This is a genomic window from Providencia sp. PROV209, from assembly GCF_028479485.1.
Lineage (GTDB): Bacteria > Pseudomonadota > Gammaproteobacteria > Enterobacterales > Enterobacteriaceae > Providencia > Providencia alcalifaciens.
Genome location: NZ_JAMPNR010000020.1, coordinates 57,672 through 115,342, shown reverse-complemented (window position 1 = coordinate 115,342; position 57,671 = coordinate 57,672). Strand labels below are relative to the sequence as shown.

The following is a 57,671-nucleotide window of genomic DNA, read 5'->3' as shown; positions in this document are numbered from 1 at the left end:
TTTCATCATCCCCTGTTGGATGGTGAAAATCATTAGCATTAAACTGGTATTCACGATGATCGGGAGAGAGCAAAATATCCAAGGCATCAAGTAGACTCGATTTACCCCACGAGTTTTCACCAATCAAGACAGTATTATTGTTAAGCTCTAAAGAAAGCCGGTTGATCCCTCTAAATCCATATATTTCCACACGTTCCAGATACATATCTCTCCCCTTACTGTCAAAACTGAGTTCGATTGTAACATCTCAACCATTCAGGAATCCGTGAAACAACCTGAACTATCACAAATAAAAGCTTACTTATTTAGCTAACTAATTACTAGACGAGTCAAAATAGTACAAAAAAACACGTTACGATACATGTTCCTGTATTGAGCTTATTTAATTGGTGATATAGGATGTTTATGCTTTATTTTCCAGCATTTTTCTCCTATTTTTAGTTAGTCAGCCATTGAAAAATATCTGTCACCTACATGATATTTAGCATCACAGGCTAAATTTATTACTGTTTCGATAGCAATACCCCTGAAAGTTTAAATATAATCTTTTGTTTATATTGATATAATTTATGTGTAGTTAATGAAATAAAAAGGGCACCGACATGTATTCTGGCTTGCTGATTATTCTTTTACCTCTGGTTCTTGGTTACTTGATACCTATAAAAAATAAAAATGTTCTTCATCGAGTTCATCAATCTTTAAACTCGATGGTGTACGTGATTTTATTTTTAATGGGTATTACCCTCGCGTTGCTTGAAAACCTCAGTGCCCATTTAGTGTCCATTTTAGTTTATGCCCTAACCTTCTTCGGCTGCATTTTTGGCTTAAATGCACTCTCATTAATCCTTCTCGATAAACTTGATCCGTGGAAAGTTCCGCAACACAAGCAAGAAAAACCCCCTTCTCGCATCAAAATGGTCTTTGAATCCTTGCAACTGTGCGGTGTATTACTGGTGGGTTTTCTGGTGGGCTTAACGGGGTTTAAATTTCTACATTATGCGGATAAAGGTAGCCAAGTCGCCCTCATGTTGCTGCTCTTACTCGTCGGGGTTCAACTGCGTAATAGCGGAATGCATATTCGACAAATTTTAATCAACCGCCGAGGAACAACTATCGCCTTAGTCATGGGGGTCAGCGCCCTTATAGGTGGCGCAGCCGCCGCCTTTTTCCTTGGACTTCCTATCAAAATGGGGTTGGCGATTGCCTCTGGATTTGGTTGGTATTCCCTCACAGGGATCTTAATTACCGATGCCTATGGTCCTGTTATGGGCAGCGCTGCATTCTTTAATGACTTATTGCGCGAATTAACGGCGATTATGCTGATCCCGCTGATCATTAACCGCTATCGCTCAACCGCTTTAGGTATCTGCGGCTCAACATCGATGGACTTTACTTTACCGGTATTGCAACGCAGTGGCGGTGTTTCAATTGTCCCTGCAGCCATCGTTCATGGGTTCGTTTTAAGTCTTATTACGCCAATTCTTATGGCATTCTTTACATAAGTAGAATTTCAGTCACAATAGCCGTTAATTTAGGTATCACAGGAAATTAACATGACGGGAAAACCACGAGTTTTAGTACTAGGCGCCAGCGGCTATATTGGGCAAAATTTAATTCCTAAATTATTGGAAGAAGGTCATCAAGTCACTGCGGCTGCCCGACGTGTAGACTGGATGCTATCCCAAGGTTGGTCCGATACTCGTTGTATCTATGTGGATTTACATCAACCCGAAACCCTAAAAAATATCATGGATGAAGTGGATATTGTCTACTTCCTCGTTCACAGTATGGCAGATCAAGCTAACCTCGTTGAGCGTGAACGTGAGGCGGCTCGTAATGTGCAAACCGCATTACAGAACTCCAACGTTAAACAGGTGATATACCTCAGTGCACTGCAACACGGTCATACTTATTCACCGCATTTAATTGCAAGGCGCTTAACGGGAGAAATCCTGCGTGAAAGTGGAATTCCCGTGACTGAAATTCGCGCATCCATTATTGTTGGGTCCGGTTCCGCTGCCTTCGAAATAATGCGTGATATGGTGTATAACCTCGCCATTTTAACACCACCTCGCTGGGTTCGTTCGAAGTCATCCCCTATCGCCCTTGAAAATATCCTATACTACCTGACTCAATTGGCTCAGCTACCTGTGACTGAAAGCCGAGTTTTGGATGCTGGTGGTCCTGAATACATAAGCTATCAGGAGCTCTTCAAACGATTTATTAAAGTCTCCGGAAAACGCCGTTTATTAATTCCAATTCCTATTCCTGTCAGCATGATTTCCGTACACTTTATCAGCCTGATCACATCGGTGCCCCCATCTATCGCAAAAGAGCTGATCCAAGGTTTGCAACATGACTTACCTGCAGATGACAAACTCATTCGAGAGCTGATCCCACAGACACTGATTTCATTTGATGATGCTGTCAGAACAACGCTAGCAGAAGAAGCCAGTGCTATTGATAACTCGGATTGGGGCTACGACCCTGAAGTGAGAAAACGCTGGCGACCAGGTTACGGTTACTACCCTAAACAAGCCGGCTTCACCTTCAGCACAACCGCATCCACTGAGTCACTTTGGCATACCGTCCAACAAATTGGCGGAAAGGAAGGCTATTTTTACGCCAACATCCTTTGGAAAACCCGCGCCATGATGGATGATATGATGCTGAATAAAGTTAAATATGGCAGACCTGATCGTGAAACCTTACAAGTTGGTGATGAAGTTGATGGCTGGCGAGTCATTAATATGGAGCCAAACAAGCAACTAAGCTTGCTTTTTGGTATGAAAGCGCCAGGTTTAGGCCGGTTAACTTTCACCATTCATGATAGTGGAAACCTACGCTCAATTGATGTTCGTGCATGGTGGCACCCTGCGGGCTTCTGTGGGTTACTCTATTGGTTTGCAATGATGCCAGCGCATTTGTTCATCTTTAAAGGCATGGCTAAGCGTATTAGTGAATTAGCGGTTCAACGGGACAAACAGCTTGTGACAGAGCAGATAGCGGAACATCGCTCCAATAAGCCAGAATAAATTTAGCGTAAAAACCAAATTTTTATGCATAAAACATTGCATAAATATGCTCACAGGATTAATATCGCTGATAGTTAATTTAGATATTATTGGTAAGCATGAGCATTCAATTAAAAAACATAAACTGTTTCTACGGCAACCATCAGGCACTCTTTGATATTAACTTAGAGTGTACTGCTGGTGAGACAATGGTATTACTTGGGCCCAGTGGTGCAGGCAAGAGTTCTTTACTGCGTGTACTGAATCTTTTAGAGATGCCGCGTTCAGGTCAGCTAAATATTGCCAACCATCACTTTGATTTTTCCACTGCACCTGATGCGAAAGCGATTCGTGATCTGCGCCAAAATGTGGGAATGGTTTTCCAGCAATATAATTTATGGCCTCACTTAAGTGTCATGGATAACCTGATCGAAGCGCCGTGCCGTGTCTTGAAATTGACCAAACAACAAGCTCAAGATAAGGCGGCTAAGCTGTTAGAGCGTTTACGTTTATCTCAATTTGCCAATCGCTACCCACTGCATTTATCGGGCGGTCAACAACAACGTGTCGCGATTGCTCGCGCCCTAATGATGGAACCTCAAGTTCTATTATTTGATGAGCCAACCGCCGCGCTTGACCCAGAAATCACCGCCCAAGTGGTAGACATTATTCGTGAACTTTCAGCAACAGGGATCACACAAGTTATCGTGACCCATGAAGTTGAAATTGCCCGTAAAACTGCGAGCCGTGTGGTCTATATGGAAAACGGTCATATTGTAGAGCAAGGAGATGCTAGCCACTTTACTTCTCCTCAAACTGCAGCATTTGCAAATTATCTGTCCCACTAATAGATATAGGATTAAGCAATGAAAAAATTATTATTAGCTACATTATTAGGCGCTGTAACCCTATCTGCGACTGCGGCGGAAAAAGAGACGATCCGTTTTGCAACCGAAGCCACTTATGCCCCGTTTGAAATGTTTGATAAAAACAACCAAATCGTTGGTTTTGATGTGGATCTGGCAAATGCAATGTGTGCAAAAATGAATGCAACATGCACATTCACACACCAATCTTTTGATAGCTTAATCCCAAGCCTGAAATTCCGTCGTTTTGAAGCGTTAATGGCGGGCATCGATATTACCCCTGAACGTCAACAACAAGTGGATTTTACTGAAACTTACTACCCTAACTCAGCCGAGTTTATCGCGGTAAAAGATAAAATTACGGCAGTTGACCAGCTAAAAGGCAAAAAAATTGGGGTACAAAACGGGACCACACACCAAAAATATATTATGGAACAACATAAAGACATGACTGTTGTTCCCTATGATAACTACCAATCTGCGATTTTAGATCTGCAAAATGGTCGTATTAACGCTGTGTTCGGTGACACCGCAGTTGCTGATGAGTGGTTAAAAGCGAAAGGCAATGAAAACTTAGCGCCAGTCGGCGATAAAGTGACAGACCCACAATACTTCGGCATCGGCTTAGGTATCGCCGTTCGTAAAGGTAACAAAGAATTGTTAGATAAGATGAACAAAGCCTTATCTGAAGTTAAAGCAGATGGCACATACGATGCTATCCATAAAAAATGGTTTCAACAGTAGTCGATATAATTAATGAATGACTTTCTCTTTTTAGCAAGTGCCGCCGGTATTACCGTCGGCCTTGCCGTTTCAGCCCTGATTCTTGGATTAGTTCTCGCGATGCTATTTACGGCGTGGGAATCCGTTCGATTCAAACCACTCGCCTTTTTAGGGACATGCTGGGTCACGCTGATACGTGGTTTGCCCGAATTGCTGGTGGTGCTGTTTGTCTATTTTGGAACGCTCCAGCTAATCAATTTGTTAGGGGATGGTATCGCCATTAACTTGGGTTTCTGGCAAGGTACTTTCCAAATTGATCCGAGCATTTTCTTTGCTGATAGCGGCGAGTTTGATTACACTCCATTTTTCTGTGGTGTCATTGCCCTTGCGCTGTTATACGCCTCTTACGCCTCACAAACCCTACGAGGTGCATTAAAAGCTGTACCTTATGGTCAATGGGAAGCCGGATTGGCACTTGGATTAAGCAAAAGAACCATTTTCTTTCGCTATATCATGCCGCAGATGTGGCGCCATGCCTTACCAGGCTTAGGCAATCAATGGTTGGTGTTACTCAAAGATACCGCGCTAGTCTCCTTAATTAGCGTTAATGACTTAATGCTACAGACTAAAACTATTGTAAACCGCACCCATGAGCCATTTACTTGGTACGCCATTGTGGGACTGATTTACCTCGCTATCACGCTATTAAGCCAGTTGGTACTCAAACGCATTGAACTGCGCACCACCCGTTTTGAACGGAGTGACGCGAAATGATTGATTTAATTCTGCAAATTTTACCGGGATTACCAACCAGCTTGTCACTGACCTTCAGTGCGTTGTTCGTTGCTTTCATTTTAGCTATCTTCTTTACGCTAATCTTATCCCTCAAAACGCCCGTCGTTTCACAAGCGGTTAAGGTCTATATCACCTTATTCACCGGAACGCCGTTATTAGTCCAATTCTTCTTGATTTATAATGGTCCAAGCCAGTTTAAATCCCTGCAAGATTATCCTATGTTGTGGGAGTTTATTTCGACCCCATGGATATGTGCAATGGTTGCGCTGGCATTGAATAGTGCGGCGTATTCCACATTGCTATTCCACGGTGCGGTAAAAGCGATTCCGTCGGGTCAATGGCAGTCTTGCCAAGCATTAGGGATGAATAAACTGCAAACCATGCGAATTATTCTCCCCTATGCATTTAAACGTTCACTCTCATCCTATTCCAACGAAGTGGTATTGATTTTCAAAAGTACTTCTCTCGCCAGTACCATTACGATGCTAGATATTATGGGCTACAGTAGCCAAGTATTTGGTCAGACATGGGATGTGATGGCATTTGTCGCTGCGGGAATTATTTACCTCGTCGTGAATGCTATTCTGACGTTAATTATGCGTCTGATTGAGCGCAAAGCACTGGCATTTGAGCAACGAAGTTAGCGGTAGTGTGTTGTTGTATTAAAAACAGAAAAAGTTTGGTAATCCACCAAGCTTTTTTTATGCCTGAAAAATCATTCATAGCTAATTAATTACATGCTAATTGTTTTTTGAAAGACACATATGTATCCCTGCTTAGAATACCTAACCCAATGATAATGAAAGCTATAAGAAGGTTAATCTCTATGTACTGCGATACAAAAAAAATAACGTATTTTAATCAAAGTGAAATTTTAGATTATATTGATGAACATTTAACGGATGATTTTAAACACCGACTCACTACATTTTCTGATATAAAAAAAATTAACTCAGGAATTTGCCGAGGGATTTCTTATGCTTTTCTGATGTATGAAAATAACAATCAGGGAATTAAATACATTGAAACAATGAACAATAATTTCAATACAATAAAAAATATAAATAAAAATAACACGTTACATGAAAAAATAGAGAACTACTTAAAACCATTAAATGAGTCAATTTTCAACACTCTAATATTTGAAGGAATTAACGGTCAAATTGATTACATGAAATCAGCTGCACTTAATCTCATATCCAATAAAACGAATAATTTTGCAATACCAAAAAGAAAAAAAGATGCATCTGATCTAAGTCACATTAAGAATATAATTAAAAAAAATCCAATGGAAAACTTCATCTTGAAAGGTGACATTATAATCAGTGAACAAGAGATTATAGATAATATTGAATATATATATAGAAAAATAGCTAATCCTAATTTAGAAATAAATGACTTATTAAGCCATCACCCTAATTTAAGGTATAAAATAGAAAAAAAAATCCCTTTAATTGATAGTGAAACTCGTGTTTTTTTGAAGCTTTGCTATTCTTTTATAGCAAAAAATTACGCAAAAAAAATAACAGAGAGAAAACTACAATCTGGTTTAATAAATAATAATACTTATATTGTTCAGCATCCACAAAATAATATCCTAAAGGGTAAAGAACGAACACTAAGAGAGCTAATATATGATATAGATAGAGAGTTAAATAAAAAAAACACTTTCTATTGCTTATTAAGTATAATAGGTCACTGCACTGCAATTGCAGTCAAAAGAGATGAAACCAATAACAAAATACTATATACATATTTCGATCCAAATAATGGAGCAATTTCCACTTACAATAAAAATGATTTTTTTAAAGATATCAATAGCATTATTCAATCTGAAAAAGAAAATGGCTATACAAAAAAAACTCCAACAGGTATTCCTTTAGTAAATATAACAAAAGTAAGTCAAAATGAAGATAGCCAATATCGTTTCACATTACCTGAGTTTGCCCCGAACGATATTCAAAACTATATAAAAAGCAAATTAATAGAAGATAAAGTAAAAATAGACCTACCAAATGGATTTAAAATACAGCTTAAAAACCATGATCCTATTACCCATATAACTCAAGCTACCATTTATGGACATTATAAACAGTGGGATATCCATTCAACTGAAAGCGATGTCAAAAAAATGGTTTCTACAATTACTGAAAAGTTGCCGTTAATTGAAAGTAAACAAGGGGATGCCTATATTGATGTAAATGGTAGCGTCTATTCTCAGAAACTTAAATTCAGTTTGAAGCGGGTCTTGAAAAACGCTCTTAAATTCCATTAGGTATGTCTAATCATAGATAGGGTTCCCCCCCTATCTATGAGAATAATCACTTGCGCTTCAATAAGCTCAGTACTTCATAGTGTGCAGTATGTGGGAACATATCAAATAATTGAACTTTACAGACTTCATACCCTGATAATAACGCAAAATCTTGTGCCATTGTCTGAGCATTGCAGCTGGAATAAAGAATATACTCAGGGTGCATATCCGATAAATAGTTGCACAAATTCTTACCAATACCACGGCGTGGTGGATTCACAAGAACTAAATCAGGAATATCGTCACGGCTAGTCGCAAAATTCGTCGAATCTAACGCTTGAAACTCAACATGTTGTAAACCTAGCTCTTGAGCAGATTGGCGAGCACACTCAATCGCTGGCGCACTAATTTCAATGCCTGTTAATTTTGTTGTCTTATCCGCGCAATGCAAACCAAATCCACCTACACCACAAAACAGATCCCATAAGCTAGTGATATTCAGTGCTTTCACCCACTCGCGAGCAGTTTGATATAGCTGAGATGCCACAATCGGATTCGTTTGGAAAAAACTTTGTGGGCGAATAAATAGAGGAACTTGGTTAAATTCATCTCGCAGCACATGCTGCTGCGTGAACATAATTTCCTGTTCACCCTCTAAAATAGCCATATGAATAGGTTGAATATTGGCGGTGATCACTGCCAATTGTGGCAATTTTTCTTGTAACCAAGGCAATGCGTTCTGTAACTGTGCAATTTTTTTATCGGAGCGCAAAACAAAGCGCAGCATGAATTGCTTGGTATGCCAGCTTTGAGTCAGCAAAATATATTTTAACTCACCGCGCTTACGCTCAATGTTATAAGGCGTTAGACCGGCTCTAGCAATAAAAGGAATCAACTTCGCAAAAACTTGAGAAAACTCGGCCAGATATAACGGGCACTCCGTCAAACTGACAGCAACACCATCACGATTAACAATCCCCAAAATAGGCTTTTCAACGCTGCCGCTTACGACCATTTTGGCTTTATTGCGAAATGCTTCAGCCGGTCCTGTTATAGGAGTTAAAAATAAGGACGAATCAAGAGAAGGCAATAACGATTGCAAATGGTTTTGTTTGCGGGAAATTTGCTGTTCTGGCGATAATTCGAGCCATTGACAGGAGAGGCATTCTCCTGCCAAATATTTTTCACAGTGCATAGGATATTTAGTGAATAATTACAGACGGTTTATCGTCGGAATCAGATTCTACCTCATCATCTTCCACTTCGGCTTCTTCAAACTCATCGTGGTTAGCATACAGCAGATTATTACTGAAGATTTCAAAGACAATACTGGAAATTTGCTCTTCCGCTTCTTGAATAAAATGACTAAATTGGCGGTATGTCATACCCGCACCTAACGAAAATGATTGGCTGACGACTAATTTAGGCAGGTTTTCATTATTAATTTCGAGAAAAACCTTCGCAGTTAACGAGCTGGCATTAATTTGGCTAATATTCGCGACCAATGTAATAATCGCTGTTGGCTTAAGTTCCGCCAGTGCTGATAACACGAGGACATTATTAATAATGTCTAGTTTCGCATCAAATATTCCATCAATGTTTTGCATATGCGGAAGATGCAGCGCAGCACAAGAATCACACTCGAAATAAGAGGTTTTGAGTTGGTCGAGCCACTCACGTAATTGTGAGATATCTGGGTAACAAATGGAGTCCATGATCAATAACCTTCTTCAACTCAAAATAACGGCACAACAAAAATAACACTATTCATTCTAACAAATAGAAAGCGGATAATTTTCACACATCATCAGTCTAAACACCAGTAAAACCATGCTCAGTTCTACTTTTCGTCTGGTTTATCATCATCTATTGGATCATTTTTAGACTGCCGACGATCACGGCTCGCGCTGCCCGATTTATTATCAATGCCTAAAAAAGTAAGTCCATGCACTGCGCGCCAAATAATGTTGATCATCGCAGGGATCAGGCACCCCATCCCAACCAGTATCATTGAGATGATCGCACCTGAACTCGCCAGCCAGTCTGGGAGAGTAATATAGTTATTTGTGGCAAGTAATACAGTGACTAATAATATGATTCCAATACCTTCTAGGAAAAGCACAGGCTTTGGCATATCCGCTAATGAGCGCATCGTTCCCTTCGTTTCTTTCGTGGGTTTTTGCTGTTGTTCCATGATGTTTTCCTTCATTTTATTGCCTTGCACTGACAGTATTGTTACAACGATTAGCGAATTATATATGCTGCCTATAGCTATGAAAGGAAAATTCAACTTTTATTTCTAAGCTGATGTTGGCATAGTATTGAGCATTATTATTTCGTATCTGATTAGTCATTAGAATCTGAGTTCTAAATTTAAGGAGATATTATGTACACTGTTATTTTTGGTCGCCCTGGCTGCCCATACTGTGTTCGCGCTAAAGAACTTGCAGAAAAACTGAAAAATGAACGTGACGACTTCGACTATCGCTATGTTGATATCCAAGCAGAAGGTATCTCTAAAGAAGACTTATCTAAAACTGTGGGTAAAACTGTTGAAACCGTGCCTCAAATTTTCATCGATGAGAAACACATCGGTGGCTGCACTGATTTCGAAGCATATGCTAAAGAAAATCTGAGCCTGTACAAATAATCAATATTACAACGCTCTTTCTTTTATAAAGCCTCAAATGAGATTCCTCTTTTGGGGCTTTACTTTTTCTTTTTGTGCTATGAAAAAATATTTTCATCAAAAATTGCACATTTTCCGATCATAGTGAGAACTTTCCTCTTTTCTCGTAGTCTTAATGAGTGCCACTGCTTTTCTTTGATGTCCCCATATTGAGGAGCCCGATAGCCATTTGATTCTTTCATGCTATCGGGTTTTTTGTGCCCAGCGCTTTTACATTTCCCCTGATAAATCACTGTTATTGAGCAAATATTGATTGAGTTAATGTTTAACAAAAAGTAAATTTGTCACCTTGAGTAGCAAGGTCTAGGGCAATCTAGAGTTATCCCCATTCCATTGCTATGTCCTATCTTCTTGAGAACACATGTCCGAGGTACTTTGATCGTGCTGGAACAATTAAATCTGGATCTTTTTAACCTGATCAACGCAACGCCTGAGTCCGCCAGTGGTACGATTGCATTAGCCACTGTGATCGCTAAACGCCTGATCCTTATTTTCCCTCTATTTACTGTCGCCTGTTGGTTTTGGGGCGCGCAGCCAAATATGACTCGCCAACGTGCCTTCGCGTGTAAAACGGCTTATGCCATTGTCATAGGTTTAGTAATTTCTTGGCTGATTGGCTACTTTGCACCTCACGATCGCCCATTCGTGACAGGGGTCGGTTCTAATTTCTTAGATCATGACTCAACCCCTTCTTTCCCTAGCAACCACGGAACTATCGTCTTTACTTTTGTTTTTGCTTTCTTATTTTGGCTAAGAACATGGGTTGGTTTTGTCTTTATGATTCCCGCTATCGTTATCGCATGGTCACGTATTTACCTTGGCGTTCATTGGCCGCTAGACATGGTTGGCGCATTTATCTTAGGTGCCATTTCTTGCGGTTTATCTCAGTTAATTTGGGTTATGGGCGGCAGCATTATCCAGCAGCCGATAACTCGTCTATATCACCTTGTTTTTAGCGCTCTCATCCGTAAAGGATGGATGCAGCCATAATCGATTATTGAAAGTACTGGTCTTTTATCGGAGTCAGTACTTTCCTTTCACTTTCCCCGCTTTTAAATATTGAGCTAAATCAAAGTTTGTTTTTATTTATTTTCTCCATGATTAAATTTATTTGAATTTATCAAATAAATATTAAAACAAATAATTAACAAATATCTTGTAACGTTTTCTTATTATTTTTTTCGACGAAAAATAAGTATTCAATTACCAATCTTAAATCTCCCAAAATAATTAACATATTTCCCAAGGGCATTAATTAGCCACAAAAATTAATCACGTGATTAATTAATTAAAGCCAACCAATAAAACCAAACAAAATCAATGCAGTAAGAATAATTCAGTGAGCATAATTTCGAGACTAATAACCGTGTATTGCCATCTAGATATACGGATAGTTTGTAGTCTGAACAGGGTTAAAAAATTTATTAACATGATAATGCTTTTAATGTTTTGTATTTTTATATAAATAAATTTGTCGAATAATCATTTTAGGAACATTGCCTAAAATCTATGAAAACCAGCACTAAGTTAAATTTCATTAACAATTTTACAAAATTCACTGTGACCTGATAAACATGGGGGATATTTCTCTTTTGAGATAATGATCACGGCATTTTGTTCTGCTAAAATGTAGATTCACACACTCAAAATCCACCTTTAAAAATTACTTATAAAATTACAAAACTGATTGAAAATGAATTTCATATTCATCTGAGTTTTATTTCCAATCAGATTGTTACGTATTAAACCATTATTCATGGCTAGACAGTGTATTAACCGATTGTTTATTGGATGAACATTTATGGAACAGTCGATTAATCGTACAAAAAGATTAAGAGCCTAGTGATATAGGCACCCAATTTTATTTTTACTTTTATTTTCGGAGACTATTATGGATACAACAAAAGTTGGTTCCATCAACAAAACAGCCTCGCAAACAGGGAATGCTACCGCTTGGCGCAAAACAGACACCGTATGGATGCTTGGTCTTTACGGTACTGCAATTGGTGCTGGCGTTTTATTTTTACCTATCAACGCAGGTATGAGTGGTCTGCTACCCGTCTTACTGATGTTGGTACTTGCTTTCCCAATGACATTTTTCGCTCACCGTGGTTTAACACGCTTTGTACTTTCCGGTTCAAAGAAAGACGGTGACATCACTGAAGTTGTAGAAGAACACTTTGGTCGTACAGCAGGTAACTGGATTACCCTGCTCTATTTCTTTGCAATTTATCCTATTCTGTTAGTTTATGGTGTTTCTATCACTAACAACGTCAACAAATTCCTGACTGAACTTTTAGGCGTTGGCGCTCCACCACGTTGGTTGCTGGCACTGATTTTAGTCGGTGGCGTCATGGCAATCGTGGCATTCGGTGAAAAATACATCGTTAAAGTCATGAGTATGCTGGTATTCCCATTCATCGCCGTACTGGTTGCATTCTCACTGTACATGGTTCCACACTGGAGCTCCGATGTTCTGAGTACTTTATCGTTAGATAGCGTGGCTGAAGCGGCTAAAGCATCCGGCGGACAAAGCATTTGGATCACTATCTGGCTAACAATTCCAGTGATGGTGTTCGCGTTTAACCACTCACCAATCATCTCTGCATTCTCAGTGGCAAAACGTGAAGAATATGATGAAGCCGCAGAAAAGAAATGTTCACGCATTTTGGCTTCTGCCCACATCCTGATGGTTCTGACTGTGATGTTCTTCGTCATCAGCTGTGTATTCACGCTATCATCAGCAGATCTTGCCGCAGCTAAAGCGCAAAACATTAGTATCCTTGACTATCTGTCTGGTTACTTTGATCAGCCGTTCATCAAATACGCAGCAGCTATCATCGCCTTTATCGCTATCATCAAATCATTCTTAGGTCACTACTTAGGTGCTCGTGAAGGTTTCAATGGTTTAGTTGAGCGTGCGTATCGTGCGAAAGGTAAAACTATTGATATCAAGAAATTAAACCGTGGTACTGCGCTGTTCATGCTGGTAACAACGTGGTTAGTCGCAACGCTGAACCCAGGCGTACTGGATATTATTGAAAGTTTAGGTGGTCCAGTCATCGCAATCCTGCTGTTCTTGATGCCAATGTATGCAATCAGCAAAGTTCCTGCAATGCGTAAATACTCCGGTAAACTCAGCAACATTTTCGTGGTTATCATGGGTCTAGTCGCAATCTCCGCTGCAACTTACAAGTTATTCTTCTAATTAAAAAAATTAGCAAATAATTAAGTAAATCTAAGCCCTCAATTAACCTATATCAATCTGGTTAATTGAGGGATCTTCTATAATCATCTTACTGACAACAAATACCCTGTAATTGGCAGTTTGATGGGGATCCTTCAATATAGGAAGACAGAATATGATTAGCGTATTCGACATTTTTAAAATCGGTATCGGACCATCCAGCTCACACACTGTCGGCCCTATGAAAGCCGGTAAGCAGTTTGTCGATGACCTCATCCAGCAAAATCTTCTCACTAAAACCACACGTATTTCCGTCGATGTTTATGGTTCTTTATCGTTGACAGGTAAAGGCCACGCCACTGATATGGCGATTATTATGGGTTTAGCGGGTAATCTGCCCGATACGATTGATATTGATGCTATCCCAGCATTTATGCGCAATGTTGAGCAAACAGGCAAACTGTTGCTGGCAAATGGTCAACATGAAGTTGATTTCCCAACTGAAGGTGGGATGAATTTCCATTCAACCAACCTACCATTACATGAAAACGGAATGACTATCACTGCATTTGCGGGTGATAATATTCTGTATACCAAGAATTATTACTCCATTGGCGGTGGCTTTATCGTTGATGAAGAGCACTTCGGTCAAGAAACTGAAAATGCAGTCCAAGTTCCCTATCCTTATAAATATGCAGCTGATTTACAGAAACATTGCAAAGAGACTGGCTTATCGTTATCGGCTTTAGTCATGCAAAATGAGTTAGCCCTGCACAGTAAAGAAGAGATTTCTGAATACCTCGCTGCAGTGTGGGATGTCATGAAGTCGGGTATTGAACGTGGTGTGAGTACCGAAGGTTTATTACCCGGTCCATTACGTGTTCCTCGCCGTGCTGCCGCACTACGTCGCCAGCTAGTCACTTCAGATAACAACAATATCGACCCAATGGCAGTCATTGACTGGATCAACATGTACGCGCTTGCCGTCAATGAAGAGAACGCGGCAGGTGGTCGAGTTGTTACTGCGCCGACAAACGGTGCTTGTGGGATCATTCCTGCCGTTTTAGCCTACTACGATAAGTTTATTCGCCCAGTTAATGAAAACTCGTATACCCGCTATTTCTTAGTGTCCGGCGTCATTGGTACATTATATAAAATGAATGCCTCCATCTCTGGCGCTGAAGTCGGTTGCCAAGGTGAAGTGGGTGTTGCTTGCTCTATGGCGGCGGCAGGATTAGCGGAGCTAATGGGGGGCAGCCCAGAGCAAGTGTGTGTTGCCGCTGAAATCGCCATGGAACATAACTTAGGCTTAACCTGTGACCCAGTCGGTGGGCAAGTGCAAGTACCGTGTATTGAACGTAACGCCATTGCCTCTGTTAAGGCTGTTAATGCCGCACGTATGGCATTACGCCGTGTGAGTGCGCCAAGCGTATGTCTCGATAAAGTGATCGAAACCATGTATGAAACAGGCAAAGATATCAATGCTAAGTATCGTGAAACATCACAAGGCGGTCTGGCTATAAAGCTAGCTCACTGTGAATAATCCTACACCATACATACAAAAAGGGCCTGCAATTGCAGGCCCTTTGTTATTTATAAAGACGTGACTACCAAACTTGATAGGGTGTTTTTGTTTCTACCACTATGCCCAATTGCCCAACTGCTCCACTTACTGAATCATTCGTATTTTGAGCTATCGTTTCTAAGGTTTTCACCAAATCACTCATACTTTCAGCTAATTTGTTCCCAATTAACTCATCCTCAATGGCTAAACCACCGACCACAATAGAATTGCTAATACTATCTCCACCACGAACTGAGCCAGAATTGGTGCCTGAGTTAAATGCCGTTCCAGCGGAAATAGCAGGCGATGGTGTCGTCGTCTTCTCTACAGATTTCAACGAAAACTCTACTCTAGAAGAGCTTTTAGTAGGATCATTTAGCATTTCCTCACCTTGTGTAGCTAAAGCACCAATTTCAGATAACATTGGTTTTAATTGCTTGAAAGTCTCCATATCCGTTTTGACCGATAACTGATAAAGACGATATGTTTCTTCCAATTCAGAATAAGATTGGCGACCATGTTGTAAACGGTCTGCTAATTGTTTTTTCTCTACCTCTAATAAGTCAATTTTATCTTTTAAATTAGATACTTTAGAGCTGCATTCAGACTCTTTTCGCACTTTCTCATCTAAGATACCTGTCAGGTAAACAAGATCATTATTCAAACGTGTAATTCGGGCATTTAAACCTTCATTGTTTTCATTAACCCGCAATAGCTTTTCATTCAACTCAGTGAGTTTTTTATTTTTTTCATCAATTTTGCATTGAAGTTCGGTAATTTTTTCTTCTTGTTTTTTATTTCTATCTTGCTGTGTTTTTAAGCGTTCTTCTAATTTATTTTTGTCTCCATTTGCTTGCTCCAATTTAGCTTCGAGACTTTGAATTTCTTTTTTCCCTTGATCAACAAGTGCTTTCAAACGGTCAATTTCACCACGTTGAATCTGCATATCTGAATGCAATTGTTCAACATTCTGTTTGGCTTTTGAGAGCTCATTATTCAGCTGCGCTTTTTCTTGTTCATGATTAATTAGGCGTTGATTCGCTTCCTTTAATTTATTTTGATCTTCCTGAGATTGACGTTTCTGATCCGCTAATTCTTGCTGTTGTTGTTGTAATTCTTGTTTTTGGGATTCAATGTCTTTCTGCAATTGCAGTAATTCATTATTTTTACGGATAATTTCCTTATTCGCATCCGCTAATTGCTTTTGCATACCTTGATATTTTTCAATACCACTTTGTAATTCCCTAATCGCATTACCCCCTTTAATGAAAGAGTTTTCACTGTTAGTCGAGCCTAATCTGTTCAGTGCAGAACCACCATTTAACTCATTATTGTTTAAACCAAAGTTTGTACTATGACCGCCTTCAACTCCCCCATTGTTCAGCCCTTCATTGTTACCATCCCCCCCTTTAATAATATGGCTATTTGTATGGTGGTTAACCGTGTGACCGCCATTGACTGAACCGCTCCCCTTACCAGAATCCGTTGCATTACCTGACTTTATAACTCCTGTATTTTCACCACAGTTATCCGCTTGACCACCATTAACACTGTTCTCACCGATCCCTTTGGTATTTTTTTGTTGAAACAGTTGTTGCATTCTTTCGTCCATGGAAATGCCCATTGATACGTTCTCCGTTAAAATAGATTAGATAAAATGATTTAAAAATAAGTATATCGAATGAAAAATAAAACCAACAATAATTTAACTTATTAATTTTCAAACGATTTAATAATTATTAAATTAAATAGAATCTATTTCAATTGAAGTTAATCTGTAAATTTAATTAATATTAAAACAAAAAGGCCTCATGAATGAGGCCTTAATTGATTTGCTAAATAACGAATTACTTCTTATCCAAAAATTGCATTCCACCAACCCGTAATCGTCTTCATGACATAATCCCAAATTCGCCCAAAGAAACCCGCTTCTTCAACCGCTTGCTTAGCGACTAATGGGTGTTGCTCGATAACTTCATCATTTAAAATAAAGTTAATTGTGCCGACTTTCTGGTTTAACGCTAATGGTGCCTCTAGGGAATCATTATCCAGCTTGATATCCACTTTTAAATTCTGTAGCTGACCTTTTGGAATCGTCACTGCTACATCGTTTTCCACGCCTAAAGGCACTTCTGAAATATCACCAAACCATACACGCTGTTTTTGTAGTACGGCATCACCTTTAATTGGCGTCACCGTTTCAAAAAATCGAAAACCCCAAGTGAGTAGCTTTTCACTTTCAGCAAAACGAACACGGTCACTCGGTGCCCCTAATACCACGGAAATTAGACGCATAGGACCATCCGTTGCTGATGCCACTAAATTATGACCAGCCCCACTAGTATGCCCTGTTTTCACGCCATCGACTTTGAGATTCTGGCTCCACAATAAACGGTTGCGGTTAGGCTGACGGATATTATTGAAGGTAAATTCTTTTTCTTTGTGTAGTACATACTCATCAGGTACATCACGGATCAGCGCTTGCGCTAATACTGCCATATCTCTAGCAGTACTGTACTGCCCATCAGAATCTAAGCCGTGTACTGTTTTAAAATGCGTATTTGTTAAGCCAATTTTTTGAACGTAGCCATTCATCAAGTCAACAAAAGATTCTTGGCTTCCTGCAACATGCTCAGCAAGGGCAATACTGGCATCATTCCCAGATTGGATAACCACACCTTTGTTTAAATCTAATACCGAAACACGATCCTTCGGCTTCAAAAACATCAAGGATGACCCTTTTAAAATCGGATTCCCCGTCGCCCATGCAGCCTCACTAACGGTCACCATATCCTGCGGTGTAATTTTCCCCGCCTTCACGGCCTGCCCAACGACATAGCTCGTCATAATTTTGGTCAAGCTCGCAGGGTCTAAACGTTCATCAGGGTTACTGGAAGCTAAAATTTTGCCGCTGTTATAATCCATTAATACAAACGCTTTTGCGTCAACTTGTGGAGCAACGGGTGTCTGAGCCGCATAAACACTCGCGCTCATCACAACGAATAGACTTAATCCAATACCAGTCCCTCGTACGGTCGAGGACAACGTGTTTTTATTCATTGGTTACTCCTTTACTATTCCAACTCAAATCATTCATCACAATCAAAACCATCATTAGGCGTTCACTAGAAACCAAAAATGCAGTCAAATTCATCGAGATACTGCAAAATATTACTTCACTAAAACACTCTCTATACCCTAAACAAAATAGACAACAATGACCACCAGCAATGAGTAAATAATAAAGTTCCTCAATTCATCAATTTCATCTATCTTAGTTAGGTCAAATCTAAATATTCGGTCAAAAACATAATATGGGAGATTCCAATGTTAACTGTCTGGGGACGTACTAACTCTTCAAACGTCAAAAAAGTACTGTGGTGCCTGAAAGAGCTGAATATTCCTTATAATCAAAAAGATGTTGGTGGACCATTCGGTGGTGTCGATACACCTGAATATAAAAAAATGAATCCAAACAGCACAATTCCAACTTTACAGGATGAAAGGTTTACCCTGTGGGAATCCAATGCAATTTTACGTTACCTTACGGAAAAATATGATCACTCTCACCTATTGTTAGCCGCTGATCTACAAGAAAAAGCTGCTGCCGATAAATGGATGGACTGGAGCGGCGCCAATCTGTTTGATCATATCAAACAAATGATGAACAAAATTGTTCGTGTCCCTGAGGCCGACAGAGACCCAGTTCAAGCCAAAATCATTTATCAAAATATCGAAAAGCTTTTGGCAATTGCTGATGAAGCACTTAGCACTCAAGCCTATTTTAGTGGGGATAAATTTGGGATTGCGGATATCGCTATTGCGCCACTGTTCTACCCATGGCATGAGATTGTTACTGAACGCCCTGCATTTCCTCATTTAGAACGTTGGTATCAAACACTGACCCAACGTCCAGCCTTCCAAGAAATTGTCATGTTACCTATCAAATAACCGTTTACCGTGGTGCCAAAATAAGCACCACGGCTTAGCCTTAGCTCATCGGCATATATAATGGATGCGTGAATTGATACTCATAACCCAGCTCATGACAAATTCGTTGTCCATCAATTGTTTTACCTGCCATTTCATCCTCTTCTAACACAAACTTTGGCGGCGTTAAATTCAGAGACCCAGCGGCTTCAGTATAAAACTGCTGGCGAGTTGGGTGCTCGGGCGCACATAAATTATAAACATGCCCACCTTCTGATCGCTGAATTAATAACAAAATCGCTGCAATAACATCGTCTTGATGCACCATATTAACTGGCTGATTCGCGCCCTTGACTTGCTCTTTTCCTGCAAGGAATCTCCCTGCATGCCGATTCTCCCCGACCAGACCCGCTAGTCGCAGTACATCTACACGAATATTCGGTAACCCATGAAGCCACTGTTCAACAGCAATTAACGCTTTAGCGGAGGCTGTTTCACCCAATAAAGGCGCATCTTCCGTAATAACCCCCTCAACCTCACCATAGACAGATGTGGATGACGTAAAAATAACTCGAGGAACCCGATAGCTTATTGCGCTGTCCACTAATTGCTCAATGGCCACAATATACCCTGAAAGGCTAACTTTCGATGGCGGCAGTAAAATCACCAATACCTCGGTTCCTTCCATTAACTGGTCCAAATCATCGACATCACAGCGTAATTCTGGGGTTAACTGCAATTGATAACAATCAATACCTACCCCACGAGCCGCTTCAACACCATCGATACTCGTTTTTGTTCCTGCCACATTCATTCCGTGAGCCATCAAGCGATTTGCTAGAGGTACACCTAACCAACCTAAACCAATAATGGTGATTTTTTTCATGTTACTGTCCCGCATACTGAAAAAGTGATTACATCATTGCCCATAGATTAGCTGAAAATCATTTAACTTCCGAAGCTATTTTCCAAGAGATTAATCACTATAAAAAACCACTAACTAATTATTATGCGTTATTTTGAAAAAAAGGGTTGCATTCATAGTATGAAATCGGATAGCTTGATTAGTATTGAATGTTTAAGCAATTATCCAAATAACTAAACGGAAGCTATTATGACCTGTATTTCACGCAACCATCATCACCACCATCATCCTGATTAGTCTTTCGGGCGATGTGTGCTGGAAGACGATCAACGACTCTTCCGGTGGCTGAAATGCAAATTGAGAGAACCCTCGGAAGATAATCTTCCGAGGGTTTTTTTATTATTAATCAAAAAGATATTTTTGGGATGTGGAGTAGAATTATGTTGGACAAATCACGTTTACGTATCGCAATACAAAAGTCAGGACGTTTAAGCGAAGAATCAAGAGAGCTCCTTGCTCGCTGCGGCATTAAAATCAATTTACAACAGCAGCGATTGATTGCTTATGCAGAAAATATGCCTATTGATTTACTTCGTGTGCGCGATGACGATATTCCAGGGCTGGTCATGGATGGTGTTGTTGACCTCGGTATCATCGGTGAAAACGTATTAGAAGAAGAAGTATTAAGCCGCCAAGCGCGTGGCGAAAAACCGCAATTTACCACCTTACGTCGCCTTGATTTTGGTGGCTGCCGCCTCTCTCTAGCTGCGCCATTAGACTTCAATTATACCGGGGCAGAATGCTTGAATGGTTCCCGTGTCGCCACCTCTTACCCGTACCTACTAAAACGCTATTTTGATGAAAAAGGCGTGACATTTAAATCTTGCTTACTGAACGGTTCTGTAGAAGTCGCGCCACGCGCTGGTTTAGCCGATGCCATTTGTGACCTCGTTTCTACAGGCGCAACCCTTGAAGCAAACGGCTTAAAAGAAGTGGAAGTCATCTACCGCTCAAAAGCCTGTTTAATCCAGCGTGATGGCGAAATGTCAGCCGATAAGCAACAGTTAATTGACCGCATGATGACGCGTATTCAAGGCGTTATCCAAGCCCGCGAATCAAAATACATTATGTTGCATGCTCCGGGTGAAAAACTCGAAGAAATCATCGCACTGTTACCGGGTGCTGAGCGACCAACAATTCTGCCATTAGCTGGCGACCAAAGCCGCGTTGCAATGCACATGGTCAGTTCAGAAACCCTATTCTGGGAAACCATGGAAAAACTGAAATCCTTGGGCGCAAGTTCAATCCTTGTTTTACCAATTGAAAAAATGATGGAGTAAATCGCCATGGAACTGGGATTCAATCAACCAATTCGCTGGTCAGACTGCCTTGAAGAACAGCAAGAAACATTACTGATGCGCCCTGCTATTGCCGCCTCTGGCAACATTAGCGCCGCTGTCAGCCAAATTATTGATCAAGTGCGCACTGGGGGCGATGCTGCGCTTATCGCTCTAAGCCAACGTTTTGATAAAACAGAGATTAGCTCTGTTCGTGTTTCACAAGAAGCCGTTGATGAAGCCCAAGCTCGCCTTGGCGATAACATAAAAGCGGCAATGAATACAGCGATTGGTAACATTCGTCGCTTCCACGAAGCTCAAAAACCCACGCCGATCACCGTTGAAACCCAAGCGGGAGTCGTTTGTCAACAAGTCACCCGCCCGATTGATTCCGTTGGGCTGTATATCCCGGGCGGTTCTGCACCATTACTGTCTACCGTCATGATGCTAGGAACCCCTGCGAATATTGCGGGTTGCCGCAAGATTATTCTCTGTTCACCACCGCCGATTGCGGATGAAATTTTATATGCTGCGAAGCTGTGTGGGATTACAGATATCTTCCAAGTTGGTGGAGCACAAGCTATTGCCGCGATGGCATTTGGTACCAAAAGCATTCCTAGCGTTGATAAAATTTTTGGTCCGGGAAATGCCTATGTCACCGAAGCTAAACGCCAAGTTAGTCAAAGCTATCAAGGTGCAGCGATTGATATGCCTGCGGGTCCTTCCGAAGTATTAGTGATTGCTGACAGCCAAGCCAACCCTGCGTTTACCGCCTCTGACTTATTATCCCAAGCGGAGCATGGGCCTGATTCTCAAGTGATTTTACTGACAGATAGTGCTGATTTTGCTCAGCGTGTCATTGACGAAACAGAGAAGCAACTTGCGGTGTTATCCCGTGCATCCATTGCCCGTGAAGCACTTAGCGCAAGCCGCGTCATTATCGCCGATTCTATCGAACAATGCGTGGAAATCAGTAACCGCTATGGACCTGAACACTTGATTTTACAAACCCGCAATGCGGACGAACTCGTGGAATCTATCACCAGCGCAGGCTCCGTATTTGTTGGCGATTGGTCCCCAGAATCGGCGGGAGATTATGCGTCTGGCACCAATCACGTATTGCCAACTTATGGTTATACATCAACCTATTCAAGCCTTGGTTTAGCCGATTTTATGAAGAGAATGACAGTACAAAAACTCTCGGCTCAAGGATTGTTAGGGTTAGCAAACACCATAGAAACATTAGCGCAAGCTGAACAGCTTACCGCTCACAAAAACGCCGTTACCCTACGTGTCACCGAACTAAAAAAACAAAATCAGGAGTGAAACATGAGCCAGACGTTTAATGCCGCCAGCCTTGCGCGTGAAAATGTAAAAGTGATGACCCCATATATGTCAGCTCGCCGTCTTGGCGGGAATGGCGATGTGTGGCTGAACGCAAATGAATACCCAACAGCACCGGATTACCAATTTATTGAGCGTAACCTCAACCGTTATCCAGAAGCCCAACCCGCGGGTGTCATCAATAATTACGCAGCTTACGCCGGATTATCCCCAGAGCAAGTCTTAGTTTGTCGCGGGGCGGACGAATCTATTGAATTACTGATACGCGCATTTTGCGAGCCTGGTAAAGACGCTGTCATGTTCTGCCCTCCTACTTACGGAATGTACAGTGTCAGTGCAGAAACGTTTGGTGTAGAACAGAAAAAAATTCTGACACTTCCTGACTGGTCATTAAATGTTGCCGCTATCCGTGAAAATTTATCCAATACCAAACTGATTTATATTTGCAGCCCGAATAACCCGACCGGCAATATCATCGATAATCAAGCCCTGCTCGACGTATTAGAGATGACTGCTGGACAGGCATTGGTTGTGGTTGATGAAGCTTATATTGAATTCTGCCCTGAATTTAGTGTTGTCAGCTGGCTGGCGAAATACCCGAATTTAGTAATTTTAAGAACCTTATCAAAAGCCTTTGCTTTGGCGGGGCTACGCTGTGGGTTTACGTTAGCATCCGCCGAAGTGATTGAAGTCTTGCTAAAAGTCATTGCACCTTACCCTCTTTCGACCCCTGTCGCACTCATTGCAGAGAAGGCATTAGATGCAGATGGCATCACAACCATGAAAAAGCGTGTATTGGAAATCCGTGATAATCGCATTGCACTTTCTGAAGCACTGCGTGAGTTACCGCTCGTTGAAACGGTTTACCCAAGTGAAACCAACTATATTCTGGTGCGTTTTACCGATGGTGCGAAAGTTTTCAAAGCGCTGTGGGATCAAGGCATTATCCTACGCGATCAAAGCAAACAACCCGGTCTGGTCAACTGCTTACGCATCACGATTGGTACTGAAATCGAAAATGTCCGTGTTATTGAAGCTATCAAAGCACTTTGCTAATTAGGAAATAGTCATGAGCCAGAAAATTCTTTTTATCGACCGTGATGGAACATTAATTACCGAGCCACCGACAGATTTCCAAGTGGATAGTCTCAGTAAATTAGCCTTTGAAAACAATGTCATTCCTAGCCTTTTAGCGTTACAAAAAGCCAACTATCGCTTAGTGATGATTACTAATCAAGACGGCTTAGGTACAGCAAGCTTTCCGACTGAAGATTTCGATCCGCCCCACAATTTAATGATGCAAGTATTTGAATCTCAAGGTATCCGCTTTGATGATGTGTTAATTTGCCCACATTTGCCTGCGGATAACTGTGCATGCCGTAAACCAAAAACTAAGTTGGTAGAAAATTACCTGAAAGACGGCGTATTAGATATTGAAAACAGTTATGTCATTGGTGACCGCGAAACCGACATACAACTTGCCCAAAATATGGGAATTAAAGGGCTACGTTACAGCGCCAACGAACTTGATTGGAATGCTATCGCCAATCAACTCACTAAGCGTAACCGCTACGCGCTAGTTGAACGCGTCACGAAAGAAACCAATATCCAAGTAGAAGTGTGGTTAGACCAAGAAGGTGGTAGCAAAATCAGCACGGGTGTTGGCTTCTTTGATCATATGCTGGATCAAATCGCGACCCATGGCGGTTTCCGCTTACGCATTGAGGTTAATGGCGACCTATTTATTGATGACCACCACACTGTCGAAGACACGGGGTTAGCCTTAGGTGAGGCGTTACGTGTCGCTCTGGGTGATAAACGCGGAATTGCACGTTTCGGTTTTGCTCTGCCAATGGACGAGTGTCAAGCACGCTGTGCGCTGGACATTTCAGGTCGACCACACTTGGAATATAAAGCGGAGTTTAAATATCAGCGCGTTGGCGACCTTAGCACTGAGATGATTGAGCACTTCTTTAGTTCATTATCCTATGCAATGGGCTGTACATTGCACCTAAAAACCAAAGGAAAAAACGATCACCACAAAGCAGAAAGCCTATTTAAAGTGTTTGGTCGTACATTACGCCAAGCGATTCGTGTTGAAGGGGACACCCTACCAAGTTCGAAAGGAGTTCTGTAATGAAGGTTGTAATCCTTGATACGGGCTGTGCAAACTTAGCCTCTGTCTCCTATGCCATTAAACGCTTAGGCTACGAACCAACCGTCAGCCGTGATACCAACACCATTTTACAAGCTGACAAAGTATTTTTACCTGGTGTTGGCACTGCCAGCGCTGCGATGGAAAAGCTCGCTGAGCGTGAACTTATCCCTTTAATTAAAGCACTGACTCAGCCTGTTTTAGGTATCTGTTTAGGTATGCAATTACTGGGCAATATCAGCGAAGAAGGTCAAACAGAAATTCCACTGTTAGGGTTAATTGACAGCCCCGTACGTAAAATGGATGCGAACGGGTTACCAGTCCCCCACAGTGGTTGGAATCAAGTGAAAGCACTCGCGGGCAATCCCCTATTTAAAGGGATCAGCGACGATGCCTATTTTTATTTTGTGCACAGCTATTCAATGCCTATTTCCGCCAACACCATCGCGCAAACACAATATGGCAACCTGTTTAGTAGTGCTGTGAATAAAGATAATTTCTATGGCGTTCAGTTCCACCCAGAACGTTCGGGTGCCGCGGGTGCTCGCTTGATCCAAAACTTTTTGGAGATGTAAACCATGATCATACCTGCTTTAGATTTAATTGATGGCACTGTGGTGCGTTTACATCAAGGGGATTACGCCAAACAAACGGACTATGGCACAGACCCACTACCACGCTTACAAGACTATGAAAAACAAGGCGCTAAGTTACTTCACTTAGTCGATTTAACTGGTGCAAAAGACCCACAGAAACGCCAAATTCCTCTGCTGAAAAAACTACTGGCAGGTGTCAGTGTTCCTGTCCAAGTTGGCGGTGGTATTCGTACCGAGGATGATGTCAAAGCACTACTCGATGCTGGAGCGACTCGCGTGGTGATTGGCTCGACGGCAGTGACCCAACCAGAGTTAGTCAAAACGTGGTTTCAACGTTATGGTGGCGACGCTATCGTATTAGCATTAGATGTGCGCATTAATGCGCAAGGCATCAAAGAAATTGCCATTAGCGGCTGGCAAGAAAACTCCAATTTATCCCTTGAACAAGCCATTGAAATATATCGCCCTTATGGCTTGAAACATGTTCTTTGTACCGATATCTCCAAAGATGGCACCCTATCAGGCTCGAATGTGAATTTGTACCGCGAAATTAGCGAAAAATTTCCCGATATTGAAATTCAAGCCTCTGGTGGAATTGGTAATTTAGATGATATCGCCGCCTTGCCAGCCTCTGGTGCTGCGGGTGTTATTGTTGGACGCGCATTATTAGAAGGTAAGTTTACCGTAACGGAGGCAATTGAATGTTGGCAAAACGCATAATTCCTTGTTTGGATGTCCGTGACGGACAAGTTGTTAAAGGTGTGCAATTTCGCAACCACGAAATCATTGGCGATATCGTTCCTCTCGCACAACGTTATGCCCAAGAAGGGGCCGATGAACTGGTTTTTTACGATATTACTGCATCTTCAGATGGTCGTGTTGTTGATAAAAGCTGGGTCGCCAAAGTAGCCGAAGTGATTGATATTCCCTTCTGCGTGGCGGGTGGAATTAAAAGCGTGGAAGATGCTGCTCAGATCCTCTCTTTTGGCGCAGACAAAATTTCAATCAACTCCCCTGCATTGTCTGATCCAACTCTAATTAGCCGTTTGGCTGATCGCTTTGGTGTTCAGTGCATCGTGGTTGGAATCGATACATGGTTTGACGCAGAAACAAACGAATATTTAGTTTATCAATTCACAGGGGATGAAAAACGCACCACCCAAACTCGCTGGAAAACCCTTGATTGGGTGAAAGAAGTTCAGCAGCGCGGCGCCGGAGAAATTGTGCTCAATATGATGAACCAAGACGGTGTACGACAAGGTTACGATCTGGTACAACTGAAAAAAGTTCGTGAAGTGTGCCAAGTTCCACTGATCGCCTCCGGCGGTGCAGGGGAAAAAATCCACTTCCTAGACGCCTTTACTGACGCAGGCGTCGATGGCGCTTTAGCCGCTTCGGTGTTCCACAAGCAGATTATTAACATCGGTGACTTAAAGCAGTACTTAGCAGAAAATGGAGTTCAAATAAGAGTATGTTAACCACAGAACAATGTAATCAGCTTGCATGGCAAAAAGTCGATAACCTAATGCCCGTCATCGTTCAGCACGCTATTTCTGGTGATGTTCTCATGTTGGGTTATATGAACCAAGAAGCGCTGAAAGTGACTTTAGAGAGCCGTAAAGTCACCTTTTTCTCTCGCACCAAACAGCGCTTGTGGACTAAAGGTGAGACTTCCAACAACTTCCTAAATTTAGTCGATATTGTCGCTGACTGCGATAACGATACTTTGCTTGCCATGGCGCTGCCTGATGGCCCAACCTGCCATAACGGCACCACCAGCTGCTTTGCGCCAGCTCAAAGCGAATGGGGCTTTTTATATGAATTAGAAACCTTACTAAAAGAGCGTAAAAATGCCTCGCCAGAAAGTTCATATACTGCCCGTCTGTATGCTAGCGGCACCAAGCGTATTGCACAAAAAGTGGGTGAAGAAGGCGTTGAAACCGCACTCGCTGCCACGGTGAATGACCGCGAAGAATTAACCAACGAAGCCGCCGATTTGATGTACCACTTAATGGTGCTATTGCAAGATCAAAACCTCGATTTGACCGCCATTATCAAGCGTTTAAAAGAACGCCATCAGTAACTGGCTTAAGGGTAACTATTTTATGATAGCTGCCCTTACTTTCTTCTCTCGTCATTGTTTCTCTCTCTGAACTTGCTATCATTCCCCTCATTTGATGTGGACTTTTGAAGGAGCTCATTGTGTCTGACAATGACGTTTTTACACAGTTAACCCAATTACTGAATAGCCAAAATGCAAAATATCGCGTGATGGAGCACCCAACGGCGGGAAAATCTGAAGAAGTGGCAAAAATCCGCGGCACACAGCTAGGTCAAGGCGCCAAAGGGTTAGTCTGCCATGTAAAAGGAAATGGCGTACGTCAGCATGTTTTAGCCATCCTACCTGCGGATCAACAAGCCGACTTGAGTAAAATTGCCAAAGCAATTGGTGGAACCCGCGCATCATTAGCGAGCCCAAAAGAGGTTGATGAACTTACCCATTGTGTTTTTGGTGCCATCCCTCCTTTTAGCTTCCATCCTTCGTTAAAGCTTATTGCTGACCCTTATCTGTTTGTGCGCTTTGATGAACTCGCCTTTAATGCAGGAAGCTTAGAACGTTCAATTATTCTTAATACCCAAGATTACCAGCGTATCGCGTCACCCACTTTAGTCGAGTTTATTCGCACAAATCATGAGCTTGATATAGCATAAATAAAATAACACCTTTGCTACCTAATTAACGCACTCGTTTTATGGTAATAAAAAAACTAATATAGTCACAAAATGATGGGTAATTAATCTGAAAAAGGGTTATCCACGGATAACCCTCTATAATTGAAAAATCCGGTGTTTCAACACCATAACCCATTACTGAGTTTGGTCATAGTGTTCACTAGCGTCTTTTAATGCCAGGAAATCCGAACTGCAAATAAATCTTTTTAATGCCTCGAATTTATCTTCACTCCATTCATATATCTTCAGCGCTAATAATTGATCTATCACGTCAGAAGAAAAACGAGTTTTAATAGGCTGCGCAGGGTTCCCTCCCACAATGGTATAAGGCGGAACATCTTTAGTCACGACGCTATTGGTCGCAATCACCGCTCCCTCACCTATTTTGACTCCCGGCATAATAAATGCCCGCATGCCAATCCAAACGCCATCTTCAATTATTGTATCGCCTTTACCAACATAAGCCGCTTCAATATGCTCAAGAAAAGGATACAGGCAGAACCAATCCAATCGATGAGTATGATTACCGCCCATCAAAATCACAGTTTCCGCCCCAATACACACATAATCGCCAATATATAATTGGTCTACATGCCAAGCTAACTGCCAATCTCGGCTCTGTTCATCGCCTTGTAAATAACGAACCACCGATTGTTCGAAACCGTCATCCCAACAGTCACTATAGTAACTGTGCCGACCTTTAATATGGATGTTAGTGTTTTGAACAACTTCATGTAATAGCTGAGTCTTCGACCAATGTTTCTTTTTCATGGTAAATAACCTTTAAATCAGTATTTAATTACCATAGAACGCATTCTATGGTGATGTAATTGCGTTCACACTACATCACCGCTAACCGATCCTCGGCTGCTTTAATAATGGATTATTAACCATATCGATTACTCAATTTTCTCTATTATGGCAGCGCGTTTTATACTGGTTTTTCTTGCAATTAATCCGAAAATACATCCCGCTAGCATCACTAGAGCAAGGGACAATTTCGGTGCTATCGGTAACGCAATTGCACATAACCCTAATACAGCGCCACCCGCCATTTGCACAAATCCCACGAGGGCTGATGCCGCCCCAGCTTCATTGCCAAATGGCTCTAACGCATAGCTTGTCGCCGTACCCATCATAAAGGCAAGCCCTGTACACGCGCAGGCAACCGGCAACATATACACTAACCAATGGGTTTGCATTTCAGGTGAAAGCACCATCAAACCGAATAATAAGCCGATGCAACCAAGTGCCATCATGACACTCCCGATTGATAAACAGGCTGGACGTCCCATTTTGCGAATACAATAGTTCGCAATATAACTTGCCAGCATGATCCAAAAACCGTTAACGCCAAAAACAATCGAGAACTCAAGTGGTGTTAATTGGGCATCCCCCATTAATACGCTAGGAGCTAAAGAGACATACGTCAGTGCCATGCCCATTGCGCCGGCATTTACCAATGCAAAAATCAAAAAATGCTCACTCGTCAGAATGCGAAAATAACTCTTAAACTGGAGCTTTTTGACCTGTTTTAAGCTGGCAGGACGCGTCTCTGGGAGAAAAAATAAAATTAGCAGGAAAATCGCTACAGCATAAATCGCCAAGAACCAAAATGGCGCTCGCCATCCCCATGCTTCCGCCAGTAATCCCCCTAACAATGGCGCCAATGCAGGTACAATATTCAGCGTTCCATTTAAAAATCCAAATGCTCTCGCGGCTTCTGTGCCATTCATACGGTCACGGACACAACTAAATGCCACTACAGAGGTGCAGCACACAGCCACTCCTTGTAACAGCCGAGAAGCAATAAATAACCCTGCCGTCGTTGAGAATGCGGCCACAATGGATCCAGCTAGATAAATAGCTAACCCAATGATAGCGATAGGCTTACGACCAAATCTATCGACTAATGGTCCAGAAATTAGCTGTCCAATCCCTAAGACTAAAATAAATAATCCGATGGTCGATTGGATTATAGACTCGCTACTCCCTAAATCTTTAGCGATAGCTGGAATAGTCGGTAAATACAGATCTATCCCAAGAGGTCCTAATAGGACTAAAAGTAATAATAAAGCGAGAAATTTATGCATATGACCGATTCTGAGCAGGTGAGTTATCGATAACGATTTCGAAAATGGCTATCGATAATATCAGAATTTCTGTATAGATATCGAATCTTATCGATACTTGGTAATTGCATGAACCACTTCGGTGCCTCTTATCGGCTGTAAATCATCATTATCAATCAAGACACGAATATCTCTTGGTAATAACTTTTCATTCAATAAACGGTTCACGGTACGCTGGTTATCTACTCGATAAATGGTATATCGAATTAATTGAGTGGAGCCTAAATTATCAAAATAATAATATTCATCCCCTTTTTTCCATACCTGACCAAATCTACGATGATCTAAATCACCCACCTTTTCCCATGGTGAGTTATTCGTTTCATTGAAACGATATATTTTTGTACTCCGTGAAATTAACCCCGGATTTTTATTGGTTCCCCAAATCTCGGAATCCTGTAGATAATACGTTTGGTTATTATGAGTGAACACTAAAGGTGCAATTTCTTTTAATTCACCGTCAATAAATGGATTCGCTCCCGCGCGAACAATAATTTCTTTTTCTCTATGATAGAAAAATACGCCATCTCTCGACAAAAACAGGGCTTGATTCACATGCTGACTATGACGGCTTATTAGCTGATAAGGCGCGTGTTGCTCAGGAAATAAAATATCATTCATCGCCACATTGCCAGATTGCGGATCAATCAAATAACCTTCTTGAAATAACCCGTCCAATATCAAGCTGTATAAACCAGAATGACTCTTTATTGGCAATTTATATTGGTCATAATAGACATTAAGATTATCCCGATAAAAATGAAGGCTATCCCTCACGGAATCATCATCCTGAAGGGAGCCAATATCCTGTAGGGTCGCAGGATCCGCATCTGGCATATATTCCCCTTGATAAAAAATGCGCTGCCCATCAGTTGCCAAATAACGTGACAATAATGATTGATATGGCGTCGATGATGCAGGAAGTGGTTTCATCGGGTAAATATAAGTTTGCGGTTTATCCCCTAAATCCCAACCATATAACCAAGACTGAAATAATTCATCCATTGTTGAAAGCTCATAATTCCTTACTGAGCCCATTGAGCAATATACGGTCTGATTTCCATCCGTAAAATAGTTATTTCCCAGCGATTTTACGCTGTTAGGATTAAATGCAGGGATTGCCAAGTTTCCACAATAGGCATGATTTTTATCTATCGCAAACTGGTGCTCATAATAAGTACCTTCCGGTAATAATTTAAAACTCGCAGGATCGGCATCCTTCATCAGATAAAAGCCATTGCTCGGTACACTCGCATAAACTTTATCATGATAAATAACGTAAATACTGTAACCGACTTTTTCACCCTTACTGTCGATTTCATGATACGGCTCGTCGTTCATCGATAATACCATTCCTGAAATAAGCGCTATCGAAACGAGAAGAGTGACACCGACTACCATTGAACTTATCGTTTTGGATTTCATGCTGTGAAATACCTATTTTGTTTTTTTAATCTATTTTTGTCTGGGTATTCAACGGGAAAAGCGTGAGGAAAGAAATACTCGAAGTCTGAAAGTGTATAAAAAGCTAAAAATAAAAAAGGCGCTCAATTGAGCACCTTTTTTCACTTATGGAAGATAGCCTAACGGTTTATCTTTATTCCATCCACTCAGTGTGGAAAACGCCTTCTTTATCAGTACGTTTATAAGTATGAGCACCAAAGTAGTCACGCTGCGCTTGAATCAAGTTCGCAGGCAGTACCGCTGAACGGTAGCTATCGTAGTAAGAAATAGCCGCTGAGAATGTTGGTGTTGGGATACCGTTTTGTACGCCGTAGCAGACAACATCACGTAGAGCTTGTTGGTACTCATCTGCGATTTGTTTGAAGTAAGGTGCTAACAGTAAGTTTGCAATCTGCGCGTTGTCATTGTAAGCATCAGTGATTTTTTGCAGGAACTGCGCACGGATGATACAGCCAGCACGGAAGATTTTCGCGATTTCGCCGTAGTTCAGATCCCAGTTGTATTCATCTGACGCCGCTTTTAATTGCTGGAAACCTTGAGCGTAAGAAACGATTTTACCTAAGTAAAGCGCACGACGGACTTTCTCGATAAAGGCTTTTTTATCACCTTCAACGGTTTTCAGTGCAGGACCCGTTAATACTTTAGATGCAGCAACACGTTGATCTTTCAGGAAAGAAAGATAACGAGCAAAGACAGACTCAGTGATCAAGGTCAGTGGGATGCCAAGATCTAAAGCACTTTGGCTAGTCCATTTACCTGTACCTTTGTTAGCTGCTTCATCTAAAATCACATCAACCAGATACTTACCATCTTCATCTTTTTTCTTGAAGATATCTGCCGTAATTTCAATCAGGTAGCTGCTCAGCTCGCCTTGGTTCCACTCAGAGAAAATGTCCGCTAATTCTTCATTGCTCAGGTTCAGTGAACCTTTTAATAAAGAGTAAGCTTCAGCGATGAGCTGCATATCACCGTATTCGATACCGTTGTGAACCATTTTCACGTAGTGACCAGCACCATCTGGACCAATGTAAGTCACACATGGTTCGCCTTCCGCTTTTGCTGCGATCTCTTTTAAGATTGGTGCAACTAATTCGTAAGCTTCTTTTTGTCCGCCAGGCATAATTGAAGGACCTTTCAATGCTCCTTCTTCACCACCGGAAACTCCCGTACCGATGAAGTTAAATCCTTGTTCAGACAGTTCACGATTACGACGGATCGTGTCTTTATACAGAGTGTTACCACCATCGATTAAAATGTCACCCTTGTCTAAGTGTGGCGTTAATGCAGCAATGGTTTTATCCGTTGCTTCACCCGCTTTAACCATCAACAGGATGCGGCGTGGTTTTTCCAGAGAGTCGACAAACTCTTCAATCGTGTAGTTGGGAACTAATTTTTTCCCTGGATTTTCAGCAATGACTTCATCTGTTTTATCTTTTGAACGGTTAAAAATCGATACTGAATAACCGCGGCTTTCGATATTTAGGGCTAAGTTGCGACCCATGACAGCCATTCCGACAACACCAATCTGCTGCTTTGACATGAAAAACTCCTGTCTGATTAGGACCAAGTCAGCCTCGATTGTGCTGACATTCTGTTAACGGGATCACATGTTAACTCAGGATGATGCTCCATGGTAGTTATTGATGCAATCGATAAACTAATCGAATCATTTTTTGTCAAATATCACGCTACTTGGATGAATTTTTATTGATATTTCTGTCAACAAACCTCATTATTCATCCGTCGGTATAAGCCGTCATATCAGAAGGTAAAACAAACTGTATGGAATGGATCGCAGATCCTTCGATTTGGGCGGGTTTAGCTACCCTAATCGTTCTTGAAATCGTTCTTGGTATTGATAACCTCGTTTTTATCGCCATCTTGGCCGATAAACTCCCAGCTAAACTGCGTGATAGAGCTCGTATCACAGGGTTAACGTGTGCCCTGGTTATGCGTATTATTCTATTATTCAGCCTCTCGTGGCTGATCACGCTAACTCAACCGATTCTAACGCTATTTAACCATCCATTTAGTGCCAGAGATCTGATAATGCTTATCGGGGGGATATTCCTCTTGTTTAAAGCCACGATGGAGCTAAACGAGCGGTTAGAAGGAAAAGACGAGCATACCAATAACCAACGTAAAACCTCCAATTTCTGGGCTGTTGTCGCGCAAATTATCGTATTGGATGCGGTATTTTCATTAGACTCGGTAATTACCGCTGTCGGTATGGTTGACCATATCGGTGTCATGGTTGCCGCTGTGACTATCGCCATGATGTTAATGATCTGGGCAAGTAAACCACTGACCAACTTCGTTAACGCACACCCTACCATCGTCATTCTATGCTTAAGCTTCTTACTGATGATTGGTTTCAGCTTAGTGGCTGAAGGTTTTGGTTACGCCATTCCAAAAGGTTACCTGTATGCGGCAATTGGTTTCTCTATCATGATAGAGGTGCTTAACCAGTTTGCGCAGTTTAACCGCCGTAAATTCTTAAAAGGCAGCCGCCCTCTGCGTGAACGTACCGCAGAAGCCGTATTGCGCATTTTAAGCGGTAAAGCTGAACGTGGTGAATTAGACGCGAGAACCTCTGACTTAATTTCAGATAACCAATCCGTTTTCGACCCTCAAGAGCGTTTAATGATCGCTCGTGTGCTGGGTATGGCGCAACGTAACGTAGAAAGTATTATGACGTCCCGCCATGACGTAGATTATTTGGATATTAATAAATCCTCCGCTGAACTCATTGACCTAATGGAGAAAAATCCACACTCTCGTTTTGTTGTTGTCGATGAAAGTATCAGTGACGACCCAATTGGTGTGGTATATGTGCTGGATTTAGTGAAGCAGCAGCTTAGCGGTGAACAACTGAACTTGCGAGCATTGGTCACTCAACCGCTTATTTTCCCTGAAGGTTTATCACTGTTAAAAGCGTTAGAACAATTCCGTAAAGCGCATACACACTTTGCGTTTGTTGTGGATGAATTTGGTTCTGTTGAAGGTATCGTTACCTTGACTGACGTGATGGAAACTATCGCAGGTAACTTACCTGTTGGTGATGAAGAAAATGACTCCCGCCATGACATTCAAAAATTGGACGATGGTACATGGATTGCCAATGGCTTTATGCCACTGGAAGATTTAATTATGTATATCCCAATGGAGCTGGATGATAAGCGTGAGTATGAAACTATTGCTGGTCTTTTAATGGAACATTTACAACGCGTCCCTGAAGTGGGTGAGCAAGTCGAAATCAATGGCTGTATTTTCCAACCTCTTGAGGTGAATAGCCATCGCGTTAATAAAGTCTTGATTACACCACCTGCACCTGTGGGTGATGGCTACGACTATGTCGATGACTAGTTACGATTAATATAAGATTGAATACCGGTTCTATTGTCATATAGAGCCGGTATTTTTTTATCTATTCCCATCGCAATCTTTATACCTCAAATGTAGTAGCGTTTTTTTAAAGAAATGATCATTGACTCATTGAATAATTAAATATGTTTAATAATCAATCTTTAATGGAGCCGCTATAATGGATAATATTAATAATATCGCATACATTCATCTTCGCCGAGTCAGCATCACTGACCAGCAAAGTAAAACTACTGAGTTTGCTCGTGCCGCAAATAATGTAAAAAATGATTCACAAGCATATCCTAAAGTCATTACGGATAAAAAAGCCACTCATAAGGAAGATCTTCATAATAAAGCCAATGCACTCATATCCTCTATAAGTGATACTGTTCTGACTAAAAAAAATCTTTCAACGCAACATTTAAACACAAATGATTTACCCATTGGTCAAAATATAAAGACAGAAATAACCATGCTAAGAAAAACAATCAAAGAGCTTCAGAATCTGAGCTAAATAACGAAAGCTACTCGTACCATAAATTAAAAAATAAAAATCTAGCTCTAACTCTCAAGAACTGGTAGCAGAACAAAAGAAAGGCAAAATTATCCGGTCAAAAGGATTTTTTAAAGAAATCGTGGCTAGAAAACAAAGAGAACATGATTTTACTGAAAATGAATCTAAGTAATTACTGAGATTAATGACTAAACCGCTTTTAGTTAGTATGGTTAAAAGCGGTTTATAAATAAATGCTGTAAATTACCGTCTCTAAAACGCATTCAATAAATCATTCAACCCTTTATTTTCTTCTTTTTTCAAAAAGTTACCAATTGCTTCTTTAGCTTGAGTTCGTAGCTCATTACGCAGTAATTTTTCCACATCCAATTGATACTGTAAGTTATTCCAACCACCGTAAATACGCAGTGGAATATTCATACTACGCAACTGCTGAACTAAACGAGAGTCACCAGCCCATCCGCCGAGAATGTTTACGCCTAAATTAACATCGATGGTTTCTTTTGGTATATTCACGCGCCCCTGCCCTGTAATATTCAACAGTGAAGACGTTGCTTTAAGAGAGGAAATATTCATATTCCCTTTATTGAGATATCCCGACACCGTGAATAAATCCACTTCTGTGAAACTATTGGTATCTGTTGGCATATTGATTTTATTAGTAAAACGGGACACCGATTGTTGGATCAACTGTGGAATGTTTAAATCCGCCAATTTAGCGTTGCGTAGCTCAAAATTAACCGGTCCTTGCCACTGATTTTTAACCGCATAATCATCGTAGCCAATACCGGATAATGCGGCATTTAATGAGATAATCCCGCTCAGTTTTTCAGGCATACTAAATGCCTTTAATACCGGAGTAAGATTAATATTACTAAATACAGGTTTTGCCGAAACCTGCGCAGGAATAGCGCTGTAGTTAATGGTTACGGGCAGTGAAAATTGCCCACCGAACGCATTGCCCTCTAACTGAGAAATGGTTAAACGTGGTGTTTGGTTATCACCCTTAATTTTTACCCCGGTCATCGACATACCGCGGTAAATCAGTGTATCCATTGAAACATTAAATTGAGCAGTAAACCCGTTCAGCCCCGTTAAATCATACTTCTGCATGTTGGAACCAGAAATCACCGGTTTGACTCCTACACGCTCATTATTACTAACGGTATTTTCAGATGCGGCACTGGCTGTATTAGATTTACCTGCCGCAGGAGCTTGCCCAATTAATCTATCGAGATTCAAAGAAGGCGAGGATAAATTAACATTCACATCTGGAATATCAGTTAAATTTGCGCTTATTGTTCCTGTTAATTCACTTTCATTCGCTTGAATGAAGATGTTATCAAGGCTAATTGCACCTGAATTAGATTTTGTATACAGAAAATCTGAGATTATTTTGCCACTAATCCCATTTTCAGGTAAATCAACACCACTGAGTTGGTAATCAAACTGAGTAATTTTCCCACTCACTTGCTGAGATAATTTAGATAAATCGATATCTGATTTAATATCAAAATTAAATTCTTGCTGGTTTTTATTTAAATTACCGCTGAATTTCAGCGCAACTTGTTTATCGTCACTTTTCTTCAGTGACAAATTAATATTGCGTAAATTGTATTCGTCTTTCGGAGTTTGCCAAATAACTAAGCTGTTGGTGATATCAATCTTACTGATATCTAATAACCATTTGCTCTTATCGGATGTGTCTGCTGGTACTTGGCTGCCACCTGGAGCAACTGGGGTATTGACTGTGGCAACAGGCTCACTTTCTGGTGTTTTTCGGATCACCGCACCATCAATGACAATTTGCTCAACAGATAAGCGATGGGAGATTAATGGCCATAAATCAACATCTAAGCGCATATTATCTGCACTTAAAACAGGCTGACTGGCGTTAGGTGCTATCACCGAGATAGGACCGGTAATAATGCTTAATGTTGGCCATACATGCCAACGCATATCACCTTTGAAATCAAGTTGGTAACCACTTTTCTTCTCAACTTGTTGAACGAGGTAGCTTCTAAAGTCATTCGGATTCACTAACATCACTAAGGCTGTTAGCCCAGCGACTACCACCACAAGTAAAATAATCAGCGTCGTTAAAAACCGTTTCATTCATCCCTCTCTTTTACTTTATTTGTTACGCCCTTCGCCTGTCATTCCTTGACGCTAGCGACTGCTTACCTCTTCAAACTCCATAGAAGAGGCGAGCTCACCTGTTATCGTATCAGCTAGTCTTCACTGATACGGCTGCCAACGGCACCTTGCTGGTTTTTATATTTTGCATCTTGTCGGCTATTATAAGGGCGATCAGCACTGCCTGATAATGGCTCAAAGCTCAGAGCACCAATTACCATGCCAGGGCGTAATGCCAAAGGTAATTTACCTGAATTATAAAACTCTAACACAATTTGTCCACGCCAACCGGGATCAATCCGGTGAGCCGTGACGTGGACCATTAACCCTAGTCTCGCCAAAGAAGAGCGACCATCCAACCACCCCACTAAATTGTCGGGTAGCGTAACCGATTCTAGCGTAACAGCTAACGCCAACTCGCCAGGATGAAGGAAGAAAGGTTCGTCCTCTTTAAGAACAATTTCATCGCTCATTACACGGTCTAGCGCCGCGTTCACTTCATCTTTTGGTCCACTAAGGTCAATAAATGCCGCTGTATGTCCGCGAAAAACACGAAATTGGTTCCCAAGACGAACATCCGCAGTCGCTCCGTTGATCCTTTCAACGGGCGGACGTGGGCTAATAACAAGTCGACCTTCATCCATCCACTGAATTATATCGCGGTCACAAAGACGCATGATCACTTTCCCCCTTCATTATTTTATATATTCATGGCAGCTTATCGCTGGTGATATTCGAGGCGATTAGTCCTGACAGAATTCACCAATTTTCGCTTTCAAAATATCAATTGCCACACGATTTTTACCACCACGAGGTACGATAATATCGGCATATTGCTTCGATGGTTCAATAAATTGTAAGAACATTGGACGCACTGTTTTATTGTACTGTTCAATGACGGAATCTAATGTTCTTCCTCTTTCATTAACATCACGTTTAATACGACGCATTAAACAGATATCCAACGGAGTATCCACAAAAATAGAGAAATCCATCTCTTCGCGTAAACGCTTATCTGTTAATAATAGGATACCTTCAATAATAATAACCTTTTTCGGTTTAAAACTGACGGTTTGCTGCTTGCGAGTATGAGCGACATAGTCATACTGAGGAATTTCGACGGCTTGACCACTTTTCAGTGATTTGAGGTGTTCATAAAGTAAACTATGATCCATGGAGTTTGGATGGTCGTAATTCACCTTGAGTCGTTCTTCCATAGGAATATCTGTTTGATCTTTATAGTAACAGTCTTCTGGAATAACACCGATATTATGATCACCAACCTTTTCTCTTAATTCCCGATATAAGGTGCTTGCAATAAGGCTTTTGCCAGATGCAGAAGCGCCAGATATACCTACAATGGTACAGTGATGCGATGTGTCAGTCATAAAATGGTAACCTGGTTAAAAATTTTAGAAATGAAATGCATAACATCGAAGTGTTATGGTTGGCGGGAATTATAGGGTGTAATGGTGCGCTGTACCAGCCTATCTCGTCAAAGACTGATAAAAAACGCACCGATTATTTATTATCTTCGATTTAAAACTGCTTACGCCCTTCTAAGGCTGCAATTCGATTCTCAATGGAAGGATGGGTAGAAAAAACAGAGTCACCTTTATTAAAGATATATGCCGCCTGACGATACGCTTGTCCAGTACTTTCATCATCATAATCATGCTTTTGATGATCCCCCGAAATTTTCTTCAATGCGCTGATCATCGCTTGGTTATCTGACGTTAAATCCACGGCGGCAGCATCTGCCATATATTCTCGAGTACGCGATAAATAAAAATAGAGCACTTTCGTAATAATCGGTAATAGGATATTTAGCAACAATAAGATTGTCTGTGCCTTGTTTGCTGAATTATTGCGACTACGCCCTGCTGAACGAATAAATAATTGAGCAAAAACGTTCGTTACCGTCAAAATAACATTCGCTAAAATTCCCACATACAATGTTAATTTAGAATCGCCATGGATAATATGCCCTACTTCATGGGCCATTACGGCCTGAACTTCTTGACGATTTAGCGTTTGCAATAATCCTCGAGTCACCCCAACTAACGCATTACGCTGGTTCCACCCTGCGGCAAATGCATTGGGTTCATCTGTATCTAAAATATACAGACGCGGCACATAGCGTAATGACGCACTTAAGCTGAGCTCTTCTAAAATATTGAATAGCTGTCTTTCTTCCGGGGTTGAAGCCCCTTCTTGGGTGATTTCCTTCGCATTCATTCCTGCAAGCATCAATTTATGCCCAAAGAAATGAATATAAAGTAAACCTATAAATGTCAGCCCAAGAATAATAAACGTTGCCACAGGCAGTTGTTGTAATGTCGCAAATGCGATCAGATTAGCTGCGAAGTCCATTCGCTCATCTGGGTGTGTTGCCGTATCTGCCAGCAAACCAATGACTAGCATCAAAACAATATAACTCATCACAACTAACCGAGTACGGATATTGTTTTTACGTATAACGTTTCTAAAATCCATAATTAAACCCTGCCAATGGCAACATCCATTTAATCGAAGTTAATACGACGAGATTCTTCCGTTTTGATATCAGCTTCGTCTAAACGCCAATACTCTTTGTTGATTTTTAGGCTAGGAATAATGCCAACAATTAATGCAGCAGGCATAGAGGCAATATAAGCATTATATGTTTCTAAAGAGCGGTTATAACCACGTTTTGCGAAAGAAAGTTTATTTTCAGAAGAGACGATCTCTTCTTGCAAGTTTGCCATAATTGCATCAGATTTCAGCTCTGGATACGCTTCAACCGCTACGTTAATAGCACCACTGCTCACCATTTTAGATAATGCATCCTCTGCTTCTCGAGCTTTATCCCCTGTCGCATTCTGAGCTTGGCTTCTGAGTTCAGTGATTTTGGTAAAGACTTCCGTTTCATGGCTTAAATATTTTTTGACTGTTGCCAATAAGCTATCAAACACCTTACCGCGGCGATCTAATTGCACAGAAATCTCTGTTTCGCTAGAAACCACCGCTTCACGTAGTGCAACGATACGGTTATAAAAATAAATAACGATCAGCACCAGTACGACAATAAAAATTAAAAATTTCATAATCACCTTTTAGGCATTTGCCATCAGAATAAAGACTGAATGTTCAATCTCGCTAATTTTCAGGCTTGGAACTTTATTTATCGGTCATTCTACTCAGCCCGTAATAATAAAGGAACTGTTTAAGAAGAAATCAGAACAATCAAGGAATCAGATTTTATGGCAATAAAAAAGGCTACTTAGTCATTATTACTAAATAGCCCTTTATCAAGACAGCTTAATTACACAGCGCGGAAAGAGATTTCCGTCGGGATCTTATCCCCTTCCCAATACATCAATGCAGAGATGTTAGACGCAATTTCGCGATAGATATCAGCGAACTCGCCTTCAGGGTCGCGCATTACGGTTGGCTGACCACGGTCTAAGTCTTCACGTAATGAAATATGCAGCGGAACCTGACCTAGCAGTTTAGTGTTGTATTTCTCAGCCAATTTTTCTGCACCACCGGTACCGAAAATAGGCTCTACATGACCACAGTTACTACAAATATGTGCGCTCATATTTTCAACAACACCCAGCACTGGCACGTTCACTTTTTTGAACATGACAATCCCTTTCATCGCATCTACTAAGGCAATATCTTGCGGCGTGGTCACAACCACTGCACCTGTCACTGGAATATTTTGTGACAGAGTGAGTTGGATATCACCGGTTCCCGGTGGCATATCGATGACCAGATAATCCAGATCCGGCCATAAGGTATCTTGCAGCATCTGCATTAAGGCTTTACTCGCCATTGGACCACGCCATACCATCGCGTTGTCATCAGTCACTAAGTAACCAATAGAGTTAGTCGCTAAGCCATACGCCATAATTGGCGCCATGTGTTGTCCATCTGGAGACGTTGGACGCTCCAGAGTCGTTCCTAACATGTTAGGAATTGAAGGTCCGTAGATATCCGCATCAAGGATACCCACTTTAGCCCCTTCTTGTGCCAACGCTAACGCTAAGTTCACAGAGGTACTGGATTTACCCACACCACCTTTGCCTGAACTGACCGCAAGAATATTACGCACCCCGTTAATGCCTGGTAAGTCATTAGCACGTTTGAGAGTGGTAATATCGTGGCGTAATTTCCATTCTACGGCATGGGCACCTGTCAATTGCTTTAATTCAGCGGTTTTTTCGCTGATCAGCGTTTGAAATGGACCTTTCCAGACGAATGGCATAACGAGTTCGACATGCAACACATTGTCCAACAGCGCACAACGATGCAATGCTTTGATTGAAATCAGATTGCGCTTGAGAGTTGGGTGTGTAAATGAAGCCAAAACAGTGGAGACTTGTTCAGTCAGCAGTTCTGGTTTGTTCTGCTCGGGGGATTTATCGTTCATCCCGGCTCCTTTATTTTCTTTTTTGTAACTACACATTTTTGACTACGTTGCATGATAGCAGAGAACGCAAAAAATAGTGACCGCCTAGCGAATGAAAAACCACAAACAGTAAAAATTTGTTTCCACCTAGCATTTTTTCCCAATAATTGCCGATTAATATTTTATTGCCCTAGCGACATTTTTATTGATCGGTTAACATCAAAGACCCTTTATTAATAATGGAAGTAAGAAAGTTACTATGTCTCAAGTCGCGAATAAATTACTGGTAACCTGTGCGTTACCATATGCTAACGGTTCAATCCATCTCGGTCATATTCTGGAGCACATTCAGGCTGATATTTGGGTCCGTTATCAGCGAATGCGCGGCAAAGAGGTTCATTTCATCTGTGCTGATGACGCGCACGGAACACCGATCATGCTAAAAGCTCAGCAACTATGTATTACGCCTGAAGAAATGATCGCTGCAATGAACCAAGAGCATCAGGACGATTTTGCTGGTTTCCAGATTAGCTACGATAACTACCACTCAACCCATAGCGAAGAGAACAAAGAGTTATCAGAACTGATTTATGGCAAGTTAAAGAACAATGGTTTCATTAAGAATAAGACCATTTCACAACTTTACGACCCAGAAAAAGGCATGTTCCTGCCTGACCGTTTCGTAAAAGGTACTTGCCCGAAATGTAAAGCGGAAGATCAATACGGTGATAACTGCGAAGTCTGTAGCGCAACCTATAGCCCAACAGATCTGATTAACCCACGCTCAGTGGTTTCAGGTGCAACCCCAGTTATCCGTGAAACTGAACACTTTTTCTTTGACCTCCCTGCATTTAGCGACATGCTGCAAGCATGGACTCGCTCTGGCGCACTGCAAGAACAAGTCGCGAATAAAATGCAAGAGTGGTTTGAATCTGGTTTACAACAGTGGGATATCACCCGTGACTCCCCGTATTTTGGTTTCGAAATTCCCGATGCACCGGGTAAATATTTCTACGTTTGGCTGGATGCGCCAATCGGCTACATGGGCTCGTTTAAAAACCTGTGTGACAAACGCAGCGATTTAAACTTTGATGAGTTTTGGAATAAAGATTCAAAAACCGATCTTTACCATTTCATCGGAAAAGATATCGTTTATTTCCATAGCCTGTTCTGGCCAGCAATGTTAGAAGGCAGTAACTTCCGTAAACCAACTAACTTGTTTGTTCACGGTTATGTCACCGTTAATGGTGCAAAAATGTCTAAGTCTCGCGGTACATTTATTACCGCTCGCTCTTACTTAGACCATTTCGATGCTGACTGCCTACGTTATTACTATGCAGCAAAACTCTCTTCACGCATCGACGATATCGACTTGAATTTGGAAGATTTCGTACAGCGTGTGAACAGCGATATCGTTAACAAAGTGGTGAACTTAGCCTCGCGTAACGCGGGCTTTATTGCTAAACGTTTTGCTGGCAAATTATCTGCAAACCTTGCAGAACCCGAGCTATATCAACAATTTGTCGATGCTGCAAAAGTCATCGGTGACGATTTCACCAACCGCGAATACGGTAAAGCAGTCCGTGAAATCATGGCATTAGCTGATATTGCTAACCGCTATGTGGATGAAAAAGCACCTTGGGTCGTCGCGAAGCAAGAAGGCAAAGACCAAGAGCTGCAAGATATTTGCTCAATGGGAATTAACCTGTTCCGCGTATTAATGACTTACTTGAAACCAATTCTGCCAAGCTTAACCAAGCGTGTGGAAGAGTTCCTGAAAGTTGAATTAACGTGGGATGCCATCAACACACCACTACTGAACCACGATGTAGCGCCATTTAAAGCGTTATTTAACCGTATTGAATTAGCAAAAGCAGAAGCGATGGTAGAAGCGTCCAAGCAAAGTGCTCAGCCAGCTAAACAGCTGACCGGTCCTCTGGCGGATGATCCTATTCAAGAGACCATCACATTCGATGATTTCGCTAAAATTGATTTACGTATTGCGTTAATCAAGCAAGCAGAATTCGTTGAAGGTTCAGATAAATTGCTAAAATTACAGTTAGATATCGGTGGAAAGACTCGCCAAGTGTTCTCTGGTATCCGCAGTGCTTATCCTGATCCAAAAGTCTTGGAAGGTCGTTTAACGGTGATGGTGGCTAACCTTGCACCACGTAAAATGCGCTTTGGTATCTCCGAAGGTATGGTGATGGCGGCAGGTCCTGGTGGTAAAGATATTTACTTACTGAGCCCAGATAATGGTGCGCAACCAGGTATGCAAGTTAAATAAGTCATGGATTGTCGTTCGAGAAATTGAACGACAAACTTAGACCATATCAATATAAAACGGAGCCACTTCAGTGAGCTCCGTTTTTTTATGGGTTTTTATTTGTGATCTCTGGCACAATTTTAAAGTTAATTGTATGATGAATGCCTGTCGAGTAATAGGACAAGTCCCATGTCATTAAAACAAGTATTGAACACCGGATGGCAATATTTGCGAGCCTTCGCAATACTTTACCTCTGCCTGATTATCGGAAATGTGATTTCCACGCTGCTTCCTTTTTCCATTCCCGGCAGTATTGTCGGAATGTTGCTGCTGTTTGTACTACTGGCTTTGCAAATTGTACCCGCTCATTGGGCTCAACCCGGCTGTAGCATCTTGCTGAAAAACATGACTATTTTATTCGTTCCCATTGGAGTGGGAATTATGAATTATTATGATTTACTCAGCCAACAAATGATCCCCATTGTGGTTTCCTGCGTTGCCAGCACCTTGATTGTCATGATCGTTGTCGCGGTTAGCTCCAACTATGTCCATAAAGAACGCCCTATCGTAGGTGTTAAACCCGATGAAGTCCCACTTCCCCCTGAAGAGCCGATTTCTTCAACAATGAATAGCGATAAAACAAAGGGGAAAGAGTGATGTTAGAACATATTTGGTGGTCACTACCATTAACTATCGTTGTTTTCTACTTGGCAAGAGCGCTGTCTATCAAGTGCAAATTGCCCATTCTGAATCCATTATTGCTAACAATCGCCATTATTATTCCGCTGCTGGTTTTGACCAATACCTCTTATGAGCATTATTTTGCGGGAAGCCGATTGTTGAATGATTTATTACAACCCGCTGTTGTTGCTCTTGCTTTTCCACTCTACGAACAAATGCATCAAATCCGTGCACAATGGAAATCCCTGTTTAGTATCTGCTTTGCGGGAAGTATCGTTGCTATGTTTAGTGGAGCCGCGATTGCACTGTGGCTTGGCGCAACACCCGATATTGCAGGATCTGTATTACCTAAATCGGTCACAACACCGATAGCCATGGCAGTTGCCGATTCAGTTGGAGGAATCCCAGCAATCAGCGCCGCTTGCGTACTTTTTGTGGGTATTTTAGGTGCAATGTTTGGCCATAGCCTATTTGATGTTTTGCGTATTCGCACCCACGCATCACGAGGCTTAGCGATGGGCACCGCTTCTCATGCCTTGGGAACTGCGCGTTGTGCAGAAATTAACTACATTGAAGGGGCATACAGTTCATTAGCGTTAATGACCTGCGGGGTGATTACCTCTCTGCTCGCACCGTTTATCTTCCCTGTTATTCTTCACTTATTTAGCTAAACTGAATCAATAAGAGAGGTTACTTACCTCTCTTATGCAAATTTTAATGCAAAAACTTGAGATACATCTCTCATTTAATGAATTTGTTTCATCTATTACAATAACAGAGTGATCACGGTCACATTCAATCCCCCTATGAATTGAATAGAATGAAAACAATTAAATAGGGAGGGTTACTCATGCATTCAAGATTTAAGGCCGCTTGGGCCGAACTTCCAGAAAAGTTACAGTCTGTCCTAAAACCGATTATGGACAAACCCGATTTCTCAGCCATGTTAACCGCTGAGCAAGTAAAGCAAATTAAAGCTGAGAGTGGATGCACGGACAGTGAACTCGCTTTTTCATTATTACCTTTCGCTGCGGCTTACGCTGTCACACCTATTTCTCGCTTTAATGTAGGCGCAATCGCTTGCGGGATCAGTGGTAATCTCTATTTCGGCGCAAATATGGAATTTAACCATGTTTCTATTGGGCAAACGATTCATGCCGAACAATGTGCCATTACTCATGCATGGTTAAAAGGCGAAAAGCAATTAACCTCCATTACCGTGAACTACACGCCTTGCGGTCACTGCCGACAATTTATGAATGAACTGCGTGAAGGCGGTAAGATTATGGTGCATTTACCAAAACGCCAAGCTGCGACGCTTCATGATTATTTGCCAGATTCTTTTGGTCCATCAGACCTGAATATCACTACATTGCTACTCGATAATGTGGATCATGGGTATAAAAACCAAAGTCGCGATAGATTACTCTCCGCAGCGACTGAAGCCGCTAATCAATCCCATGCACCGTACAGTGAATCTCACTCTGGTATAGCCGTGCAGTTAAAAGATGGCTCTCTGTTTACAGGTCGTTACGCCGAAAATGCTGCATTTAACCCGAGCTTACCACCATTACAAGCAGCGCTAATTATGGTGAATTTAGCGGGTAAAGATATTCATGCTATTGAGCAAGCGGTGTTGGTGGAAAAACAAGATGCAACGGTGCAGCAGTGGTGTACTACGGAAAATACCTTGCACGCGTTGGGTTGCCAAAAAGTGGAACACATTTATTTGGATGAGTCCATTTAAACGTTATTTTATTTAAGCCAGATTCAAAATTTTAAGATTACAACGGCGGTTATTGTGAGTTTATCAACTTCAATAACCGCCGTTTTTTATTGAAACGTTATTGAGTGTTAATAATAATTAAAATGAAAATCTGGATGACGAGCTACTATAGCCGCCACTGTAGTTAAATTCAGGTATGCTCGGTGCTTGTGGGATTCTAAAATCTCTATCAAAAGAGCTTGTTGAGTGGTTTATGGAGGACATATGGTCACTAAGGTGCCCAATCATATTTTCAAAGTGATGACTATGTTGAATTCTATCTTCAGGAAAATCTTTAAATCCATCAGTCCCAGGTAAGACAACACTTGGTCGTTCTAGATAATGATTTATTGGCGCTTGCGCATTATCAGGTTTTATTATATCAAGCAGGTTTGTTGTCATCGGTGCTAATTCTCTATCAGGTTCAACTTTTGGATAGATATTTTCCATTATCGATTTATCGACCATATTATGGGGGTAGTTAGTTGATGGAGGGGATATATCTTCCCTATTTATAGGCTGAATTTTAGTTGTTAATGCTGGATTAGATACCCCATAAATATCTAAATCACTTTGAGGTATAACTGCTTTCAATTCATTATATTTAACCGCTATATATTCCTTGAGTGTAGTTCCTCTTTCCGAAAGGTATTCACCAAAGACAGATCCCGTTTCTATCATATTATCTACTGTCGATACAGTATTAGCCCATTCTAAAAACATATTAAACCTTTCTTTAGAAGGATTATTTTTAATGCTTATTATCATTTTATCCATTAAGTAAAGACCATACTCAACCTCACTTTGATTACTCCCTGAATTTAATAACATTTCAGAGTATATTTCATCATATTCCTTTAGGGGGATAATTTTTAATGGGATTGATAATGTCCATGCCTCTTTAGGTAGTTTTTCACTCATGAGTGCTTTATCATGTATATCTTCAATATCATGAATAGTAAATTTTTTACGCAAAACTGTCGTTTTTTCATCCCTAAACTTATTAAGTAATTTTTTCCCTGTTTCTAATGCCACACTAAGTTGTATTCTTTTTAAATCATTATGATCTAAAATAATATTATGCTGCTTTGCTTTTTCAATTAAGTAATTTGTTGCCATTTTCCCTGAATAAGAGTCACCTCTAATAAGGCCATTAGGGATTTCTCCATATCGCTCACCATTGGCTTCAAGATAGTTATATAAAACCTGCGGATTCTCTGTTATTTTCATTTCTTCAATAACGTCTTTAGCTTCTTGTAAGTTTAATTCAAATTTAATTTTTTCATTATTATCAAACAATACAGATCGTTTCTTTCTACGATTATGTCTATTTGTATGAACTTCATTTATTAAAAATTTTAATTTTTCTTCTTTCGTTTCCCAAAATAATATATTTTCATTTATCCTACTCCCCATTGATAAGAGAGCATCCTCAGTCAGAATTTCATCAGCATCAACTTCATTAAATACCCAAGGAACGACATCACCTAATACCCTTTCATTTGTTTTTATACTGCCCATGACATCTTTCATTAGTATGGATAATTCTGATTCAGAATTTCTTATCTTATCAAGTTCATCGAATTGTGAATCACTTAATGTTCTATACATTGAAATATAGAACTTCCTAGTCAGCCATGACTTTAGCATCTCTTTGTTAGTATCATCACTTACCATATATTTTTAATCATCATCTCAAATGTTTTATAATGATGATTAACTTGTTCTTTGAACTCAGTACTAGAGTTTAGTCTATGAGTCCAGAATCCCTTTCTTTCATTTGGTGAAAGCGATTCAAACACTGCATATAAATACCAATCCTCAATATTAAATCGACTTTCAGAGCAAGCTTTAATATTAATTAAAATTAGTTCCTCATAATTTACATCCAATATTTCAATAATTTCACCATCAGATTTAATAAGTTTACTTTCAAGTAAATTTAAATATTCATTCGCTAGTTTAAAATCTATTTCTTTAAAATCCTTGTTTCTGGCGTCTTCATCATTCCATGATGAGTCTTCACTAGGAAAATACAGGGAATCCATACCCAAAAAACCGACTCACTTCCATCTACTCCTGCAAATAAAGCATATCTATCACCTTTATTCGCTAGATACTGATACATTTTTTTCGGACTTTTATCTTCTCTTAATAGTTTTTTAATCGTAATGAGATCATTTTTTGTAAACACCCTACTAGCACTGTATCTTGTATTATTTGACATTTAAAATCCTTTTCTATTTAAGATGAATTATTACAAATCCTTTTGACTTCAATAAAATTTTCCTCCACTGATGCATTTGATTCCACTTTATATTTACTTGAATAGAAGCATCAATTTCCGGAATGCGTGCATTAATATCACAAAAGTAATATTCGTTTTTTATTTGAACCCAATCACAACGAATAATACTCATTACTTCATTTTTATTTTCAGACCAATAAATCCTCCTTTTCATTATATAAGGTTCAACTTCATTCTTTATTAAAATATTTTCTTCCTGCTCAACGAAATATAAATCAAGTTCATCATCATAATAAACATCACTTCTTTTACTAAAAAAATCCTCATTAATTGAATTATCTTTAAACATGTTCATTGACGCTGTACTATTCGTCATTGGTATCACCGATATGCGTATCTCCTCTTCATTTAGATCTGGCTTCATTCTATCGACAGGATGCATTTCCGGCCATGTCACCCGTAAAGGTAATATTGTAAAATTAGCATCACACCCTTCTTTATTTTTTACTGCTCTACGATCAAAATAACTATACCCCTCATATTCAGCGATAAAATAAACATAATTTCTAGGTACCTCAACAATATTCCCATTAAACCGTCCACAAATAAAACCGGGGCGATTATCTGCCATTGATAGAGTTGAAATTAACAAGATAAATATAGAAAAAATAAATTTTATTTTCATATTTAAACCCCAATTTAGATTGGATATTTATTTTTACGATAAAAACCTTCATCTACCTTTTTTAGAGTTTTTTCTATTTCAATAACCAAGGGGATTTTTCTCATTCTATTTAACCATCGTTGGCTTTTTTCACAATTTTTCGCATTTTCACTTTTTGCTTCTGATTTCATTTTTAACCATAGGTTAATAAACACTTTTGCTTCTTGCTTTCCTTGGTTTCCAGACATTAAATCTAAAACTTCATTCCAAAGTTTATTTCTATCAGCCTCATTTAAAACATCATAGATATCAGCAAAAAACCAAGCATCATAGGGTATTTCTGATGCCTTATGCCCATTTTCATGAATAACAACAGCTTCATGGAATTTAATATCTTTCGTTCTAATATTATTACTTCCGTTTAATTCAAACCAATTTTTCAAGAAATTTGCATATGCTAAAGACAATTCATAATTATATTTTTCTCGAGTTTCTTTTGATAATGGATTTTTATATTCCTCCATAGTCACTCTCATATATTCATGAACAATTAATTTAAATATGCTTTGATTATTATCTTTAGGCTCTATACTTTGAGCTTGCAAGGAGAAAATTAAAAATATAAATGCAAGATATTTTTTCATAAACACCATCAATAATTAATTATTTAAATAAGAAGCAAAACATAAATGAATTAAAAACATGCGACAATATATGATATATAAAAATATATTTAGCAGGATCAGCATCTACCGACTTACCGCACCATAAGCACTGATTTTCCACTGAACAGTTAAATTAATTTAACCTATAACAAAATGATATACTGCGTTGAAAAGATTGATATCGTGATAAAAGCATCGGCGAACTTAAATAAGCGTGATCCACTCGTTGTAATAGTAAAACAAATCCCGTCTAAAATTCCCTTCTGTAGATAATTTCCTTATCATATAAACCATAATATTCAGTAAAAAATTTAACTGTTTTGTAGCATTATTTACTGTACATATTTTTTGTTTAGCTTAGGATCTAACCTGACTGTTGCTTACTAATCGTCCGAAGAGTGATATTTCATGGAACATGAACACGAAACAAAACGTCCCCTATACATTCCTTACGCTGGTCCAATCTTACTCGAATTTCCTTTACTGAATAAAGGAAGCGCCTTCACAGAAGAAGAACGCGCTAATTTTAACTTGTATGGCTTACTGCCTGAACAAGTTGAAACTATTGAAGAACAAGTTGAACGCGCTTATCGCCAATTAATTGATTTTAAAACAGATATTGATAAGCATATCTATCTGCGTAATATTCAGGATACCAACGAAACCCTATTTTACCGCCTTATTGATGCTCACTTAACGGAAGTAATGCCGCTCATTTACACCCCAACCGTGGGTGAGGCTTGTGAACATTTCTCCGATATCTATCGCCGTGCTCGTGGTTTATTTATCTCTTATCCAAACCGTGAATACATCGATGACATGCTGCAAAACGCAACTAAACAGAACGTAAAAGTTATCGTTGTGACAGATGGCGAACGTATTCTTGGTTTAGGTGACCAAGGTATCGGTGGTATGGGTATTCCAATCGGTAAATTATCTTTGTACACCGCCTGTGGTGGGATTAGCCCTGCGTATACCTTACCAGTCGTTATTGATGTAGGTACCAACAACCCACAACGCCTGAATGACCCTCTGTATATGGGATGGCGTCACCCGCGTATTACTGGCGAGGAATATGATGAGTTTCTTGAAGAATTTATCCAAGCCGTAAAACGCCGCTGGCCAAATGTGCTGCTGCAATTTGAAGACTTTGCACAGAAGAATGCGATGCCATTATTAAATCGCTATCGCGACGAACTGTGCTGCTTTAACGATGATATTCAAGGCACTGCCGCCGTCACTCTGGGTAGCTTAATTGCCGCCAGCCATGCGGCGGGAAGCAAACTGAGTGACCAGCGCGTCACATTCTTGGGTGCGGGTTCCGCGGGCTGTGGTATCGCAGAACAAATTATTGCCCAGATGAAATCAGAAGGTTTGAGCGATGAAGAAGCGCGTGCACGCATCTACATGGTTGACCGCTTCGGATTACTGACAGACAAACTGCCAAACTTACTGGATTTCCAAAGCAAATTGACGCAAAACAGTGCTAATTTACAAGATTGGGATGTCAACAGTGACTCTATTTCACTGCTAGATGTTGTACGCAACGCGAAACCAACAGTTCTCATTGGTGTTTCTGGTCAAGCAGGTCTCTTCACCGAAGAGATCATCAAAGAGATGCACAAACACTGCCCTCGCCCAATCGTGATGCCATTATCTAACCCGACATCCCGTGTTGAAGCGCGCCCAGAAGATATTATCAACTGGACTGAAGGACAGGCGCTAGTGGCAACGGGTAGCCCGTTCCCGCCAGTATCTTATAAAGAACAAATTTTCCCTATTGCTCAGTGTAACAACTCCTACATCTTCCCTGGTATTGGTTTAGGTGTAATTGCATCCGGAGCAAAACGTGTAACCGATGGCATGTTGATGGTCGCAAGCCGTGCATTGGCCAGTTGCTCTCCACTGGCACAAAAGGGTGAAGGTCCACTGCTGCCACTGTTATCTGAAATCCAAGATGTTTCTCGAGTGATTGCGAAGCAAGTGGCGAAAGAAGCACAAGTTCAAGGTGTGGCAACCATGACATCAGATGAAGCTTTAAATGAAGCGATTGAGCACAATTTCTGGAAACCAGAATACCGGACTTATAAGCGCACTTCATTCTAATTACCTGTTTTTACTTCATAAAAGAGCACTTTGGTGCTCTTTTTTATTTTCTCTTATTTTCTTTATTTCAACATTGTCTGAAAGTGTCGAGTTTCTATAACTTGCGATTGAGATAGCCATCAGAGTTATTTAAGATAAAACCATATCTTATTTGCATAGGACTTGCTCATGTCAGAGCCAACTCATCCAGTCTCCACGGAATCATCACCAATAACACCCGAATCCGTGCCCCCACCGCCTAAGTTTTCCCTTTGGGCAATTGCACTCACGCTGTTTATTGCACTCCTCAATATTGGAGTCTATTTTTACCAACTTAATTTTGCCGCGCCTCTTGAATCACAGGAATATAATTTGCTGCTTTTCGGGGCAAACGTTTATCAGCTATCCCTTACTGGAGACTGGTGGCGTTACCCTATCAGCATGGTGCTACATTCTGGCTGGCTCCACCTCGGGCTAAATACCCTTGCGTTGCTCGTTATTGGTATTGAGTGTGAACGCGCTTTTGGTAAATTACGTTACCTTGCTATCTATCTGTTTGCTGGGATTGTCGGTGCGTTTGTGAGTGCAGCTTGGCAATATCAAGAAGCTTTAAACAGCGCAACGCGCCGCTTTGATATGATGTCATGGAGCAGCCTGCTACAGAATGATAACACCGTCTATATTACTGTCAGTTTGGGCGCTTCTGGGGCAATCATGGGACTCGCCGCTGCCTCGGTGATTGCACTTTTGAAACAGCTCAATAACCCTGATCTGACTAAAAATGCTCGCGATACCCTCAAACGCCCGCTTTATAATATTATCGCCATGATCGCATTAACCCTAATTAACGGGATTCAATCTGGCGTCGACAATGCAGCACATATTGGTGGGGCGGTTACGGGTGCCATCATTGGTTTTACTTTTGTCTTAATTCCTAAGAAAAAACGCCTATTAGATTTATTCGTCGTATTAATCATGGGTGGCATTTTAGCGCTCATCATCCATCAATACTCTTTTTCAACCGATGAAGATCTGTTGGCTGAACGAGTGTTTATCTACCAAGAATTAGATAAAGAGATAAACTCAGCCAAAGCAGCTCACGCAAAAATTGAGATAGAAAAAGCGGCGGAACAAGAGTTAAGCACCCTTCCAACGCCATTATCAGAAAATCAAATCACAGGTCTCATGGTTCAAGCTCCAGACTTAATTGAGCCCAGTTTTATTCTCAGTGACGATGCCCACCAGCGAATCTTTATCACTGATGAAGAAGCCAACCTAGTTAGTGCTTACTCTACTGCAAACGACGATTGGGAGTTGCTGTTTACTCTCAAGCTTCCTCTCCCACAAAATGATACTGGGTGCAGCTCCAATCGCTGTCGTGGTATGGGCGCTTACGGCGCAGCACTGAGTGCCGACGGGAAAAAACTGTATGTTGCCTCGCTGCAACCAAACAGTGTGAGTGTTATTGATATCGCGACGCAAAAAGTAGAAGCCAATATCGAAACCAATTTCTTTCCACGCCAAATTTATGTGATGAAAAACAGCCCTAGAGCCTTTGTAACCAGCGGCGTAGAAAACAGCATCGCAGTGCTTAACCTTTCGAATAATACCGTTGAGAAAAAATTATCGTTTCCTGATAGCCAAGAATATCAAGGTGCGTTTGGTGTCCAAATGCCAGCAGCACTTTCACCCGATGAAAATCATTTAGCGTTATATGATAATGTGACTCAAGCCGCTTATCTCTTAAACACACAAACGCTCACTTTTAGTGAAAAACCTTGGTTTACGGTCGAAAACTATAACGATGCAGTCAGAAGTTTCTATTTTACCCCTGATAGCCAGTTCGTTTGGATGGTCATGGATAATCGCTTTGTTTTCGCTAATATTAATACACCAACGTCGGCTATCACAGAATATCATTGGTGTGGCAATAATAACGATATTCAGTATGGTCAATATGGTATCAATACGGCATTAACCCAAGCTTATTACTTGCCACAATATCCGAGTAAAGCTCAAGTTCCGTTAGTCACTACGAGTTTAAAAACGTTAAATATCCAAAATGTGCTACCGATTCCAACGAAAGGTGAATATATTCAGGGAATAGCGGAAACCAAAAATGCGTGGGTGGTTACCTATCCAAAATCATTTTACGTGATTAATAAGCAACAATCCGTCGATAGGAGCATCATCAGCCCATTGTTATGCTTTGGAGCCATACCCAACGAATAAATGAACCAGCGGTATCTGATTGTTTTTCCAATCTAATACCGCCAATCTAATCTGTGGTATCAACGGAAATATTACGGCCATATTGACATGATTTTACGTTACGCGACTTGCGTCACGAAATTAAGTCAAGTAGCCTATTAATTGATACTACTAATTATTATAGGCATTAATTATTCAAGGCGAGGACATGAGGAAACGTCTGCTTTATGGTCTATTAATACTGGCAGGGATAGCTTTCGCCACTGTTATTTTACTCGACCGTTGGATCAGTTGGGAAACCGCGCCCTATATCTATGAAGATATAGAGCAACTCCCTGCCCGCGATGTAGGGATGGTTCTCGGTACATCTAGATATTATGCCTCTGGAGCCACGAATCTTTATTACACTTATCGGATTAAAGGTGCTGCAGATGCTTACCATAGCGGAAAAGTAAAGTATTTGCTCCTCAGCGGTGACAATGGCGCTCATAATTACAATGAGCCTATTGCTATGCGTAAAGATCTCATCAAAGCAGGTGTACCAGCGTCAAAAATTGTGCTCGATTTTGCAGGGTTTCGAACGTTGGATTCTGTTGTCCGTACGAAAAAAGTATTCGACACAGATAATTTCACGATTATTACCCAACGTTTCCATTGTGAAAGAGCATTATTTATCGCTAAACACAAAGGGATTGATGCCCAATGTTTAGCAGTACCCACGCCTGAAGGTATGTTTAAAGTTCGAGTTCGTGAAGTTTTTGCACGTTTAGGGGCGCTGGCTGATCTCTATATTCTCCAGCGTGAACCGAAATTTTTAGGGGAACAAGAATCCATTCCTGCGCCAATAAAAATGCCTGATGGCACTAAAGGCTACCCTGCGGTAACCCCTGAAGAAATCAACAAACTCAATTAATCCCTTGATGGCGGCTAAAAAGATAAAACAGTTTGTCTGTTAATTGTCGCCAACACCACTCAACGGGACCTTGCTTGAAAAAACGTAACCAGCAATAAGAAAACAGCACGTTTATCCCCCAAATTGGTGGGATAAATAGCAATAATTCTAGGCGAGTAAACTGATAGAAATACCCTAAATGGTAAAAAATAGTAGTACAAATCAAAGTTTGAAGTAAATAATTACTCAGCGCCATCCGCCCTATATTCTGTAAAGCTTTTGCGAAAATGCTCTGACTAAAGCGCCCCCAAAATCCATACACCAAGGCAATGTAACCCAGCGATTGTAGAGGAACCATAAGCTCATTAATGATATAGCCGACAATCGACGTATCGAAATAACGCCACCCAAAAAGGCTTTGGAAATAAAGCGCTACCGACTGAATCAAAACAGTGGGGACAATAAAGTAAATGGACATTTTCCGATAATGCCGCTCCGTAAACTGCCCTTTTAGCCAGCCATTTCGCAGCAACAACGCCCCTAAAATCATCATAGCCAGCAATTGCCAACCATATTGGATAACAAGCAACTCAATCATCGTCGCCACTTCGCCAGCACGATAACTTATCCCAGCCATCCCTCCAGCACGGTGTTGCCAAGCATCAAGAAATGCTTGATCAGGCGTAATTTGCCAGAAAGAGGTATCCACTACACTGCTACCAATTACAAACAAAATTATCAATCCAATCAAATAGATTGCAGTGGCAATTTTTAATAGTGTGTTGGCTGAGTAAAGAGGCAGCAGCATTATTGCGATTAACCCGGTTAGGGCATAAGCAAGAAGAATATCGCCATCCCAGAATCCAATACCATGAATTAGCCCAATCATGGCTAAAATGATTAATCGACTACGCTGCCATAAGACTGGACGATAAAGCAGAAGCCCTAGCGTTGCACCAAACAGTAAGGAAAAAATACCCAGAAATTTCCCTTGGAAGAAAAGATTAAAAAACACCCAAACCATCGCATCAGATGATGAGACTTCAGACGTGTAATAGGGATTAAGATAGGCCGCTTGTGGCAACGCAAATCCAAAGATATTCAGTAATAAAATACCTAAAATAGCGATGCCACGTACTGTATCAAGTTGCCCAATACGGCTTTTAGGGGCAACCGAAACGGTGGATGTCATAAATTAGAGATGGCGAACCGCACGTAGAAATTCTTGGCGTGTATTTTGGCTTGATTTAAACAATCCACCTAACGATGTGGTCGTTGTTGCGCTCGTGGCATCACGAATACCGCGGGCTTTAACACAGTAATGAACCGCATCAATAGAAACCGCAACGTTCATCGTGCCCAGCAGAGTTTGTAGTGCGACTAAAATTTGTTGGGTTAAACGTTCTTGGACTTGTGGCCGTTGTGAAAAAAACTGCACAATACGGTTAATCTTTGATAAGCCAATCACTTTATCTTTTGGAATGTAAGCCACAATTGCCTTACCATCAATAGTGACAAAATGGTGTTCACACGTGCTAGTCAGTGTAATATCACGCACTGTCACCATTTCATCCACACTCATTTTATTTTCAATTAATGTGATTTTAGGGAAATTGGCGTAATCAAGACCCGAAAAAATTTCATCCACATACATTTTCGCGATACGGCGCGGAGTATCCGCTAAGCTATCGTCAGTTAAATCTAAGTTCAGTAACTTCATGACTTCGGTCATATGCCCTTCAATCAGTTGCTTACGCTCTTCACCTGATTTTGGCTGGATGCGCAGCGGGGTTTCAAGCCCTCTTGCTTCCAAAGCAGCATGAACTAATTCGGCCTCTTTACTCAGAGATGACATGGGATCCTCCACAGATGGTATAACGCTATTTTTATAAAAATGCAGGTGTGCGCGGTACTCTAAAACAGCAAGTGCAGATAATCCAGCATTACATCCACCAATAGCATGAAATATTTGCAGGAAACCGCACAGATAGATCCAGAATACTCCTTACAATTTAAATAACTATTTCATTATTTAAATCCACTTAATAACATTATTTATTATAGTATTTTTGATTGCGATATTTTGGCAAAAACCGCGTTGTAATATAGCCGTTGATTAACATGACTCAATCAA

53 protein-coding genes, 1 pseudogene and 1 other annotated feature (1 of these 55 only partly in view) are annotated in these 57,671 nt (G+C 40.8%); of the genes and pseudogenes, 31 read left to right on the top strand and 23 right to left on the bottom strand.

The features are described 5' to 3' along the window. On the bottom strand, positions 1-205 hold the beginning of the coding sequence (locus PR795_RS14340) for an ATP-dependent nuclease (protein ID WP_006657704.1). 1,460 nt of this gene lie to the left of the window's left edge; the window shows 205 of its 1,665 coding nt (coding positions 1-205); it begins with the start codon at positions 203-205; its stop codon lies off the left edge, out of view. Positions 206-602: 397 nt separating this feature from the next. On the opposite strand from PR795_RS14340, the gene PR795_RS14335 reads away from it, so the two are divergent. The 7 genes from PR795_RS14335 to PR795_RS14305 all read left to right on the top strand — a co-directional run bounded on the left by PR795_RS14335 (position 603) and on the right by PR795_RS14305 (position 7,673). Continuing rightward, positions 603-1,502: a lysine exporter LysO family protein gene (locus PR795_RS14335; RefSeq protein ID WP_006657703.1), complete on the top strand. Its 900-nt coding sequence runs from the start codon at positions 603-605 to the stop codon at positions 1,500-1,502. A gap of 51 nt (positions 1,503-1,553) precedes the next feature. Then, positions 1,554-3,035 carry a DUF2867 domain-containing protein gene (locus tag PR795_RS14330; RefSeq protein WP_006657702.1) on the top strand — a complete coding sequence of 494 codons (1,482 nt, stop codon included), beginning with the start codon at positions 1,554-1,556 and terminating at the stop codon, positions 3,033-3,035. Between the two features lie 98 nt (positions 3,036-3,133). Then, positions 3,134-3,862 carry an arginine ABC transporter ATP-binding protein ArtP gene (gene artP / locus PR795_RS14325; protein WP_006657701.1) on the top strand — a complete coding sequence of 243 codons (729 nt, stop codon included), beginning with the start codon at positions 3,134-3,136 and terminating at the stop codon, positions 3,860-3,862. Between the two features lie 18 nt (positions 3,863-3,880). Beyond that, the gene (artJ, locus tag PR795_RS14320; RefSeq protein WP_006657700.1) at positions 3,881-4,624 is read left to right on the top strand and encodes an arginine ABC transporter substrate-binding protein; all 744 of its coding nucleotides are present in this window, start codon (positions 3,881-3,883) and stop codon (positions 4,622-4,624) included. 12 nt (positions 4,625-4,636) lie between these two features. Further along, positions 4,637-5,377 (top strand): arginine ABC transporter permease ArtQ, encoded by a 741-nt coding sequence (artQ, locus tag PR795_RS14315; RefSeq protein ID WP_006657699.1) that lies wholly within the window; start codon positions 4,637-4,639, stop codon positions 5,375-5,377. Next, positions 5,374-6,042, top strand: a complete 669-nt coding sequence (gene artM, locus PR795_RS14310; protein ID WP_036960863.1) for an arginine ABC transporter permease ArtM — start codon at positions 5,374-5,376, stop codon at positions 6,040-6,042. The genes artQ and artM overlap by 4 nt, the downstream gene beginning before the upstream one ends. A gap of 182 nt (positions 6,043-6,224) precedes the next feature. Continuing rightward, positions 6,225-7,673 (top strand): hypothetical protein, encoded by a 1,449-nt coding sequence (locus PR795_RS14305; RefSeq protein ID WP_272516881.1) that lies wholly within the window; start codon positions 6,225-6,227, stop codon positions 7,671-7,673. A gap of 46 nt (positions 7,674-7,719) precedes the next feature. Here PR795_RS14305 and rlmC read toward each other — a convergent pair whose 3' ends face one another. The 3 genes from rlmC to PR795_RS14290 form a co-directional block, all read right to left on the bottom strand. Continuing rightward, positions 7,720-8,847, bottom strand: coding sequence for a 23S rRNA (uracil(747)-C(5))-methyltransferase RlmC (gene rlmC / locus PR795_RS14300; protein WP_181480709.1), 1,128 nt, complete (start codon positions 8,845-8,847; stop codon positions 7,720-7,722). Positions 8,848-8,854: 7 nt separating this feature from the next. Continuing rightward, positions 8,855-9,367, bottom strand: coding sequence for a YbjN domain-containing protein (locus PR795_RS14295; protein ID WP_006657695.1), 513 nt, complete (start codon positions 9,365-9,367; stop codon positions 8,855-8,857). A 125-nt stretch (positions 9,368-9,492) separates the two neighbouring features. Beyond that, positions 9,493-9,846, bottom strand: coding sequence for a YbjC family protein (locus PR795_RS14290; RefSeq protein ID WP_006662250.1), 354 nt, complete (start codon positions 9,844-9,846; stop codon positions 9,493-9,495). 192 nt (positions 9,847-10,038) lie between these two features. Here PR795_RS14290 and PR795_RS14285 point away from each other — a divergent pair, with 192 nt between their 5' ends. The 4 genes from PR795_RS14285 (at position 10,039) to PR795_RS14270 (ending at position 15,071) form a co-directional block, all read left to right on the top strand. Further along, positions 10,039-10,302 (top strand): GrxA family glutaredoxin, encoded by a 264-nt coding sequence (locus PR795_RS14285; protein ID WP_006657693.1) that lies wholly within the window; start codon positions 10,039-10,041, stop codon positions 10,300-10,302. Between the two features lie 420 nt (positions 10,303-10,722). Next, positions 10,723-11,331, top strand: coding sequence for an undecaprenyl-diphosphate phosphatase (gene ybjG / locus PR795_RS14280; RefSeq protein WP_272516880.1), 609 nt, complete (start codon positions 10,723-10,725; stop codon positions 11,329-11,331). 901 nt (positions 11,332-12,232) lie between these two features. Next, a complete protein-coding gene (locus PR795_RS14275) occupies positions 12,233-13,549 on the top strand; it encodes a serine/threonine transporter (RefSeq protein ID WP_006662252.1) in 1,317 nt (438 codons plus the stop codon). 154 nt (positions 13,550-13,703) lie between these two features. Continuing rightward, on the top strand, positions 13,704-15,071 hold the full coding sequence (locus tag PR795_RS14270) for an L-serine ammonia-lyase (RefSeq protein WP_036974669.1): 1,368 nt from the start codon (positions 13,704-13,706) through the stop codon (positions 15,069-15,071). Between the two features lie 64 nt (positions 15,072-15,135). On the opposite strand, the gene PR795_RS14265 is transcribed toward PR795_RS14270, so the two are convergent. Together PR795_RS14265 and PR795_RS14260 are read right to left on the bottom strand one after the other, a co-directional pair. Continuing rightward, the gene (locus PR795_RS14265) at positions 15,136-16,716 is read right to left on the bottom strand and encodes a hypothetical protein (RefSeq protein ID WP_181480707.1); all 1,581 of its coding nucleotides are present in this window, start codon (positions 16,714-16,716) and stop codon (positions 15,136-15,138) included. Positions 16,717-16,946: 230 nt separating this feature from the next. Then, a complete protein-coding gene (locus tag PR795_RS14260; protein WP_006657687.1) occupies positions 16,947-18,152 on the bottom strand; it encodes a serine hydrolase in 1,206 nt (401 codons plus the stop codon). Positions 18,153-18,419: 267 nt separating this feature from the next. Between PR795_RS14260 and PR795_RS14255 the strand changes: the two genes are divergently transcribed. Beyond that, positions 18,420-19,043, top strand: a complete 624-nt coding sequence (locus PR795_RS14255; protein WP_006657686.1) for a glutathione S-transferase family protein — start codon at positions 18,420-18,422, stop codon at positions 19,041-19,043. A gap of 40 nt (positions 19,044-19,083) precedes the next feature. Here PR795_RS14255 and PR795_RS14250 read toward each other — a convergent pair whose 3' ends face one another. Continuing rightward, entirely contained in the window at positions 19,084-19,908 is an 825-nt protein-coding gene (locus PR795_RS14250) for an SDR family oxidoreductase (protein WP_181480706.1), read from the bottom strand. A gap of 251 nt (positions 19,909-20,159) precedes the next feature. Then, positions 20,160-20,287 (top strand) — a sequence feature (His leader region). A gap of 40 nt (positions 20,288-20,327) precedes the next feature. Between PR795_RS14250 and hisG the strand changes: the two genes are divergently transcribed. The 9 genes from hisG (at position 20,328) to PR795_RS14205 (ending at position 28,031) form a co-directional block, all read left to right on the top strand. Continuing rightward, positions 20,328-21,227, top strand: coding sequence for an ATP phosphoribosyltransferase (hisG, locus tag PR795_RS14245; RefSeq protein ID WP_006662255.1), 900 nt, complete (start codon positions 20,328-20,330; stop codon positions 21,225-21,227). A gap of 6 nt (positions 21,228-21,233) precedes the next feature. Continuing rightward, a complete protein-coding gene (hisD, locus tag PR795_RS14240) occupies positions 21,234-22,550 on the top strand; it encodes a histidinol dehydrogenase (RefSeq protein ID WP_036960887.1) in 1,317 nt (438 codons plus the stop codon). 3 nt (positions 22,551-22,553) lie between these two features. Beyond that, positions 22,554-23,624 (top strand): histidinol-phosphate transaminase, encoded by a 1,071-nt coding sequence (hisC, locus tag PR795_RS14235; protein WP_006657682.1) that lies wholly within the window; start codon positions 22,554-22,556, stop codon positions 23,622-23,624. A gap of 13 nt (positions 23,625-23,637) precedes the next feature. Next, positions 23,638-24,705, top strand: coding sequence for a bifunctional histidinol-phosphatase/imidazoleglycerol-phosphate dehydratase HisB (hisB, locus tag PR795_RS14230; protein ID WP_181480705.1), 1,068 nt, complete (start codon positions 23,638-23,640; stop codon positions 24,703-24,705). Next, positions 24,705-25,298 (top strand): imidazole glycerol phosphate synthase subunit HisH, encoded by a 594-nt coding sequence (gene hisH, locus PR795_RS14225; RefSeq protein ID WP_006657680.1) that lies wholly within the window; start codon positions 24,705-24,707, stop codon positions 25,296-25,298. The genes hisB and hisH overlap by 1 nt, the downstream gene beginning before the upstream one ends. Positions 25,299-25,301: 3 nt before the next feature. Beyond that, positions 25,302-26,039, top strand: coding sequence for a 1-(5-phosphoribosyl)-5-[(5-phosphoribosylamino)methylideneamino]imidazole-4-carboxamide isomerase (gene hisA, locus PR795_RS14220; protein WP_154601239.1), 738 nt, complete (start codon positions 25,302-25,304; stop codon positions 26,037-26,039). After that, positions 26,021-26,797, top strand: a complete 777-nt coding sequence (gene hisF / locus PR795_RS14215; RefSeq protein ID WP_006662259.1) for an imidazole glycerol phosphate synthase subunit HisF — start codon at positions 26,021-26,023, stop codon at positions 26,795-26,797. Before hisA ends, hisF begins: the two co-directional genes overlap by 19 nt. Further along, a complete protein-coding gene (gene hisIE / locus PR795_RS14210; protein ID WP_006657677.1) occupies positions 26,791-27,402 on the top strand; it encodes a bifunctional phosphoribosyl-AMP cyclohydrolase/phosphoribosyl-ATP diphosphatase HisIE in 612 nt (203 codons plus the stop codon). The genes hisF and hisIE overlap by 7 nt, the downstream gene beginning before the upstream one ends. Positions 27,403-27,590: 188 nt before the next feature. Then, entirely contained in the window at positions 27,591-28,031 is a 441-nt protein-coding gene (locus tag PR795_RS14205; protein WP_224063805.1) for a YbaK/prolyl-tRNA synthetase associated domain-containing protein, read from the top strand. A 156-nt stretch (positions 28,032-28,187) separates the two neighbouring features. Here the strand turns inward: PR795_RS14205 and PR795_RS14200 are convergent, their stop codons facing one another. From PR795_RS14200 to gndA, 4 genes are all read right to left on the bottom strand, one after another. Continuing rightward, complete coding sequence (locus PR795_RS14200) at positions 28,188-28,823, bottom strand: CatB-related O-acetyltransferase (protein WP_181480704.1); 636 nt, start codon at positions 28,821-28,823, stop codon at positions 28,188-28,190. A gap of 128 nt (positions 28,824-28,951) precedes the next feature. Next, positions 28,952-30,145 (bottom strand): multidrug effflux MFS transporter, encoded by a 1,194-nt coding sequence (locus PR795_RS14195; protein ID WP_006662262.1) that lies wholly within the window; start codon positions 30,143-30,145, stop codon positions 28,952-28,954. A gap of 87 nt (positions 30,146-30,232) precedes the next feature. Beyond that, positions 30,233-31,609: a DKNYY domain-containing protein gene (locus tag PR795_RS14190; RefSeq protein WP_006657672.1), complete on the bottom strand. Its 1,377-nt coding sequence runs from the start codon at positions 31,607-31,609 to the stop codon at positions 30,233-30,235. 172 nt (positions 31,610-31,781) lie between these two features. Then, positions 31,782-33,188, bottom strand: a complete 1,407-nt coding sequence (gndA, locus tag PR795_RS14185; RefSeq protein WP_006660130.1) for an NADP-dependent phosphogluconate dehydrogenase — start codon at positions 33,186-33,188, stop codon at positions 31,782-31,784. Between the two features lie 242 nt (positions 33,189-33,430). Here gndA and PR795_RS14180 point away from each other — a divergent pair, with 242 nt between their 5' ends. Then, positions 33,431-35,014, top strand: a complete 1,584-nt coding sequence (locus PR795_RS14180; RefSeq protein ID WP_006660131.1) for a TerC family protein — start codon at positions 33,431-33,433, stop codon at positions 35,012-35,014. 178 nt (positions 35,015-35,192) lie between these two features. Then, entirely contained in the window at positions 35,193-35,528 is a 336-nt protein-coding gene (locus PR795_RS14175) for a hypothetical protein (protein ID WP_179897183.1), read from the top strand. Positions 35,529-35,780: 252 nt separating this feature from the next. Here the strand turns inward: PR795_RS14175 and asmA are convergent, their stop codons facing one another. From asmA to apbC, 6 genes are all read right to left on the bottom strand, one after another. Further along, positions 35,781-37,643, bottom strand: a complete 1,863-nt coding sequence (asmA, locus tag PR795_RS14170; protein ID WP_272516879.1) for an outer membrane assembly protein AsmA — start codon at positions 37,641-37,643, stop codon at positions 35,781-35,783. Between the two features lie 116 nt (positions 37,644-37,759). Then, the gene (gene dcd, locus PR795_RS14165) at positions 37,760-38,341 is read right to left on the bottom strand and encodes a dCTP deaminase (RefSeq protein ID WP_006660134.1); all 582 of its coding nucleotides are present in this window, start codon (positions 38,339-38,341) and stop codon (positions 37,760-37,762) included. Between the two features lie 66 nt (positions 38,342-38,407). After that, positions 38,408-39,052, bottom strand: coding sequence for a uridine kinase (gene udk, locus PR795_RS14160; RefSeq protein ID WP_006660135.1), 645 nt, complete (start codon positions 39,050-39,052; stop codon positions 38,408-38,410). A gap of 151 nt (positions 39,053-39,203) precedes the next feature. After that, on the bottom strand, positions 39,204-40,160 hold the full coding sequence (htpX, locus tag PR795_RS14155; protein ID WP_036965415.1) for a zinc metalloprotease HtpX: 957 nt from the start codon (positions 40,158-40,160) through the stop codon (positions 39,204-39,206). A 29-nt stretch (positions 40,161-40,189) separates the two neighbouring features. Continuing rightward, on the bottom strand, positions 40,190-40,750 hold the full coding sequence (locus tag PR795_RS14150) for a LemA family protein (protein ID WP_006660137.1): 561 nt from the start codon (positions 40,748-40,750) through the stop codon (positions 40,190-40,192). Between the two features lie 218 nt (positions 40,751-40,968). Further along, entirely contained in the window at positions 40,969-42,081 is a 1,113-nt protein-coding gene (apbC, locus tag PR795_RS14145; RefSeq protein WP_006662269.1) for an iron-sulfur cluster carrier protein ApbC, read from the bottom strand. A 238-nt stretch (positions 42,082-42,319) separates the two neighbouring features. Here apbC and metG point away from each other — a divergent pair, with 238 nt between their 5' ends. From metG to cdd, 4 genes are all read left to right on the top strand, one after another. Next, complete coding sequence (gene metG, locus PR795_RS14140; RefSeq protein ID WP_181480701.1) at positions 42,320-44,347, top strand: methionine--tRNA ligase; 2,028 nt, start codon at positions 42,320-42,322, stop codon at positions 44,345-44,347. A 168-nt stretch (positions 44,348-44,515) separates the two neighbouring features. Beyond that, entirely contained in the window at positions 44,516-44,983 is a 468-nt protein-coding gene (locus PR795_RS14135; protein ID WP_006660140.1) for a CidA/LrgA family protein, read from the top strand. After that, on the top strand, positions 44,983-45,678 hold the full coding sequence (locus tag PR795_RS14130) for a CidB/LrgB family autolysis modulator (protein ID WP_006660141.1): 696 nt from the start codon (positions 44,983-44,985) through the stop codon (positions 45,676-45,678). The genes PR795_RS14135 and PR795_RS14130 overlap by 1 nt, the downstream gene beginning before the upstream one ends. Before the next feature lie 179 nt (positions 45,679-45,857). Continuing rightward, on the top strand, positions 45,858-46,754 hold the full coding sequence (cdd, locus tag PR795_RS14125) for a cytidine deaminase (protein WP_181480700.1): 897 nt from the start codon (positions 45,858-45,860) through the stop codon (positions 46,752-46,754). A gap of 117 nt (positions 46,755-46,871) precedes the next feature. Here cdd and PR795_RS14120 read toward each other — a convergent pair whose 3' ends face one another. The 4 genes from PR795_RS14120 to PR795_RS14105 all read right to left on the bottom strand — a co-directional run bounded on the left by PR795_RS14120 (position 46,872) and on the right by PR795_RS14105 (position 50,328). Next, positions 46,872-48,383, bottom strand: coding sequence for a hypothetical protein (locus PR795_RS14120; protein WP_272516878.1), 1,512 nt, complete (start codon positions 48,381-48,383; stop codon positions 46,872-46,874). Between the two features lie 59 nt (positions 48,384-48,442). Further along, positions 48,443-48,820 (bottom strand): hypothetical protein, encoded by a 378-nt coding sequence (locus PR795_RS14115; protein WP_272516877.1) that lies wholly within the window; start codon positions 48,818-48,820, stop codon positions 48,443-48,445. Between the two features lie 192 nt (positions 48,821-49,012). Continuing rightward, entirely contained in the window at positions 49,013-49,705 is a 693-nt protein-coding gene (locus tag PR795_RS14110) for a hypothetical protein (RefSeq protein ID WP_272516876.1), read from the bottom strand. A gap of 14 nt (positions 49,706-49,719) precedes the next feature. Then, complete coding sequence (locus tag PR795_RS14105; protein WP_181480697.1) at positions 49,720-50,328, bottom strand: hypothetical protein; 609 nt, start codon at positions 50,326-50,328, stop codon at positions 49,720-49,722. Positions 50,329-50,757: 429 nt separating this feature from the next. Between PR795_RS14105 and PR795_RS14100 the strand changes: the two genes are divergently transcribed. The 4 genes and pseudogenes from PR795_RS14100 to sanA all read left to right on the top strand — a co-directional run bounded on the left by PR795_RS14100 (position 50,758) and on the right by sanA (position 55,558). After that, on the top strand, positions 50,758-52,455 hold the full coding sequence (locus PR795_RS14100; RefSeq protein ID WP_006660147.1) for an NAD-dependent malic enzyme: 1,698 nt from the start codon (positions 50,758-50,760) through the stop codon (positions 52,453-52,455). 168 nt (positions 52,456-52,623) lie between these two features. Continuing rightward, positions 52,624-53,523 (top strand): annotated as a pseudogene (locus tag PR795_RS14095) (rhomboid family intramembrane serine protease); the annotation flags it as partial. 96 nt (positions 53,524-53,619) lie between these two features. Beyond that, a complete protein-coding gene (locus tag PR795_RS14090) occupies positions 53,620-54,666 on the top strand; it encodes a YncE family protein (RefSeq protein WP_336297983.1) in 1,047 nt (348 codons plus the stop codon). Between the two features lie 187 nt (positions 54,667-54,853). Beyond that, entirely contained in the window at positions 54,854-55,558 is a 705-nt protein-coding gene (sanA, locus tag PR795_RS14085) for an outer membrane permeability protein SanA (RefSeq protein WP_181480695.1), read from the top strand. Here the strand turns inward: sanA and yeiB are convergent. Both yeiB and folE read right to left on the bottom strand, forming a co-directional pair. After that, positions 55,551-56,729 (bottom strand): DUF418 domain-containing protein YeiB, encoded by a 1,179-nt coding sequence (yeiB, locus tag PR795_RS14080; RefSeq protein ID WP_181480694.1) that lies wholly within the window; start codon positions 56,727-56,729, stop codon positions 55,551-55,553. The two genes, sanA and yeiB, sit on opposite strands and share 8 nt — an antisense overlap. A 3-nt stretch (positions 56,730-56,732) precedes the next feature. Continuing rightward, complete coding sequence (folE, locus tag PR795_RS14075; RefSeq protein ID WP_006660151.1) at positions 56,733-57,392, bottom strand: GTP cyclohydrolase I FolE; 660 nt, start codon at positions 57,390-57,392, stop codon at positions 56,733-56,735. Positions 57,393-57,671 lie beyond the last annotated feature (279 nt).

Excerpts from the sequence above, each read along its gene's own strand:
- folE (WP_006660151.1), bottom strand. The coding sequence starts at position 57,392 with ATGTCATCTCTGAGTAAAGAGGCCGAATTAGTTCATGCTGCTTTGGAA.
- htpX (WP_036965415.1), bottom strand. The coding sequence starts at position 40,160 with ATGGATTTTAGAAACGTTATACGTAAAAACAATATCCGTACTCGGTTA.
- hisF (WP_006662259.1), top strand. The coding sequence starts at position 26,021 with ATGTTGGCAAAACGCATAATTCCTTGTTTGGATGTCCGTGACGGACAA.
- udk (WP_006660135.1), bottom strand. The coding sequence starts at position 39,052 with ATGACTGACACATCGCATCACTGTACCATTGTAGGTATATCTGGCGCT.
- PR795_RS14100 (WP_006660147.1), top strand. The coding sequence starts at position 50,758 with ATGGAACATGAACACGAAACAAAACGTCCCCTATACATTCCTTACGCT.
- PR795_RS14150 (WP_006660137.1), bottom strand. The coding sequence starts at position 40,750 with ATGAAATTTTTAATTTTTATTGTCGTACTGGTGCTGATCGTTATTTAT.
- PR795_RS14135 (WP_006660140.1), top strand. The coding sequence starts at position 44,516 with ATGTCATTAAAACAAGTATTGAACACCGGATGGCAATATTTGCGAGCC.
- PR795_RS14255 (WP_006657686.1), top strand. The coding sequence starts at position 18,420 with ATGTTAACTGTCTGGGGACGTACTAACTCTTCAAACGTCAAAAAAGTA.
- PR795_RS14330 (WP_006657702.1), top strand. The coding sequence starts at position 1,554 with ATGACGGGAAAACCACGAGTTTTAGTACTAGGCGCCAGCGGCTATATT.
- PR795_RS14200 (WP_181480704.1), bottom strand. The coding sequence starts at position 28,823 with ATGAAAAAGAAACATTGGTCGAAGACTCAGCTATTACATGAAGTTGTT.
- hisC (WP_006657682.1), top strand. The coding sequence starts at position 22,554 with ATGAGCCAGACGTTTAATGCCGCCAGCCTTGCGCGTGAAAATGTAAAA.
- PR795_RS14190 (WP_006657672.1), bottom strand. The coding sequence starts at position 31,609 with ATGAAATCCAAAACGATAAGTTCAATGGTAGTCGGTGTCACTCTTCTC.
- sanA (WP_181480695.1), top strand. The coding sequence starts at position 54,854 with ATGAGGAAACGTCTGCTTTATGGTCTATTAATACTGGCAGGGATAGCT.
- gndA (WP_006660130.1), bottom strand. The coding sequence starts at position 33,188 with ATGTCAAAGCAGCAGATTGGTGTTGTCGGAATGGCTGTCATGGGTCGC.
- PR795_RS14290 (WP_006662250.1), bottom strand. The coding sequence starts at position 9,846 with ATGGAACAACAGCAAAAACCCACGAAAGAAACGAAGGGAACGATGCGC.
- PR795_RS14275 (WP_006662252.1), top strand. The coding sequence starts at position 12,233 with ATGGATACAACAAAAGTTGGTTCCATCAACAAAACAGCCTCGCAAACA.
- yeiB (WP_181480694.1), bottom strand. The coding sequence starts at position 56,729 with ATGACATCCACCGTTTCGGTTGCCCCTAAAAGCCGTATTGGGCAACTT.
- cdd (WP_181480700.1), top strand. The coding sequence starts at position 45,858 with ATGCATTCAAGATTTAAGGCCGCTTGGGCCGAACTTCCAGAAAAGTTA.
- PR795_RS14335 (WP_006657703.1), top strand. The coding sequence starts at position 603 with ATGTATTCTGGCTTGCTGATTATTCTTTTACCTCTGGTTCTTGGTTAC.
- asmA (WP_272516879.1), bottom strand. The coding sequence starts at position 37,643 with ATGAAACGGTTTTTAACGACGCTGATTATTTTACTTGTGGTGGTAGTC.
- PR795_RS14195 (WP_006662262.1), bottom strand. The coding sequence starts at position 30,145 with ATGCATAAATTTCTCGCTTTATTATTACTTTTAGTCCTATTAGGACCT.
- hisG (WP_006662255.1), top strand. The coding sequence starts at position 20,328 with ATGTTGGACAAATCACGTTTACGTATCGCAATACAAAAGTCAGGACGT.
- dcd (WP_006660134.1), bottom strand. The coding sequence starts at position 38,341 with ATGCGTCTTTGTGACCGCGATATAATTCAGTGGATGGATGAAGGTCGA.
- PR795_RS14305 (WP_272516881.1), top strand. The coding sequence starts at position 6,225 with ATGTACTGCGATACAAAAAAAATAACGTATTTTAATCAAAGTGAAATT.
- artQ (WP_006657699.1), top strand. The coding sequence starts at position 4,637 with ATGAATGACTTTCTCTTTTTAGCAAGTGCCGCCGGTATTACCGTCGGC.
- hisA (WP_154601239.1), top strand. The coding sequence starts at position 25,302 with ATGATCATACCTGCTTTAGATTTAATTGATGGCACTGTGGTGCGTTTA.
- PR795_RS14270 (WP_036974669.1), top strand. The coding sequence starts at position 13,704 with ATGATTAGCGTATTCGACATTTTTAAAATCGGTATCGGACCATCCAGC.
- PR795_RS14130 (WP_006660141.1), top strand. The coding sequence starts at position 44,983 with ATGTTAGAACATATTTGGTGGTCACTACCATTAACTATCGTTGTTTTC.
- hisIE (WP_006657677.1), top strand. The coding sequence starts at position 26,791 with ATGTTAACCACAGAACAATGTAATCAGCTTGCATGGCAAAAAGTCGAT.
- artJ (WP_006657700.1), top strand. The coding sequence starts at position 3,881 with ATGAAAAAATTATTATTAGCTACATTATTAGGCGCTGTAACCCTATCT.
- PR795_RS14205 (WP_224063805.1), top strand. The coding sequence starts at position 27,591 with ATGGAGCACCCAACGGCGGGAAAATCTGAAGAAGTGGCAAAAATCCGC.
- hisD (WP_036960887.1), top strand. The coding sequence starts at position 21,234 with ATGGAACTGGGATTCAATCAACCAATTCGCTGGTCAGACTGCCTTGAA.
- hisB (WP_181480705.1), top strand. The coding sequence starts at position 23,638 with ATGAGCCAGAAAATTCTTTTTATCGACCGTGATGGAACATTAATTACC.
- PR795_RS14175 (WP_179897183.1), top strand. The coding sequence starts at position 35,193 with ATGGATAATATTAATAATATCGCATACATTCATCTTCGCCGAGTCAGC.
- PR795_RS14260 (WP_006657687.1), bottom strand. The coding sequence starts at position 18,152 with ATGAATAAAAACACGTTGTCCTCGACCGTACGAGGGACTGGTATTGGA.
- hisH (WP_006657680.1), top strand. The coding sequence starts at position 24,705 with ATGAAGGTTGTAATCCTTGATACGGGCTGTGCAAACTTAGCCTCTGTC.
- PR795_RS14265 (WP_181480707.1), bottom strand. The coding sequence starts at position 16,716 with ATGGGCATTTCCATGGACGAAAGAATGCAACAACTGTTTCAACAAAAA.
- PR795_RS14295 (WP_006657695.1), bottom strand. The coding sequence starts at position 9,367 with ATGGACTCCATTTGTTACCCAGATATCTCACAATTACGTGAGTGGCTC.
- artP (WP_006657701.1), top strand. The coding sequence starts at position 3,134 with ATGAGCATTCAATTAAAAAACATAAACTGTTTCTACGGCAACCATCAG.
- rlmC (WP_181480709.1), bottom strand. The coding sequence starts at position 8,847 with ATGCACTGTGAAAAATATTTGGCAGGAGAATGCCTCTCCTGTCAATGG.
- artM (WP_036960863.1), top strand. The coding sequence starts at position 5,374 with ATGATTGATTTAATTCTGCAAATTTTACCGGGATTACCAACCAGCTTG.
- PR795_RS14285 (WP_006657693.1), top strand. The coding sequence starts at position 10,039 with ATGTACACTGTTATTTTTGGTCGCCCTGGCTGCCCATACTGTGTTCGC.
- PR795_RS14250 (WP_181480706.1), bottom strand. The coding sequence starts at position 19,908 with ATGAAAAAAATCACCATTATTGGTTTAGGTTGGTTAGGTGTACCTCTA.
- apbC (WP_006662269.1), bottom strand. The coding sequence starts at position 42,081 with ATGAACGATAAATCCCCCGAGCAGAACAAACCAGAACTGCTGACTGAA.
- PR795_RS14115 (WP_272516877.1), bottom strand. The coding sequence starts at position 48,820 with ATGGATTCCCTGTATTTTCCTAGTGAAGACTCATCATGGAATGATGAA.
- PR795_RS14180 (WP_006660131.1), top strand. The coding sequence starts at position 33,431 with ATGGAATGGATCGCAGATCCTTCGATTTGGGCGGGTTTAGCTACCCTA.
- PR795_RS14120 (WP_272516878.1), bottom strand. The coding sequence starts at position 48,383 with ATGTATAGAACATTAAGTGATTCACAATTCGATGAACTTGATAAGATA.
- PR795_RS14110 (WP_272516876.1), bottom strand. The coding sequence starts at position 49,705 with ATGAAAATAAAATTTATTTTTTCTATATTTATCTTGTTAATTTCAACT.
- metG (WP_181480701.1), top strand. The coding sequence starts at position 42,320 with ATGTCTCAAGTCGCGAATAAATTACTGGTAACCTGTGCGTTACCATAT.
- PR795_RS14090 (WP_336297983.1), top strand. The coding sequence starts at position 53,620 with ATGGTTCAAGCTCCAGACTTAATTGAGCCCAGTTTTATTCTCAGTGAC.
- PR795_RS14105 (WP_181480697.1), bottom strand. The coding sequence starts at position 50,328 with ATGAAAAAATATCTTGCATTTATATTTTTAATTTTCTCCTTGCAAGCT.